Source organism: Amycolatopsis sp. NPDC051373, from assembly GCF_040689465.1.
Classification (GTDB): domain Bacteria; phylum Actinomycetota; class Actinomycetes; order Mycobacteriales; family Pseudonocardiaceae; genus Amycolatopsis.
In genome coordinates, this window is sequence record NZ_JBFBAE010000003.1 from 347,248 (window position 1) to 401,344 (window position 54,097).

The window sequence follows — 54,097 nt, forward strand, 5'->3', positions numbered from 1 at the left end:
TCTCGCGCGTCAAGGCGGTTCCGGTGAGCCGGCTCGCCGAGGTCGCGGCGTGGGGCGTGGGCGCGTCGAACTCGTTCGACTTCTTCCTGTGCACGGACACGATCACGTCCGGCGCGTACTCGCTCGGCCCCGTCGGCGACCTGCGGCTGCACCCGGACCTCGACGCGCTCACGGTGCTCGCCGCGCAGCCGGGGTGGGCGTGGGCGCCGGCCCTGCGCTACGACCAGGAAGGCCGGCCGCACCCGCAGGACTCGCGCGCGCTGGCGGCGACGGCGGTGGCGAAGCTGGCCGAACGCGGGTATTCGGCGCGGATGGCGTTCGAGCTCGAGTGGGTGGTCGCCGGGCCGGGCGGGGCGCCGGTGGCGGGGCCGGCGTACGGATATTCGCGACTGGCCGCGCAGTCGGCGTACGTGCGGGATCTGGTGTCTGCTTTGGACAGTCAGCGCCTCGGGGTCGAGCAGGTGCACCCGGAATACGCGGCGGGGCAGTTCGAGGTTTCCGTGTCCGCCGACGATCCTGTGCGGGCGGCGGACGTCGCGGTGCTGGCACGGGAGACGGTCCGCGCGGTGGGGTTGAACCACGGGCTGAAGACGTCGTTCACGCCGAAGTTCGCGCCCGGCGGCGTGGGCAACGGCGGACACGTGCACTGCAGCCTGTGGGAGGGCGGGCGGAACCTGTGCGCCGGCGGTGACGGGGTGTTCGGGCTCAGCGAGGTCGCCGAGTCGTTCGCCGCGGGGATTTTCGGGCGGTTGCCGGCGTTGCTGGCCGTCGGGGCGCCGTCGGTGGTGAGCTACCTGCGGCTCGAACCGCACCACTGGGCCGGGGTGTACACGGCGTGGGGCCTGGAAAACCGGGAAGCGCCGCTGCGGTTGGTGCGCGGCCCGGCGGGAAAACGGGACACGGCCGCGAATTTCGAAGTGAAATGTTTTGATCTCACGGCCAACCCGTATCTGGTCGTGGCCGCCTTGCTGTTCGCGGGAATCGCGGGGCTCGATTCCGCGACACGGTTGCCGGAGCCCGTAAAGGTGGATCCGGGAACGTTGTCGACCGGCGACGCCGCCGCCGCGGGAGTGGTGCGCCTCCCCCGCTCGCTGGAGGCGGCCGTGGCCGCGTTCGTCGCCGACGACGTGCTGAAATCGGCCTTTGGCGCGGAACTGGCGACGACGTTGATGGACGTGCGCCGCGGCGAGATCGACGAACTGGGCGGGCTCGACGCCGAAGAGCTGTGCGAAGTGATGCGCTGGCTCCACTGAGTTCAGCCGAGCAGGCCGGCGACTTCCGCACGCAGCTGCGGCAGCTTCGCGTAGAGCTTGTCGCCCGGGCATTCGGTGTTGTAGTAGTCGCGGTGGCCCTTGATCTCCTCGACGGGGATGCCGTACTGCTCGCAGACGTAGGCGATGAAGACGGCCAGCGAATCCCACTGCGCTTGCGGCGGTTCTCGACCGAGGTGTACGTGCCTTCGTTCTCGATGCCGATCGCGTTGTCGTTCTGGCCCGGGCAGTGCGCGGCGCGCACGATCTGGTTGCCGTTGCGCAGCGCGTCGAGGCTGCCGTGGCGGCCTTCCATGCGGTAACCGCCGCGGGAGATCGTGAAGTGCTGGCCGGTGTCGGACCAGCCGTTGTTGTCGATGTGGTCGGCCTGGTCGTCGCGCGCGACCTGGAACGCGTGGGCCGACGAGTAGTCCGTGCTGTTGGGACATGCGATGTGGTGCACGAGCACGCGGTAGAAACGAGCGCCGGGGAAGGTGGGTGAATGTCATGCCGCGAAGGGTCGGCGGTTGGTGTACATGATCCGTACAAATGGCAACCCGGCACAGCCCTCGCGCGCGCCGTCAGCCGCCGGTCGTCACTGCGACCCCGTGGCCGCCACCCTCGCGCTGAGGGGTTCGAGTGCGGTGATCAGCTCGTCGAGTTCGGCGGGCGAGAGGGTGTCATAGGGCGCGGCGGCGAGTTCGTCGGTGAGGGTTTCGATGCGGTGTTTGGTCTCGCGGCCGGCGTCGGTGAAGTGGCCGTCGGCGTCAACGAGGCCGCGGGAGCGCAGGCCGGACATGACCTCGGCCAGCCGTTTCTTCGGTAGGTGGTGGATGCGCCCGAACGACTCGGGCGGGTGGATGCCCAGGTCGAGCGCGGAGAGCACGTGGGCCTCCGCTCCGCCGATGCCCGCGGCGAGGAGGGCGGCGATGTGGCCGTCGCCGCGGTGTTCGCGAAGCATGGTCGCGGAGTGCCACAAGCGGGCGACGGGGTCGGTGGGCACAGGGAGGGCACGTACGCCGGCAAACATCATCCGGCCGGCGGTGGGCGCGTTCTGCGCGGCCTGGGTGGTCAGGTCGGCGGCGCGCACCAGGCCCGGGGACGCGGCCAGCTCGTCGCCGAGGATCCGCCGCAGGGACGCCGCGCTGCCGCGCTGCCGAGCGGCGACGGAGGCCTCGGGCGGGATCGTCTCCCACGCGCTCGGGATGTGCCGCTCGACCTCGCCGTCGGCGAAGTTGTAGAAGGCCGCGTGCACGACCTGCGCCGGCACGCGCCCCAGCGGTGCGGCGCGGCTGGCGAAGTAGCCGTCCCAGTAGGTGCGGTGGCCGAGTGCGGCCAGCTCCTCGTTGCACTCGTCCGACAAGAACGTGACCAGGCAGATCGGCTCCAGGAGCTCGAACATGCGACGGGCGATGCGGGCCATGGCCCGCATCCTGCCAGCGACCGCGCGCCCGCAGAGCCGAATGCCGAAATCAGGCCCGGGCCGGAGCCCGGCGCACGCCTTCCGCGAGCTCCTCCGCGAGCTTCCGCACCCCGTCGACACTGCCCTCGGCCGCGGCCGTGACCAGCGCGGACCCGACGATCACCGCGTCGGCGAAACCGGCCACCTGGGCCGCCTGGCCGCCGGAGCGGACGCCGAGGCCGACGCCGATCGGCAGGTGCGTGTGGGCCCGCGTGCGGCGGACCAGGTCCTCCGCGTGCACGCCCACCGCGTCGCGGGCGCCCGTGACGCCCATGACCGCCGTGGCATAGACGAAGCCGGACGACGCCGCGGTGGTGAGCGCCAGGCGCTCCTCCGACGACGACGGCGCCACCAGGAAGATCCGGTCCAGACCGTGGGTCTCGGACGCGGCCGTCCACTCGGCGGCCTCGTCGGGGATCAGGTCCGGCGTGATCATGCCCAGCCCGCCCGCAGATGCAAGGTCGCGCGCGAAGCGGTCCACGCCGTAGCGGTGCACGGGGTTCCAGTACGTCATGACCACGGCCTTGCCGCCGCGCGCCGACACCGACTCGACGACCTCGAAGAGCCGCTTGAGCTTGAACCCGCCGGCCAGAGCCGACTCGGCGGCGGCCTGGATCGTGGGCCCGTCCATCACCGGGTCGGAGTACGGCACGCCGATCTCGAGCAGGTCCGCACCGCCGTCGATGGTGGCGGCCAGCAGGTCCTTCGAGCCGTCGACCGACGGGAATCCGGCGGGCAGGTAGCCGACCAGCGCGGCCCGGCCTTCCGCCCGCGTTGCCGCGAACAGGTCGTCGAGCGCGCTCACTGGTCCTCCCCGTCCACGAGGCCGAACCACTTGGCCGCGGTGTCCATGTCCTTGTCGCCGCGCCCCGAGAGGTTCACGACGATGAGGCCCTCGGGCCCGAGCTCACGGCCGAGCATCAGGGCGCCGGCCAGCGCGTGGGCCGACTCGATCGCCGGGATGATGCCTTCGGTGCGCGAGAGCAGCCGGAACGCGTCCATGGCCTCGGCGTCGGTGACCGGGCGGTACTCGGCGCGGCCGGAGTCCTTGAGCCACGCGTGCTCCGGGCCGACGCCCGGGTAGTCGAGCCCGGCCGAGATGGAGTGCGACTCCACCGTCTGGCCGTCCTCGTCCTGCAGCAGGTACGACATCGCGCCGTGCAGGTTGCCCGGGCTGCCCTTGGTGAGCGTGGCGCCGTGGCGATTGCCGTCGATGCCCTCGCCACCCGGCTCGAGGCCGACCAGCCGCACCGACGGGTCGTCGTAGAAGCCGGAGAAGATGCCGATGGCGTTGGACCCGCCGCCGACGCACGCGGCGACGACGTCGGGCAGCCGGCCGGTCTGCTCCAGGATCTGCTCGCGCGCTTCCTCGCCGATGACCTTGTGGAAGTTGCGCACCATCATCGGGAACGGGTACGGGCCCGCGGCGGTGCCGAAGATGTAGTGCGTGGTCTCGGAGTTGGTCACCCAGTCGCGCAAGGCCTCGTTGATCGCGTCCTTGAGCGTGCGGGACCCGGTCTTGACCGAGACGACCTCGGCGCCGAGCAGCTTCATGCGCGCGACGTTGAGCGACTGGCGCTCGGTGTCCACCTCGCCCATGTAGACCAGGCATTCGAGGTCCAGCAACGCGCACGCGGTGGCCGTGGCCACGCCGTGCTGGCCCGCGCCGGTCTCGGCGATCACGCGCTTCTTGCCCATGCGCTTGGTGAGCAGCGCCTGGCCGAGCACGTTGTTGATCTTGTGCGAACCGGTGTGGTTGAGGTCCTCGCGCTTGAGGAACACCCGCGCGCCCCCGGCGTGCTCACCGAAGCGCTTGGCCTCGGTCAGCAACGACGGCCGGCCCGCGTAGTCCTTGAGCAGGCGGCGCAGCTCACCGGTGAACTCCGGGTCGCGGCGCGCCTTCTCGTACTCGGCCGCGACCTCGTCGACGACGCCGATCAGCGCTTCAGGCATGAACCGGCCGCCGTACGGGCCGTAGTAGCCGCGCTCGTCCGGGTCGTGCTTGCTGTGCTCTTCGGTCACCGCGACGGCCTCGGGCAGGCGGGGTGCGAACCGGCGGTGACGAGCTTCACCAGCGCGCCCTTCGGGTCGCCGGAGGCCACCAGGCCTTCGCCGACCAGCACGGCGTCGGCACCCTGGCCGGCGTAGGACATCAGGTCGCCGGGGCCGCGGACGCCGGACTCGGCGACCTTGAACACCTCGAACGGCAGCCCCGGGGCGAGGCGGGAGAACACGTCCCGGTCGACTTCCAGCGTGTGCAGGTTGCGGGCGTTGACGCCGATCACCTGAGCACCGGCCTCGAGGGCGCGGTCGGCCTCTTCGGCGTTGTGGATCTCCACGAGGGCGGTCATGCCGAGCGACTCGACGCGGTCGAGCAGCGCGGCCAGAGCGTTCTGCTCCAACGCGGCGACGATCAGCAGCACCATGTCCGCGCCGTGCAGGCGCGCCTCGTGCACCTGGTACGGGCTGACGATGAAGTCCTTGCGCAGCACGGGAACGTCGACGGCCGCGCGCACGGCGTCGAGGTCGGCGAGCGACCCGCCGAAGCGGCGCTGCTCGGTGAGCACGCTGATCACGCGCGCGCCGCCGTCCTCGTAGTCCTTGGCCAGGGAAGCGGGGTCGGCGATCGGGGCGAGGTCGCCCTTGGAGGGGCTGCGCCGCTTCACCTCGGCGATCACGCCGATACCCGACTCACGCAGGGCGGCCATCACGTCTCGGGGCGCCGGGGCCTTGGCCGCGCGGGCCTTCAGCTCGTCGAAGGGCAAGACGGACTCGCGCACGGCGAGGTCCTCCCGCACACCGGCGACGATGTCTTCGAGCACGCTCACCGGGCGCACCCGCCCGTCGGCGAATTCATCGATCCCATCGCAAGTTCGCTCACAAAAACCTTCCCCTTCCCGCCGAAACGATGCTAACCCCCACTCGAAGACCGGCCCGTTCCGGGTGCACGCCTTGCTCCGAATGCGCTTCGGTATCCGGCGCTCACCTGCTCGCGGTGGGGTCCTCACCCTCGGAAAGCGCCTCCCACAGCTCGATGTCCGGATCACGCTTGGCACGCTGGGCGCCCGGCGCCGCGTACCGGGTGCCGAGCCGCCGCGCGGCGCCCGCGCCCTTGACCGCGACCAACCCCGCGACGACGAGAAGAATTCCGCCCAGCACGGCCAGACCGCGGCCGAGAAGCATCTCGGTGACGGGCAATCCGGGCGCCCAGCCGCTGAACTTGACGCCGTTCACGCCGGTCCAGACGCCCGCGAGGCCCGCCAGCGCCAGCACCACGCCCAGGATCCGCCGCGCCCAGCCGCCGGTGGCGATCACGCCCGCGACACCGGCCAGCGCCAGCAACGCCAGCGGCACAAGCGCCGTGGCCCGCTGCTCGCCGTCTTCGGTGTAGAGCTGCGTACCGAGCACGCCGCCGTCGCGGAACTCGGCGAACCACGCGAGCTTGGAGGCGCCCCACAACGCGAGCGCGCCCAGCAACAGGCCGACGAGGATCATCCACAGTGGACGGCGCGAGGGCTTGGCCTCGGTCTGTACCGGCTCGGACTGCCGCGGGCCCGCTGGTTCCGGCTCTCCCTGCTCAGACACCGGCGGAGTCCTCGGCCGGATCGAGCTCGCCCGCGGGGACCATGGTCTGGGCCGCCGCGACGGCCGAGAGCACCGTGCGCGCCTTGTTGAGCGACTCGGTGTCCTCGTAGTCGGCCACGGAATCGGCGACCACGCCGCCGCCGGCCTGGACGTAGGCGACGCCGTCGCGCATCAGGGCGGTGCGGATGGCGATGGCCGTGTCGGCGTCGCCCGCGAAGTCGAGATAGCCGACGACGCCGCCGTACAGGGCCCGGCGCACCGGCTCGAGCTCCTCGATCAGCTGCATCGCGCGCACCTTGGGCGCGCCCGAGAGCGTGCCGGCCGGGAAGCAGGCGGTGACCGCGTCGAACGCCGTCTTGCCCTCGGCCAGCTCACCGGTGACCGTGGAAACGATGTGCATCACGTGGCTGTAGCGCTCGATCTGGAAGAAGTCGACCACGTGCACGCTGCCGGGGCGGCAGACCTTGCCCAGGTCGTTGCGGCCGAGGTCGACGAGCATGAGGTGCTCGGCGCGCTCCTTCTCGTCGGCCAGCAGATCTTTGGCCAGCTGCGCGTCCTCCTCTGGGTCGGCGCCGCGCCAGCGCGTGCCCGCGATGGGGTGCGTGGTCGCTCGGCCGTCGCGCACGGTGACCAGCGACTCGGGGCTGGAGCCGACGATGTCGAAGCCCTCCAGTCGCAGCAGGTACATGTACGGGCTGGGGTTGGAGGTGCGCAGCACGCGGTAGACGTCGAGCGCGTCGGCACCGGTCTCGATCTCAAAGCGTTGCGAGGGCACGACCTGGAACGCTTCGCCGGCCTTGATCGCTTCCACGGCCTTGTCGACGGCGGCGTGGAAGTCTTCCTTCGTGCGGCGGCGCTTGAACTCCGGCGCCGGCCGGTCGAACGTCGCGACGGTGGGCGGCGCCGGCACGCGCAGCTGCTCGGTCATCGCCGACAGGCGCTCCAGCGCGCTGTCGTAGGCCGCGTCCACGCGCTCGGGCGAGTCGTCCCAGTTGACCGCGTTGGCGATCAGCGTAACGGTGCCCTCGTGGTGGTCGAACGCCGCGAGGTCGGTGGCCAGGAGCATGGTCAGCTCGGGGATGTCGAGGTCGCGCTCGGCGAGCTCGGGCAGCTTCTCCAGCCAGCGCACGGCGTCGTAGCCGATGTAGCCCACCATGCCGCCGGTCAACGGCGGCAGGCCCGGCAGCGGCTCGGTGTGCAGCGCCTCGACGGTGGCGCGCAGCACCTGCAGCGGGTCGCCTTCGGTGGGCAGGCCGACGGGCGGCGTGCCGGTCCACACGGCCTTGCCGTCGCGCACGGTCAGCGCGGCCGGGCTGCGCACGCCCACGAACGACCAGCGCGACCACGATTTGCCGTTCTCCGCCGACTCGAACAGGAACGTGCCGGGCCGGTCGGCGCCGAGCTTGCGGTAGATCCCGAGCGGGGTCTCCCCGTCGGCGAGGACCTTGCGCACCACGGGGATCACGCGGCGGCCTTCGGCGAGGGCGCGGAACTCGGCGCGCGAGGGGCTGACCGGGCCGGGCCCGGTGGATTTGCCGGCTGCTGAGCTGACCATGCGCCCCATTGTGCCGCGCGGGCCTCGGCGGACCTTGGGCGGCCCTTGAATTCAGCACCTGTTGAATTCAAGGGGGCGACGAGTCATAGTGGACCCGTGAGCACCGAAGACACTACCTCCCGCAGGCGCGGCCGCCGGCCCGCCGGGCAGGACACCCGGACGGCCTTGATCGAGGCCGCGCGCGCGGTGTTCGCGGAACACGGCTACGAACGCGCCACCGTGCGCGCGATCGCCGCGCGCGCGGGCGTCGACGCGGCCATGGTCAACCACTGGTTCGGCGGCAAGGAGGGCCTGTTCGCCCAGGCCGTGCTCGAGCTGCCGTTCTCCCCGCACGAACTGCTCGCGACCCTGCGCGACGGCCCCGACGACAAGCTGGGTGAACGGATCGTCCGCGTCTTCGTCACCCGCTGGGACGGCGCCGGCGGCGACACGTTCCAGGCCCTCATCCGCAGCGTCGCGGGCCACGAACTGGCTGCGACCGTGCTGCGGGACTTCTTCTCGCTGTTCTTCGCCGAGGTGATCGGCCACATCGGCTCCGACCAGCCCGGGCTGCGGACCACGCTGTGCGCCTCGCAGGTCGTAGGACTCGGCATGGTCCGCTACATCGCCCGCTTCGAGCCGATCGCGTCGGCCGAGGTCGAAACGCTCGTCACGGCGATCGCGCCGAATTTGCAGCGGTATTTGACGGGGGATCTCGGGCTTTAGGGCTTGGGCTTCAGGTCCAGCGCGGGGACACCGCCTGCACCACGACCGCGCCGGTGCCCGGAACGAGCAGCACCATGTGAGCACCTTCTCCGGCGAGGAAGCCGCTGCGCCGTCCGGTGCCGAAGCGCGCGTACTCGCGGGTCAGCCCACGGGCCGGGCGCAGCCGCAGGCGGGTGCGGTCGCCGAAGGTGGCTCGGACGACGCCGGGCTCACCGAAGTCGAACCGCGCCGCACGCCACCCGGTTCGTCGGACCGCGCTGCGGCGGCGCCACCACGACGCGGCGAGCCCGAGCCCCGTGGGGACGCCGGCGAGCCCGACCGCGATCAGCGCGCTGGCGAAGGTGGCCGCGACCGGGTCGATCTCGTAGTCGGCCGCGTCCCACGCGCCGGCGGGCGCGCCCTCGTCATAGGTCACGTCGATCCGGTCGCCGACGCTACGGACCTCCTCGGTCCGTTGCGCCATGACGGTGGTGTACTCGCCGCCCGGGCCCTGGTACCGCACCTCGAAGTACTTGTCGCCGGCCCACACGACGAGCGCGGAGGCCGTGAAGGTGGCCGCGTCGCCGCGCACCGCCTCTTCCGCTCTGCCGAGCGCCTGGACACCGCCCACCAGCACCCCGACGCACACGATCGCTCCCACGATCGCCTCCACCGCCCGGCGCGTCAGCCGGGCGACCGCCGCCTCGCCACCGTCGGGCGTGGCATCCGGTCCCGGCGGGAGCCACGGCTCACCGTCGCCGGGCGTTCCGCGGACCACTGGCCACCTCGGCTCACCGCGCTGCTTCTTGCCCACCGGACGCTTCATCGGACCGAACCTGACGTCGGCCGGACGAGGATCGGGCAGGGGCGGGTTCCGCACGCGAGCATCAGGACCGTGGCCGTGCCCTCGCCGCCCACCCAGGCCTGGTTGTGTTCGAGGCGCTGGAGGAAGGCGTAGCGGCCGGGCACCATCGCGAGGGTGCGGACTCCCTGCCGCCCGTTGCCGCGGCACTTCAGGACCAGCCGCTGGTGCGCGTCGACGGGGTTCGCCGCGATGAGGGTGGCGGGGATCCAATGCGTACGCCGGGCGGCCCGGCACCGGCGAACCCAGCGCACCGCGTACACCGTGCACCACGGGCAGAGGCCCAGTGCGACGAGTGCCGGGGAGATGAGGCCCCATTTCCAGGCGTCACTGTGGTTGCGTTCTTCGAGCGTCCGCACGTGCCGAGGGTCGATCGGGTCGTAGTACAGCCAGACCAGATCACCCACGTGGTAAGCCAGCCCGGAGTCGCGGTTGACCACGGCTTGCCGGGGCGTGACGCCGACGGTGTAGCCCACCGTGATGGTCGGCGTGCCGCGGCGCGGGTCCTCGACGCCGACCACGTGGCCGACCACGCGCATTCCGCTGACGAGCAGGGCGTCGGCCGCAGCGTCGAGCGCGACCATCCCGAGTACCGCCGAGGTCAGCACGAGCAGCCACAGGACCGCACCGGTGATCGATCGCCACGATCGCTTGCACAGCGCACGATTCCAGGCGATCACGTCGGTTTCGAGGGCGTCGCCGGTCATCGGTGGGCTCGCCGGCGTGAGCCACGCGGCACGCGCAGCGGGATCGCGTACGGCCCCGGGGTGCGGGGTCCGCGCGGCAGCGTGAGGACGAAGTCGCGGCCGGAGCCGGCGACGTGCCCCTCGACCGGACCGCCGCGCAGGAACGAGTAGCGGCCGCGCACCGCCGCGACGGTCCGCACGACCAGCATGGCGCCACCGCGGAAGTCGAGGCGCAGCAACTGATAGCCACTTGAGGAGCCGACTACCGTCGCCGTCGCGGGCTGCCACCCGTCGCGCCGCGCGGCCTTGCGCCGGCGGGCCCAGCCCACGCCGAACGTCACCATCCACGGCCAGGCGAACAACGCGACGACAAGCGGGAACACGAAGACCCCCATCCACCGGTCGTCGAGGTTCCGCTCGTCGGCGGTCCGCATGTCCTGCGGGTCGGCCGGGTCGTAGTACACGCGGACGCGATCGCCTTCGACGTACGCGCGGTCGGAATCGCGGCTGACGACGGCCTGTTCGAGGGCGTCGCCGACCGGGTAGTCCACCGTGATGGTGGGCGTACCGCGCCGGGCGAACGGGTCGTACACGCCGACCACCTGCCCGGTCACCTCGGCGCCGTATTCCAGGAGCCGGTCCGCGTGGCTGTTCAGCACCGCGATCCCCACGAAGGAACCGGGCAGCACCAGGAACCAGAGCACCGCGGCCACGATCGCCCGCCGGAACCGACGGCGCAGCAAGCGTTCCCGCTCCGCGGCGGCAACTCCGGCGCCCTCGTGCTGCTTCTGTTCGCGCCGACTGCGTGGCTTTCGTCGTGCCGGGCCGGTTCGGGCTAGGAGAGGTTCGTCGTCCTGCTTGTCCGGGCTGTCGCCGTGGTCCCTAGATCCATCAGCAGAGGGTACGACCGGGAAATCCTGTGCCACCAGGGAAAAGCTGCGATGCAGAACACCGAGGGGGAAGGCAACCGAGAGTGCCGGTCGAGCGTGTTGACGGTCCCCCCTCAGCGGCGTGAATCGAACGCTCGCAAGGCCACCACACGCGGCCCGCACGGCGGGAACCGGTTGGCAGCACCAGAACGAACCGGCGGCCCGACCCCGCGACCTTCGCGCCGGCCCGGCGATTTCCCTCAGGAGGCAAGCGCGTCAGCGACGTCGTGCGGGGGACCACCCGAAAGCCGCCGACGGTGAAGCGGACGACCTGCGCGCGGTCGTCGGGGTCGTGGGCTTGGACGCGGACGGGCCGCCAACCGTCACGCGGTTCGAGGCCGTCTCGTCCGCATCGAGGCTCATCGTCCGGCCGGCCATCGTGATCCGCGCGGGACGCGCAGGGGGATGACGTACGGCCCCTTCACGTGGTGCGGCAGTGCGAGGACGAGACGGCGGCCTTCGCCGGAGACCCACGCTTCGACCGGCCCGTTGCGGAGGAAGGAGTAGCGCCCGCGCAGCGCCGCCACGGTGCGGGCGGCGAGCCGCCCGCCATCGGGAAAGTCGAGGCGCAGGAGCTGGTAGCCGCCCGAGGAGTCGAAAACGACGGCGGTGACGGGTTCCCAGCCTGACTTGCGGGCCCGCCCAGCCAGGCGGGGCGGTCGGTGTAGGTGCGCAGGAAGCGGGCGCCGTGGGTGGACGGCACGGCGCGCAGGCGCACGGCCCCGCCGGAAAGCAGGTGCACGTGCAAGTACGGCGGGTTCACGCCACGGCCGGTGCGGGGCGCGAGGACGACGGTGGCTGTGCCCTCGTGCCAGCCGTGCGGCGCACGGCGCGGGAGCGGCGGGACCAGCCGACAGCGCCCGTCGCGGCAACCAAAAAGCACAGCAGGACCAGACCGACGCCGATCCAGGCGAAGTCGACGCCGTTCTCGCTCAGGCCGGTTTCTGTGGTCGTGCGGGCGCGCCCAGGGTCGGCCGGGTCGAAGACCACCGTGACGCGTTCGCCTGGGGTGTAGGCGGCCGTCGAGCTGCGGTCGATGCGTTCGGTCACCAGCCGGCCATCGGCGCGGAAGGACACGTCGATCCAGCGCGTGCCCTTCGGCGGCGTGGCGACGGAAACGACCGTCCCCGGCACGCGGGTGCCGGTCGTCAGCAGGGTGTCCGCCGAGTGGAGGACGCCCAGCACGGCGACCAAGCCGGCCGCCAGAGCCAAGCACCACAGCCCCGCGAGCGCCCACGCCCGCGAGGCGACGGCACGCAGCCGCCGCGTCTCGCGGGTCAGGTCGGCAGTCAGCGTGCCAGCAGCACGAACGCCAGCGCGAGGACGCCCGGCACCACCTGCACCAGCAGGATCCGCTTCGAGGCCGTCGCGGCGCCGTACAGGCCGGCGACGATCACGCAGGCCAGGCCGTAGAGCTTGAACTGGAAGCCCGTCGGGTCGGTCGCGATGAGTCCCCAGATCAGGGCCGCCGCGAGGAAACCGTTGTAGAGCCCCTGGTTCGCGGCGAGCGCCTTGCTCTCCTGTGCGAACGCCTCGGTGGTGCCGAACGCCGCGCGGGCGCGCGGGGTCGTCCAGAGGAACATTTCGAGCACCACGATGTAGACGTGGATGAGGGCGACCAGCCCCACCAGCACGTTCGCGACAACCGTCACGGGGTGTTCTCACTCTCGTCGGCGAGGAGCACGCGCTCCGCGGAGTCGAAACAGGTGTGGGTGCCCGTGTGGCAGGCCGGGCCGGTCTGGTCCACGCGCAGGAGCACTGTGTCACCGTCGCAGTCGATCCGCACTTCGCGGACGTGCTGGACGTGGCCCGAGGTCTCACCCTTGACCCACAGTTCCTTGCGGCTGCGGGACCAGTAGGTCGCGCGCCGGGTGGTGAGGGTGGATTCCAGGGCCTCGTCGTTCATCCAGGCCATCATCAGCACGTCGGACGTCGAGTGCTCCACGACGACGGCCGCGATCAGGCCGTCGGCGTTGCGCTTGAGCCGCTGGGACAGGTCTGCGTCGAGGGTCATCGGACGACGACCCCGCCTTCGCGCAGGGCGCCCTTGACGTCGCCGATCTTCAGCTGTCCGAAGTGGAACACGCTCGCGGCGAGCACCGCGTCGGCGCCGGCCTCCACGGCGGGCAGGAAGTGGCCGACGGCGCCCGCGCCGCCGCTGGCGATCACCGGCACGCGCACCGCGCGGCGGACCATCTCGATCAGGGAGATGTCGAAGCCGGACTTGGTGCCGTCGGCGTCCATCGAGTTGAGCAGGATCTCGCCGACGCCCAGCTCCTCGCCGCGCGCGGCCCACTCGACCGCGTCGATGCCCGTGCCGCGGCGCCCACCGTGGGTGGTCACCTCGAAGCCCGACGCCGTCGGCTCGCCGCCCTCGGGCACGCGCCGCGCGTCGACCGACAGCACGATGCACTGGGCCCCGAACCGGCGCGACGCCTCGCGCAGCAGCTCCGGACGCGCGATCGCGGCCGTGTTGATGCTCACCTTGTCCGCGCCCGTGCGCAGCAGGCGGTTGACGTCGTCGTTGGAGCGCACACCGCCGCCGACGGTCAGCGGGATGAAGACCTGCTCGGCCGTGCGGCGGACCACGTCGAAGGTGGTCTCGCGGTTGCCCGACGACGCGGTGACGTCGAGGAAAGTCAGCTCGTCGGCGCCTTCGTGGTCATACAGCCGGGCCAGCTCCACCGGGTCGCCGGCGTCGCGCAGATCGGCGAAGTTGACGCCCTTCACCACGCGACCCGCGTCGACGTCCAGACACGGGATCACCCTCACCGCCACAGCCATGCCACCAGCGTAGCCGTCCACCTGCGACGGTCTGCCCGCCCGGTCGGCGCGGAAGCGGTCAGAGGACGGGCGGAGTCCAGTCCCACAAGGGCGCGGCCTGGCGCCGGATCACCGACGCGGGCATCAGCGGCACGGTCACCGCCAGCAGCGCGTGCAGCCACCACGCCGACGCCGTGTCGGCCATGGCCTTGCTGCGCGCCTGCTTCGTGACGTACGCCGCACGCGGGCGGCGCGCGGCGTCGTATGCGGCGAGCGCCTCGGGCACGGGGTGGGCCCGCAGCGATGCGGCGAGGACCACGGCGTCCTCGATCGCCTGGCAGGCGCCCTGGCCGAGATCCGGCGGCACGGCGTGAGCCGCGTCACCGAGCAGCGCGACGCGTCCGCTCGTGAACGCGGGCAGCGGGTCGAGGTCGAGGATGTCGTTGTGCAGCACGGCCTCCGGCCGCGTCGCCGCCACGAGCTCACGGGCCTCGGCCGGCCAGTCCGCCACGCGGCGGGTCACCTCGGCGTGCTCGCTCGGGTAGCGCACGCCGGGCGTGGACTCGGCGGCGCCGAGGGCCCAGCACGCGCGGTCGCCGAGCAGCGGGTGGACCATGAAGTACGCGCCGCGGCCCATCGTGAAGCTGCCGCGCACCGGCGGCGCCGCACTCGGTTCGGTGACGCCGCGCCAGGCCGTGTAGCGAAACCCTGGTTCGGGGGCGGCAGGGAAGAGCCGGCAGCGAAATCCACTGTGGACACCGTCGGCCGCCACGATCACGTCCGCGTCCACTTCGGATGGATCAGTTACTTCAATTCCCGTGCGCACCAAGGTTTCCGGCAGCTCTGCCAGCAAAGCCGAGTGCAGCTCCGCGCGGTGGAACGCGGCGAGCGGCTCGTCCCGCCCCTCCCGGAACCGGCGCAGGAACCGGCCCGACGACGTCCGCAGTGTGCCCGTGACCTGCGACGGCGCCGAGTGCTTCCGCACCCGCTCCCCGATCCCCAGCGCGTCGAGCGCCCGCATCGCGTTGGGCGCCAAGGAGAGCCCGGCCCCGATCTCCCGCAGCTCGGGCGCGCGCTCCAGCACCGTGACCTCGTACCCTGTTCGGCGCAACGCGATCGCGGCCGTCAGCCCGCCGATCCCGCCGCCCACCACCACGACCTTCACTTCGGCTCACCGGCTTCCGCCAACGCCTCGGCCAGCCACGCGAACGCCGCGTCGGCATTGCGCACGCGCGCCGCCCGGGCGCCGTCGCGTTCGAGCAGCTCGATGCCGGCGTTCGTGATGTCGCGGAACGAGCCCAGCGTGGCGATGCGGCGGCGGATCACGCGTTGCCACGCGTCGTCGTCCACGCGGTAGTAGGCGGTGCGCTCGCCGCGCCCGAGCCGTTTGCCGACCAGCCCGGCGTCGAGCAGCAGCCGCAGGTTGGTCGTGAGCGACGCGCGGCTCGCGCCCACTGCCCCGGCCAGCTGCGCCGCCGACTGCTCCGGCGGGTCGCACGCCATCAGCCAGCCGAGCACGCGCCCGGCGATCGGCGGCAGGCCGTACTCCTGCGTGAGGAAACCCGCGACCCGCTCGACCCACTCGAGCACCTCGTCGTCCATACGCGTCAGCATAGGCTAGTCATCACTGAAATTCGCTCGGAATGCATCAGAACGGGCCCCTCGCGCGTCTGAGAGAGCGTGACCACCAGCTTCGACGAGTTCGTGGCGGAACGCCTCGACGGACTCCTGCGCTACGCGACCGTCCTCACCGACGATCCGCACCTGGCGCAGGACATCGTGCAGGACGTGCTGCTGCGGGCCCAGGAGCGCTGGGCGAAGATCGACTCACCGCCCACCTACGTGCGCCGGATGGTCACCAACGAGTACCTGTCCTGGCGGCGGCGCGCGGTCCGGCGCGTGGTGCCGTCGAGCCACGAGGTGCTCGACGCGATCAGCCCGCCGGCGGCCGACCCGTCGGCGGCCTACGACGAGCGCGACGAGATGCTGGCCCGCCTTGCGACGCTGCCGCGCAAGCAGCGCGCGGCGCTGGTGCTGCGCTACTACGAGAACTACTCCGACGAGGAGATCGGCGCCGTCCTCAGATGCGCCACCTCCACCGTGCGGAGCCAGATCTCGCGCGCGCTCGCGACCCTGCGCGCCACGGCGTACCCCTTGCCCACCGCCCTGACCACCGGAGCCGGAGAATGAGCCAGCCCGCCCGCGACACCGAGACGCTGCTGCGTGACAGCCTCGAACGACTCGCCGAACGCGCTCCCGACGGTCATGAGGTCCGCAACGCGCTGGTCCGTGCCCGCCAGGCGAGGCGCAGGCGGCCGAGGTTGGCGTTGGTGGCGGTGGCCGCCGCGGTGGTCGCGGTGACTGTCGGGGTGTCGGTCGTGGCCACGTGGCCCTCGCGGGTGCCGCCTGCCGCGGGTGAGCCGGTGCTGGGGTATACGCCTGGGTGGTTGCCTGACGGGTTCACGGAGCAGTACCGATCGGCCGGGCCGGAAACGGTGCCGCAGGTGCGCCGGTGGTTCGCCGGGCCGAGCCGGATCGAGCTGTCGGCGTTTTCGACGAAGGTTCCCGAGTGGTCCGCGACCGCGCTGCGCATCGCCGCGGTGCGTGACCAGGTGCTGGTGCACGGGCGGGTCGCGATGCTGACCGGGTCCGCGACGTCGGCGGAGCTGACTTGGTCGCCTGATGACACCCATGTGCTGCGGGCCGAGGTCGATGCGGTGCCGTCGGCGAAGGCGGTCGCGCAGCGGATCGCGGAGGGCGTTTCGAAGAGCATGCCTATCCCGATTCGGGGGGAGGCGCGGTTCGGGCCGCTGCCGGCCGGGCTTCGGGAGACGGCGACGACGGTGAGCGGGATGAGTGCCGGGGAAGCGACGACGACGCTGGAGGCCGGGCCCGTGCGGGTCACAGTGGGGGCGGCGTCGCCTGGTCTTGGCGGGTCGGTCCCGATCACGGTCCGCGGTGTCCCCGGCGCCGCCGCGGCGGACCTGGTCACCGTGCGCTTGGCCACCGGCCGCTGGCTCACCGTTTCCGGCAAGGTGCCGCGCGCCGAACTGGTCGCGGTCGCCGGCGCCGTGGTGGTTGATCCGTCGCCTGACTACGGCTGGATCGGGTCCTGAATCCGGCTACTGTGGACACATGCCTACCGAGCTGGACCGGTTTGACGGTGAGAAGTATGTCGTGCTCACCACGTTCCGCCGGGATGGGCGGGCTGTCCCCACCGCCGTGTGGTTCGGCCTCGACGGCGACGAGCTGCTGGTCTATTCCGAGCGGAAGGCGGGGAAGGTCAAGCGGATTCGGAACAGTGGGCGGGTGGAGGTCCAGGCCAGCGACGTCCGCGGCCGCACCCACGGCCCGACGGCCGCCGGCACCGCCCGGCTGCTCGACGACGCCGGCACCGAGCGCGTGCGAAAGGCGATTCGGCACCACTACCCCTTGGTGGGACCGGTGTCGATGTTCTTCAGCAAGCTCCGCGGCGGCCCGCAGCGCACGATCGGGATCGCCGTGAAACTCGACGAAGGCTGAGTGCCCCGGCAAGGCCTCGCACCACTCACCGGGCGCTGTTCAGCCCCGCGGCCAGCTTCGCCGGGTCGTGCTCCGGATCGACGCCCTCGATCAGCACCACATCAGCCACCAGGTGGTCGGTGCGCAGCGGCAGGATCTCGCGATAGTCGCGCGAGTCGTACCAGCCCCGGGCCCGGCCCAGATCCGGGAAGGCGATCACGACGATCGGCCCCGGCCACACCCCCTCGACGACCTGCGCTTGTGCTCCGTGCACCAGGAACCGGCCCCCGAACGGGTCCAAAGTGGACTGGATGCGCCGCAGGTACTCACCCACTGCGGGGTGGATCACACCAGGCTGGCGAAGGTGGGCGATGGCGTAGGCGGTCATGTGTGTCTCCTCGGTCGGATCGACCCCTGTCGAGAACCGATCCTGCCGAGAAGACGTAACCACGTCGATTACCCGCGGGGTAATGACTAGCGGACGGCGGCCAGCGCCTCCGGCAGAGTGAAGGCGCCGGCGTAGAGGGCCTTGCCGACGATGGCGCCTTCGATGCCGTCGCAGGCCAGGCCGGCCAGTGCCCTGAGGTCGTCCACACTGGACACACCGCCCGAGGCGATCACGGGGGCGTCGGTGCGCGCGGCGACTTCGCGGAGGAGGTCGAGGTTCGGGCCCTTGAGGGTGCCGTCCTTGCTGACGTCGGTGACGACGTACCGGGAAGCGCCGTCGCGGTCGAGCCGTTCCAGGACTTCCCAGAGGTCGCCGCCGTCCGACGTCCAGCCCCGCGAGGACACGCGGTGGCCGGCCTCGGTGATCCGCACGTCCAGCCCGATGGCGACGCGGTCGCCGTACGTGGTGACGACCTTGGCGGTCCAGGAGGGGTCCTCCAGGGCGGCGGTGCCCAGGTTCACGCGCCGCGCGCCGGTGGACAGGGCGGCTTCCAGCGAGGCGTCGTCGCGGATGCCGCCGGAGAGCTCCACCTGGACGTCGAGGCGGCCGATCACCTCCGCCAGCAGCTCGCGGTTCGAGCCCTTGCCGAAGGCCGCGTCGAGGTCGACGAGGTGGATCCACTCGGCGCCGTCGCGCTGCCAGGCGAGCGCGGCGTCGAGGGGGCTGCCGTAGGAGGTCTCGGTGCCGGCCTCGCCCTGGACGAGTCGGACGGCCTGGCCATCGGCCACATCAACTGCGGGAAAGAGCGTGAAAGTCACCGCGACAGCGTAAAGGCGCCGGTCACGGTGCCGAACCACCGGGCCGACCTACCGCACCGAACCAGGTCGGACTAGAGAGTGGCCAGCCAGTTGCGCAGCAGCTTCGCGCCCGCGTCGCCCGACTTCTCGGGGTGGAACTGCGTGGCCCACAGCGGGCCGTTCTCCACCGCCGCCACGAAGTCCTCGCCGTGGTTGGCCCAGGTCACCTTCGGCTGCCGCCCGGCCAGGCCGGACTCCAGCTCCCACTCGCGCGCCGCGTAGGAGTGCACGAAGTAGAAGCGCTCCTCCGGGTCGAGGCCGGCGAACAGCTGCGAGTCCTCGGGCGAGCGCACGGTGTTCCAGCCCATGTGCGGCAGCACGTCGGCGTGCAGGCGCTCGACGGTGCCGGGCCACTCCCCCGTGCCCTCGGTCTCCTCGCCGTGCTCGACGCCGCGGCCGAAGAGGATCTGCATGCCCACGCAGATGCCGAGGACGGGACGGCCGCCGGCCAGGCGCTTGCCGATGATGCGGTGCCCGCGCACGTCGAGCAGCCCCGCCATGCAGGCGGAGAAGGCTCCCACCCCGGGCACGACCAGCCCGTCGGCCTCGAGCGCGGCATGCGGGTCGGCGGTGACCTCCACCTCGGCGCCGGCGCGCGCGACGGCGCGTTCGGCCGAGCGGAGGTTGCCGGAACCGTAGTCGAGGATCACCACACGAGACACACGTCAAGCCTAGTCCCGGGGCGGGAGCGCACGTCAGCCGCGGCGGAAGGAGTAGACGTCCGTCACGGTGTTGCAGGGCGCGGGCGGCACAACCTCCACGCGCAGGGTGCCCCTCGGCGCGTCGTAGTCCACGCCTTCCGGGGTGAACGCGCCGGCGCAGGTGCTCGACAGCGGCAGCTGGCCGAGCTCCTTCACGTGCGCCCGGACGTCGTGGCCGGTGAGCGCGTGGGGCAGGTCGACCTGCAGGAGCTGGTAGCTCGTCGGGTACAGGTCGTTGTTGGAGTCCGAAGTCGCGCACAGCAGGCGTGTCGCCGAGACGAAGTCGCAGCCCTGGGCCGCCCGGATCGTGTGGTCGAGGCGGATCCGCGCCGCGAGCGGCAGGTCGCCGGCCACGCGCGGGGCGCGGTGGTTGAGGAACGGCGTGGGCGAGACGAACAGCTCCGTCGCGTCGCCGAGCGCGCCCGAGACGAGCCACTGGCCGTCGGGGCTCACCGCGACCTGGGCGTTGGCGTTGGGCGCGGGTTCGTCGGCCGCGAGTGGGTGCACGAACTCCGTGGTCAGCCCGGACGGCGAGGTGACCAGGTACATCTTCGACGTCGGCGTGGGCGTCGCCGTGTCCTGGTAGACGTCGAAGGTGTAGCCGCGCAGGGAGTCGGGGTCGCCGACGTGGCCCCAGCCCTCGTCCTTCAGCGGCTGCGGGATGGTGGTGCCGTTGCGGTAGACCGTCTGCGGCGCCTGGCCCGGCAGCCGCAGCGTGGTGATCCCTTCGCCGCTGACGGAGTTGGCGACCGAGACCTTTCCGGTCTGGCGCCAGCCGCCGAGCGAAGCGGCAGGGCTCGCCGTGGCAAGGGGAGCGCAGCTCAGAACAGCCGCGGTGGACAATGCGAGGGCTTTCGCCGCCAACGTCGACAGACGCATGGTTCGCTCCTTCGCGAACGTGACCTTGGCGGCGGCCCGCGAATTTTTGCACGCGACCCCGTTTCGCCGGAGGCCCCGCTGGGTATTCACCCGTTCGGCTGAGGCGCCGCCGGCGCCCCCGGACGAGGGAAGAGGCAGACATGTCCGAGTCGGACCTCCTCTGCCAGATGTTCGAAGCGTGGCGGGACGACATCAACAGCGTGCCGTTTCCGCAGTTCACGACGCTGGTGATCCCTCCGCAGCCCTCTCGCGCTCAGGTCGACGCATGTCGTTCTCGTGACGCTCGCAAAGAGAACGTGATGAATCCCACGCACTGGAACCGGGGTCATCTGTGATTTCCTGCTGGCAACGCGTCGACGCGAGCCAGTAGGAGCAGCCGATGAGCAAGAACCCGGATCCACACGACTTCCTCGATCTCGACGCAGGGCTGGCCGAGGAGGATCGGGCCATCCGGGACGCGGTCCGCGACTACGCCCGCGACCAGCTCCTCGACCACGTGGCCGAGTGGTACGAGTCGGGCTCGCTGCCCGCGCGTGACCTGGCCAAGGGCTTCGGGCAGCTCGGCCTGCTGGGCATGCACCTGGAGGGCTACGGCTGCGCCGGTACGAGCGCGGTGGCCTACGGCGTCGCGTGCCGCGAGCTGGAGGCCGTCGACTCCGGCCTGCGCAGCTTCGTCTCCGTGCAGGGCTCGCTCGCGATGTTCGCGATCCACCGCTGGGGCAGCGAGGAACACCGGCAGGAGTGGCTGCCGAAGATGGCCGCCGGCGAGGCGCTGGGCTGCTTCGGCCTCACCGAACCCGACGCCGGCAGCGACCCGGGCAGCATGCGCACCCGCGCGGTGCGCGACGGCTCCGACTGGGTGCTCAACGGCACGAAGATGTGGATCACCAACGGTACCGTCGCCGACGTGGCCGTGGTCTGGGCGCAGACCGACGAGGGCATCCGCGGCTTCGTGGTCCCGACGTCGACCCCGGGCTTCACCGCCAACGAGGTGAAGCACAAGCTTTCGCTGCGCGCGTCGCTCACGGCCGAGCTCGTGCTCGACGGCGTACGGCTGCCGGAATCCGCGGCGTTCCCGCAGGTGCGTGGCCTGCGCGGCCCGCTGTCCTGCCTCAACGAAGCGCGCTACGGCATCCTGTTCGGCGTCGTCGGCGCCGCCCGCGCGTGCTACGAATCGGCGCTGGAGTACACGCTCTCGCGCGAGCAGTTCGGCAAGCCATTGGCGAGCTTCCAGCTCACGCAGCGCAAGCTGGCCGACCTGCTGGTCGAGGTCAACCGCTCGGGGCTCGTCGCGCTGCACATCGGCCGGCTCAAGGACGCCGGCGAGCTGCACCACAACCACGTGAGCTTCGGCAAGCTGGCCAACGTCCGCTCGGCGCTCGACGTCGCCCGCACCGCCCGCTCGATGCTGGGCGCCAACGGGATTTCGCTGGAGTACCCGGTGATGCGGCACATGGCGAACCTCGAGACGGTGCTGACGTACGAGGGCACCGAGGAGATGCACGCACTGTCGCTGGGCCAGTCGGTGACAGGGATCGCCGCATTCCGCTGACCGTCCGGAGTGGACGGGTCGCCGGGACCCCCAGCCCCGGCGACCCGAGACTCACGGCCGCAGGAAGTCCTTGAGGGACAACGCGATCGAGCCCGCGTCGAGGCTGTGCGCGAGGTCGTGGTCGGCCCGCTTGCCGTAGGTGCGCACCTCCGTGTCGCGCAGCGTGCCGAGCGACAGCAGACGGTGCGGAACGTCTCGCAGCGCTTCGCTCACGTGGTAGGCCGAAGTGCCCTTGAGATACGGCTCCACGAGCACGATGTCGGCGACGTCCCCGACCGCGGCGCGCAGGCCCGCGGCGTCGAAGGGGCGGATCGTCGACGCGTACAGCACCGTCACGTCGAGGCCTTCGCTCGCGGCGAGCACCCGGTCGAGCATCGGGCCCACGGCGAGCACGACGCCGTTGCTGCCACTGCGCACCCGCTGGAACCCGACGCCGAGGTGCGGTTCGGCGTTCTGGTCGGCCGAGAGCCGCACGTACACGCGACTGTCGCCGGGCACGGAGTCGAGCAGCAGGCGGCGGGCCTCTTCGGGGTGGCCGGGGACGTGGACGTACCAGCACGGCAGGGAGTCGATCAGCGCGACGTCGCCCGGCGACTGGTGCGTGCGTCCTTCGGCGGGCATGTCGTAGGACGAGCCGTAGGACACGAGCACGGCGCCGGCATCCTGGTGGACCAGGTCGAGTTTGATCTGCTCGAACGCGCGCTCGACGAGGAACGACGAGAACGTGTGGATGATCGGGCGCAGACCGGCCAGCGCGAACCCGGCGCCCGTGCTCACGAGCAGTTGCTCGCGGATGCCGACGTTCACCACCCGGTCCGGGTGCCGCCGCGCCACGCCGGCGAGCTGGGCGGCGGAGATGTCGGCGAGGACGACGGCGACATCCGGGTCGGCGTCGACGATCTCCTCGGCGGTGGCGAGGAAGGTTTCGCGCATGTTCAGCGTGGTCGGCATGTTCGTCAGCCCTTCGGTTCGACGACGGCGACCACGGCGAGCGGGCGCCCCGGGTGTTCGGTGGTGAACGCGTCGTAGAGCGCTTCGTGGTCGCGGCCGGAGACGGTGCGCGTGGCCCAGCCCTCGACCTCGAACCGGCGCGCGATACCGCCGGGCCAGCCGTGCGTGGACGACTGGTTGTCCACGACCACCGTGGTCAGGTTTTCCAGGCCCAGGCGGGCGGCGACGACGATCGGCTCGGAGTTGGAGCCCTCGTCGAGCTCGGCGTCGCCGACGAGCGTCACCACGCGGCTGGAGTAGCCACGCGCCCGCAGGCCCAGCGCGGTGCCGAGGGCGATCGGCAGGCCGTGGCCCAGCGAACCGCTGGAGATCTCGACGCCGGGCGCGCGTTTGCGGTCCGGGTGGTGGCCGAGCCGTGAGCGGGCCGAGGACCAGTCGGCGAGCTCGGCCTCGTCGAGGAAGCCCTTGACGGTGAGCACGGCGTAGTAGGCCATCGGTCCGTGCCCCTTGGAGAGCAGGAACCGGTCACGGCCGGGGTAGTGGAAGTTCTCGGGCGAGATGTCGAGCACGCGGTCGTAGAGCACCCAGAGAACGTCCACTGTGGATTCCGCCGCGGCCTGGTGCTTGTCGTCGCCGGTCATCAGCGAGATCAGCCTGGGCAGATCCGCGTATGCCGTCGCTGTGGTGGTCATGTTCCCACCGTGCAACCTCGACCAATGTCTAGGTCAAGCGCTAACCTGGACCAATGACGAGGTTGGCGGAGCACTTGAGCATCGGGCAGGTCGCCGAACGCAGCGGCGTCCCGCACACGGCCCTGCGGTTCTACGAGGACAAGGGGCTCATCACGTCCGAGCGCTCGGCAGGCAACCAGCGCCGCTACCCGCGTTCGGTGCTGCGGCGCATCGCCTTCATCCGGGCCGCGCAGCGCGTGGGCCTTTCACTGGAGGACATCAGCGGCGCCCTCGCCACGCTGCCCGCCGACCACGCGCCCACGAAAGCCGACTGGGCACGGCTCTCGCGCGAGTGGCAGCACGAGCTCGACGCGCGCATCGACGCCCTGCAGCGCCTGCGCGACCGCCTCACCGGCTGCGTCGGCTGCGGTTGCCTCTCGCTGCGCAGTTGCAGCCTGTACAACGCCGACGACGAGCTGGCCCGCTTCGGCCCCGGCGCGAGCAAGCTGCGCCCGGTCTCCGAGGGCGGCATCTGAATTTCCGTTGTGGCGGCAGCTCGGATGTGGGTCACTTAAGGCGTTATGGACGAGAAACACATGATCCGCGTCTCGAAGCGGCTCTCCCGCCACCTGCGCCACGAACCCGAATCGATCGGCCTCACGCTCGACGCCGCCGGCTGGGTCGGAGTCGACGAGCTGCTGGCGGCGTTGCGCGCCCACGGCGTGCGGGTGAGCCGCGCCGAGCTCGCGGAAGTGGTGGAGCGTAACAACAAACAGCGCTTCGCCTTTGATGACAGCGGGCGACGAATCCGCGCGAACCAGGGCCACAGCGTCAGCGTCGAGCTGGGCCTGGAGCGCCGCACTCCGCCCGAGGTGCTCTACCACGGCACCGCGACGCGCTTCCTGCCCGCGATTTACCGGGAAGGCCTGCGGCCGATGCGCCGCCACGCCGTGCACCTGTCGGCTGCCATGGAGACCGCGCTCGCGGTCGGGGCCCGGCACGGTCGTCCGGTGGTGCTCCGCGTGGCCGCCGGCGCGATGGCCGCTGCGGGGCACGAGTTCGAGCGTAGCGAGAATGGCGTGTGGCTGACCGCCGCTGTCGCACCGGAGTACCTGACGGAGAACTGACCCGGCGGTGAAGGCGGGCTCGTACCCGGTGATCCTGCGGGCTCTACGCCAGGCGCGGCGCAGCACGCACTCTCACTCGCGGCCACGCCACCGCGGGCGGCCACGACGAACGCGGCGCTGCGGCCGGCCAACTCGACTTCACGCCGGTGGCGCGCTGGAGATCACGAAGTCCAGCACAGCCGGAAGCCCGCCCGCAGTGCCGCTGAGACGGCCGGTCCCAACCTGCTCAGTCGTGGTGACGCCTCGGCCCGCCCAACAACCGGCGGCCAACCTCACCACCCGCCGCAGTGCCGCTCAAGCATCCGACTCGAGCCTGCTCAGTCGTAATGGCGCCGCGGCCGCCGCGCAGCCGGCACCACCTGACCGGACCGCAGTGGCTGAGACGTCCGGCTCAAGCCCACTCAGTCATGGTGGCGCCACCGCCTGAAGAACAGCCCGCAGCCCACCTCACCGCCCCCGCGACGCCGCCGGCGCATCCGCACCAAACCAACCCAGTCACAGCGCCGCCGCGGCCCGCCGAACAGACGGCAGCCGCCCACCGCGCCCGCGGGACCGCTGGAGCATCCGACTCAAGCCAGCTCAGCTGTGATTGGGACCTCGGCCGGCCCAGCAGGCCGCGGCCAACCTCACCGCCCGCCGCAGTGCCACTGGAGCATCCGACTCGAGCCTGCTCAATCGCAATGGCGCCGCGGCCGCCGCGCAGCCCGCACCCACCTCACCGGACCGCAGTGCCGTGATACGTCCGGCTCAAGCCCACTCAGTCACAGCGGCGCCTCGGCCCGCCGAACAGATGGCGGCCGCCCACCGCGCCCGCGGGACCGCTGGAGCATCCGACTCAAGCCAGCTCAGCCGTGGTTGGGACCTCGGCCGGCCGGGCGGGCCGCGACCGATCTCACCGGGCCCCCACTGAAGCGTCCGGACCAAGCCGACTCCGCCGAGAGCCCGCCGACAAGGCGGCGGCCAACCTCACAGCGCCCGCAGTGCCGCGGAAGCGTCCGGGCCAAACCGACTCAGTCGTGGTGCCGGCGGGGCCGGCCGAGCAGCCGGCGGCCGGCGTCGACGAGCTCGCGGCGCAGGCTTTCGTCGTCGAGCTGTGCGATGTCCGGCGAGCCGCCCGTCATGGCGAGGCCGGTGAGCGTGACCAGCGCCGCCACGCGGGAGGAGATGTCGGGCTCGGGCCCGGCCAGGATGTCGATGAGGGCGTTCTTGAAGCCCTCCATCCCGCGCGTCGAGTTCTCGATCGCGCGGTTGATGCCCGGGTCGCTGGAGAACAGCGCGACGAGCACGCGGTGGCGCACCACCAGATCCACGAAACCCTCGAGCAGGTAGTCGACCTGAGTGCCGCGGCGGCGCTGCTTCGCGGCCTCCGACACGATGTGGTCGAGCTCGCGGATGGCGGGCGCCGCGACGGCTTCGGTGATCTCCGCCTTGGTCTTGAAGTGGTAGTACACGGCCGCCTTGGTCACCCCGAGCGCGTCGGCGATCATCTGCAGCGACGTGCCTTCCACGCCGTGTTCGGCGAACAGCCGCAGCGCGGTGCCGAGCAGCCGCGTCCGAGTGTCCTCTGCCGGGGCGGCGGTAGTCATCGTTCCTCCTCGTCAAGCCCAGGAAGCGTACGTGACAGCTAGTCGATCGGCAAACCGAGATACTTGCCGATCGACAAGCAAACTCCTAGCCGTGCGGCTAGTCACATACTTGCCGATCGGCTTGGCAGCCTCCTTGCCGATCGGCTAGCTTCGGAATCACTGGTTAGTGTGACGAAGGCCCTATCCGGGCGAAACGGAGAAACACTCGTGGCGACATTTCTGTACCGGCTCGGCCGGTTGTCGTTCCGGCGCCGCGCTCTGGTCTCGGCCGTGTGGGCGGCCGTGCTCGTGGCGCTCGGCATCGGCGCGCTCACGCTGTCCGGCCAGCTCTCGGACTCGGTGACGATCCCCGGGACCGAGTCCCAGCAGGCGATCGACCAGCTCCAGGCGAAGTTCCCGCAGGCCGCGGCCGGTGGCGCGACCGCGCGGGTCGTGATCGCGGCCCCGCAGGGCCACACCGTGACCGACGCCGCCGGCAAGGCCGCGGTCGAGTCGACGGTGGCGAGCCTCAAGACGGCGCCGAAAGTTTCGAGCGTGGCCGACCCGTTCCAGGCGAAGTCGATCTCACCGGACGGGCGCGTCGCGCCCGCCCAGGTGAGTTACCAGGTCAAGGGCTTCGAGCTCACGGACAGCGACCGTCAGGCGCTGCTCGACAGTGCGAACGGCGCCAAGCAACGCGGTTTCGAGGTCGAGTTCGGCGGCGACGCGGTGCAGGCGATGCCCGCGACCGGCGCCACCGAGGGCCTCGGTGTGGCCGTGGCGGCCGTCGTGCTGATCATCACGTTCGGCTCGCTGCTGGCCGCCGGCATCCCGTTGCTCACCGCGCTGATCGGCGTCGGCATCGGCATGGCGGGCATCATGCTGGCCTCGGGTTCGCTCGAGCTGAACTCCAACACCCCGGTACTGGCCCTGATGATCGGCCTCGCCGTGGGCATCGACTACGCGTTGTTCATCGTCTCCCGCTACCGGCACGAGCTCAGCATCGGGCGAGAGCCCGAGGAGGCCGCGGGCCGGGCCGCGGGCACAGCCGGGTCCGCCGTGGTGTTCGCCGGGCTCACCGTGATCATCGCCCTGGCCGGACTGACCGTGGTCGGCATCCCGTTCCTCGGCCAGATGGGCGTCGCCGCGGCCGCGACCGTCGCGATCGCCGTGCTCATCGCGCTCACGCTGCTGCCGGCCATCCTCGGTTTCGCCGGTACCCGGGTCATGGGCGGCCGGATCCGCTTGCGCCGCAAGACGGACAAGGCTTCGCACGGCGAGCGCTGGGCCCGGTTCGTCGCCCGGCACCGCTGGCCCGTGCTGCTCACGGCGCTCGCCGGCCTCGTCGTGGTCGCCATCCCGGCGCTGAGCATGCAGCTCGGCCTGCCCAACGACAGCACCGCGGCGCCCGATTCCACGCAACGCAAGGCCTACGACCTCGTGAGCGAGACCTTCGGTGCCGGTGCCAACGGCCCGCTGCTCGTCGTCGCCGACACCGGCGTGAACCACGACCCCGAGTCGCTGAAGCAGGCCGTCGCGGGCATCAGCACGCTGCCCGACGTGGCCGGGGTGACGCCGCCGCGTGTGAACGCCGACGGGGACACGGCGCTGCTGACCGTGATCCCGAAGAGCGGGCCGAGCAGCAAACAGACCGAGGACCTGGTGGCGGCGATCCGCGCGCAGTCCGAGGCGCTGCACGAGACCACGGGCGCGAGCCTCGCCGTGACCGGCCAGACGGCCGCGAACATCGACGTGTCCGAGAAGCTGTCCGACGCGATGATCCCCTACCTGGCGCTGATCGTCGGGCTCGCGTTCATCCTGCTGATGCTGGTGTTCCGCTCGATCGTCGTGCCGCTGAAGGCAACGCTCGGCTTCCTCGGCTCGGTGGTCGCGACATTCGGCGCCGTGGTCGCGGTGTTCCAGTGGGGCTGGCTGACCGACCTGCTCGGCGTCGCGTCGACCGGGCCGGTCATGAGCATGCTGCCGATCCTGCTCATCGGCGTCCTCTTCGGACTCGCGATGGACTACCAGGTGTTCCTGGTGACGCGGATGCGCGAGGAGCACGTGCACGGCGCCGACCCGCAGGAGGCCATGGTCGCCGGCTTCCGCCACGGATCGCGCGTGGTCACGGCCGCGGCCCTGATCATGATCAGCGTGTTCGCGGGCTTCGTGCTGGCGGAGTCGACGCTGATCCAGTCGATCGGCTTCGCGCTCGCGTTCGGCGTGCTGGTGGACGCGTTCGTGATCCGGATGACGATCGTGCCGGCCGTGATGTCGCTGCTCGGGCGCCACGCCTGGTGGCTGCCGCGCGGTCTGCACAAGGTGCTGCCGAACGTCGACGTGGAGGGTGAGGGCCTGACCGAGGCTCTCGAAACGTCCGACTCCCGCGGCAGCCGCGGTGACGAGCGCGAGCCCGCTCGCGTGTGAAGCCGCGCCGTCCGCCTGGCGGGTCGCTCAGCCGACCAGCCAGGCGACGGCGCCGCCGATCGCCAGCAGGGCCGCGACACCCAGGGCCACGGCGATGAACTTCGCCGTTTTCCACGTGGAGTAGACGCCACCGGCCAGGAAGCCGGCCAGCGCCAGCAGCAGGATGGCGACAATCTCTTTGCTCACGAAGCTCAGCGTGCCACACGACCTCCACCCGGCCAGGACTGGGCAGCGAGGCCGCGGCGCCTTCCGGTGCGGGGTCGGCGTCGAGCACGTGACCCACGTCTCCCTCGTTACGCGGCCCCCCGGGCATCGCGTTCGGCGGCTCGACGTGGCAAGCTCTCCGGGTGAGCGGAGCCGCCGATGCCGAGATCGTCCTGACACCGCTTGACGAGCAGGCCCTGGTCCGGCTGCTCGACGTCGCGGTCGAGGGCGCCGACCCGCTCGAGGTGTTGCCGCCGATGGACGGCCCACCGGGCTGGACACCCGAGCGGCGTGAGGCGTTCCTGGTGTTCCACCGCCGGAATTCGCTCGACCCGGAGACGGCGACCACCTCCGCCTGGACCATCCAGGTCGGCGGCACCATCGTCGGCGGCGCGCGGCTGCACCCCGTCCACCGTGGCAAGTCGGTCGAGATCGAGGCCCAGGTCTGGGTCGCCCGCTGGGCCCGGGGCCGCGGGATCGGCAAGTGGGTCACCGAGACCCTGATCGACGCGGCCCGCGAAGGCGGCGGGGGCCGGTATGTCGCTTCGACCACCACGGACAACAAGGCGGCACAACGCCTGATGAAATCCGTCGGTGCGAACGTCGACCTGCACGACGGCGGCGTCGACTCGCACCTCGAGATCTAGTCAGGCGTTGTACCGGCCCCGGGGGAGCTTTTCCTAGAGCACGCCCTTCGTGGACGGGATCCCGCCCGCGCGCGGGTCGGGTTCCGTGGCAGCGCGCAGAGCCCGCGCGACGGCCTTGTACTCCGCCTCCGCGATGTGGTGCGGGTCGCGGCCGTGGATCACGCGCACGTGCAGCGCGATCTGCGCGTGGAACGACAGCGAATCGAACACGTGGCGCGTGAGCACGAACGGGTAGTTGTTGCCGATCGTGAACGTGTTGAACTGCTCCGGCTCGCCCACGTGCACGCAGTACGGCCGACCCGAGACGTCGATCGCCGCGTGGGCCAGGGTTTCGTCCATGGGGATCCACGCGTCGCCGAAGCGGCGGATGCCGCTCTTGTCGCCCAGGGCCTGGCGCAGGGCCTGGCCCAGGACGATGGCGGTGTCTTCGACGGTGTGGTGCGCGTCGATGTGGATGTCGCCGGTGGCCTCGACCTTGAGGTCCAGCGAGCCGTGCACGCCGAACGCCGTGAGCATGTGGTCGTAGAACGGCACGCCGGTGGAGATCTCGACCTGGCCGGAGCCGTCGAGGTCGAGCTGGACCAGGATCGACGACTCCTTGGTCGTGCGTTCCACCTTGCCGATGCGGGTCATCGCGGTACTTCCTTACTCGCCTCGAGGAACGCGTCGTTCTCTTCCGGAGTGCCGATGGTCACGCGCAGGTGGCCTTCGATACCGACGTCGCGGATCAGCACGCCGTGGTCCAGATAGGACTGCCAGCTCGCCTTCGCGTCGGCGAACTGTCCGAAGAGGACGAAGTTCGCGTCGCTCGGCACCGGGGTGAACCCGAGACCCAGCAAGGCTTCCACCACGCGGTCGCGTTCGGCGGAGAGCTTGTGGACGGTGGCGAGCGTGGCGTCGGCGTGGCGCAGTGCGGCGCGAGCGGCGGCCTGCGTGAGCCGGGACAGGTGGTACGGCAGGCGCACGAGCTGAAGCGCGTCCACGATGGCCGGCGCGGCCGCGAGGTACCCCAGCCGTCCGCCGGCGAAGGCGAATGCCTTGCTCATGGTGCGCGAGACGATCAGCTTCGCCGGGTACTCGGCGATCAGCTCGACCGCGCTGGGCTGCGAGGAGAACTCGGCGTACGCCTCGTCCACCACGACGATGCCCGGCGCGGCTTCGAGGACACCGCGCAGTTGCTCCAGCGGGATCGACCCGCCGGTGGGGTTGTTCGGGCTCGTCACGAACACGATGTCCGGCCGCCGCTCGGCCACCAGTTCGGCGGCGCGCGCGGTGTCGAGCGTGAAGTCGGGCCGCCGCGGCACCGGCACCCACTCCGTGCGTGTGCCGGAGGAGATGATCGGGTGCATCGAGTACGACGGCTCGAAGCCGAGCGCGCTGCGGCCCGGCCCGCCGAAGGCCTGCAGGATCTGCTGCAGGATCTCGTTGGACCCGTTGGCGGCCCACACGTTCGCCTCCGACAGCACCACGCGCGTCGACACCGTGAGGTAGTCGGCGAGCTCGGTGCGCAGCGCGACGGCGTCGCGGTCCGGGTAGCGGTGCAGCGAAGCGGCTTCGGCGCGCACGGCCTCGGCCACGTCGGCCACCAGCTCGGGCGGCGGCGGGTACGGGTTCTCGTTGGTGTTGAGCCGCACGGGCACGTCGAGCTGCGGTGCGCCGTAGGGGCTCTTGCCGCGCAGGTCCTCGCGCAACGGCAGGGCGTCGAGGGTCACCTCGGCGCCGGGCACGGCCGGGGTCGCCTCGGTCATCGGCCCTCCCCCGCGAACCGCGCGGTCACGGCCTCACCGTGGGCGGGCAGGTCCTCGGCGTCGGCCAGCGCGACGACGCGGCCGGCGACCTCGCGCAGCGCGTCCTCGCTGTAGTCGACCACGTGGATGCCCTTGAGGAAGCTCTGCACCGACAGGCCGGAGGAGTGCCGTGCGAAGCCGCCGGTGGGCAGCACGTGGTTGGAGCCGGCGCAGTAGTCGCCGAGCGACACCGGTGCGTAGGCCCCGACGAACACCGCGCCCGCGTTGCGCACGCGGCCGGCGACCTCCCGGGCGTGGGCGGTCTGGACCTCGAGGTGCTCGGCGGCGTAGGCGTCGACCACGCGCAGGCCGTCGTCCACAGTGGACACCAAGATGATGCCGGACTGCTTGCCGCCCAGCGCCTGCCCGACGCGTTCGCTGTGCTTGGTGGCCGCGACGCGCTCGGCGAGCTGCTTGTCCACGGCGTCGGCGAGCTCCTCCGACGTGGTGACCAGGACGCTCGCGGCGAGCGGGTCGTGTTCGGCCTGGCTGATCAGGTCGGCCGCCACGTGTACCGGGTCGGCCGTCTCGTCGGCGAGGATCGCGATCTCGGTGGGCCCGGCCTCGGAGTCGATGCCGATCACGCCGCGCACGAGGCGCTTGGCGGCGGTGAGGTAGATGTTGCCCGGCCCGGTGACGATGTCCACCGGGGCGAGCTCGGCGCCGTCGGTGTCCGTGCCGCCGTACGCGAGCAGCGCCACGGCCTGCGCGCCGCCGACGGCCCACACCTCGTCGACGCCCAGCAGCGCGGCGGCCGCCAGGATCGTCGGGTGCGGCAGGCCGCCGAAGGCCGCCTGCGGGGGCGAGCAGACCACCAGCGAGCGCACGCCCGCGAGCTGCGCCGGGACGACGTTCATGACCACGGTGGACGGGTACACGGCCAGCCCGCCCGGCGCGTACAGCCCGACGCGCTCCACCGGCACCCAGCGCTCGGTGACCGTGCCACCGGGGACCACCTGCGTGGTCACATCCTGGCGGCGCTGGTCGGCGTGCACCTTGCGGGCGCGGCTGATCGATTCCTCGAGCGCGGCGCGGACCTGCGGGTCCAGCGCTTCGAGGGCCTGGGTGAGCTCGCCCACGGGCACGCGCACAGTCGCCGGGCGGACCTTGTCGAACTGCTCGGTGTACTCGAGGACGGCCTCCACACCGCGGTCGCGGACCGCCTCCACCACCGGCCGAACGTGATGCAGCGCCGCGTCCACGTCGTATTCGGCGCGCGGCAGAGCGGCGCGCAGTTCGGCGGCGGTCGGGACCTGCCCGCGCAGGTCGGTGCGGTTCAGCATGGTGACCAGGGTACGAGGTGGCTCTCGGCGTCCGGGCAGGGATACTCGGTGGTGACTTGCCGTCCCACGATGAGGGAGAACGCCGTGCCGCGGATCGCGTTGTGCCAGCTGAACTCGGGCGACGATCCGGAGGACAACCTGAAACTGGTTCGCTCCGGCGTCGAGGCCGCGGTGGCGGACGGTGCCCGGATCGTGGTGTTCCCGGAAGCCACGATGGCGCGCTTCGGGCGGCCGCTGGCGCCGGTCGCGCAGCCGTTGGACGGGCCGTGGGCGACGGCGGTGTCGGCGATCGCCGAGGAGCACGGGGTGCTGGTGGTGGTGGGGATGTTCACGCCGGCCGAGGACGGACGGGTGCGGAACACGCTGCTGATCACGGGGCTGGGGGTGCGGTCGTCGTACGACAAGATCCACCTGTACGACGCGTTCGGGTTCGCGGAGTCGGACACTGTGGCGCCCGGTGACACCCCGGTGACGTTCGAGGTCGAGGGCACAGTGTTCGGGGTGGCCACCTGTTACGACATGCGGTTCCCGGAGCTCTTCCGGCGGCTGGCGGATGACGGGGCGGACATCGTGCTGGTCCCGACGTCCTGGGGTGCCGGTGACGGGAAGTTGGACCAGTGGCGGGTGCTGGTGCGGGCGCGGGCGTTGGATTCCGGGTGCTGGGTCGTGGGGTGTGGGCAGGCGGATCCTGCTGCTTCCGGGATCGAGGTGAATCCGAAGGCGCCGACGGGGATCGGGCATTCGGTGGTGGCGGATGGGTTCGGGCGGGTGCTGGCGGAGCTGGGGGACGCGCCGGAGGTGGTTGTGGTGGAGTTGGATCCGGCGGTGGCGGGGAAGGCTCGAGGGGCTACTGGGGCGTTGGCTAATCGGAGGCTTTAGAGGTCCTTCGCAGGGCGTGTTGCGGTGAGGATGGTCAAGGGAGCTGTTGTGAGGATCGGGTCTCGGTCCTCGCAGGGCGTGTTGCGTCAGGCGTGCTCTTGTACGCGCAGCGTGCACCCCGAAGCTGGATTGTGTTGACGGCCGGTGAGCCGGGAGGGGCTGGGTGCAGGTTCGGTCGCGTGGGTGGGCGGCGGTGGGGAGGGTCGCGCGTGGCCTGGGTGCGTGATGAGTCTGGCAGGCGGGTGGCGGTGGGTGGGGTGGTCAAGGCGCCCCAATGTGGCGTTCGGTGCGTTGAGCGCAACCAATGCCGCAGCCGGGAGGGTTAGCGGAGCAGGCCTTCGCGGATGGCGACTCTCACGAAGCCCGCGCGGCGGCGTTCGCCCGTTTTGTCGCGGATGCGGTCCAGGTAGGAGCGCACGGTGCGGACGCTGATGTTCAGGATCTCGGCCACGTCGACGTCGCGTTCGCCGGCGGCGACGAGGCGCAGGACTTGCCTTTCGCGTTCCGACAGGACGATCTTGGGGCCCGCGTGGCGGTCTTCGCTGTCCTGGATGATCATGCCGGCCAGGGTGGGCGAGACGTAGGCGTTGTCCTGGGCGATGGTGCGGATGGCGCGCAGGAGCTCGTCGCCGTCGACGTCCTTGGACAGGAAGCCCTTGGCGCCCGCCTGCATGGCGCCGAGGACCTCGGGCTGTTCGGCGTGGGCGGAGACGACGAGGACCTTGTGGCCCATGTGGCCGACCTCGAGCACGGCGGCCGCGTCCTGGACGCCGCGCAGTTTCAGATCCAGGACGACGACGCTGCCCGGCGGTTGCTCCTGCACGGCGAAGCGGGCGACCGAGTCGGCGACGGCGCCGAGCTCGATGTCCGGGGCTTCGTTCAAGACCCGGGCGACGGCGTCGCGGTAGAGCGGGTGGTCTTCGATCACGCCGACGCGGATCCGGTCTGCCCCGGCCTCGGCGCCTCCCCCAGCGTCCGTCATCTCACGATGTCCTTCCCGCGCCGCCCACCAGGCCCCGCCGGATGGCTTCCTTCACCAGGCCCGGCCGGCGGCGTTCGCCCGTCTTGTCGCGGATACGGTCGAGGTAGCCGCGCACGGTGCGGACACCGATGTCGAGAATGGCGGCGATGTCGATGTCCCGCTCGCCCGCCGCGACCAAGCGCAGCACCTGCTCCTCGCGGGGCGAGAGCTCCATTTCCGGCCGCGTCACCGGGCGCTCGGTGTTGTCCTTGATGATCATCCCGGCGACCACAGCCGACACGTACGAGCCGCCCTCGGCCACCGCGCGGATGGCGGTCAGCAGCTCGTCGACGTCCACGTCCTTGGACAGAAACCCCTTGGCCCCGGCGGAGATCGCGGCGAGCACCTGCTCCGACTCGGCCTGCGCCGAGACCACGAGCACGTGGTGCCCGAGCTCGCACACCTCCAGCACGGCGGCCGCGCCCGCGACACCCGGCAGCCCGAGGTCGAGCAGCACGACCGAGCCCGGCGGCTGGCGTTCCACGTGGAAGCGCGCGACGGAGTCGACGACCGCCCCCAGCTCGACGTCCGGCGACTCGGCGAGCACGCGCTCCACCGACCGCCGGTACAGCGGGTGGTCTTCGATCACCGCCACCCGGATCCGGGCGGACTGCGTCTCTTCGGCGCGTGGCCGTTCTTCTGTCATGTGCACCGACTCGCTCATCCCGTTCCACCCGACGGCACCGGCTGCCCGGCCGTGGCCGGATCCAGCGCGGATCCAGCGCGGGTCCCGTCGGCACCAGTGCCAGGAGACCGCTCGCGAGCGCTTGCCTGGCCACGGAACCGTAACCGAGCGAGGCGAGCGCCGGGGCGGTCGCGACCGGATATTTTCTCCCCAGGTCCGTGACCAGGTAGGTCGTGCCGGAACCGGTGTCGGAAACGACGGCGCCACCCGAGGGCGGCACGTACACCTCGTCGGCCACGCGGGCGTCGCGCCGTGTCGTGACGGGCAGCGCGCGCCCGCCCGGCGGCACCGGCACGTCGGCGGAGACGAAGATCCGTCCGCCCTGCGCGCACAACGTCACCGACGAGCCGGTGATCGGCGCCTTGCCGGGGATCCGGTCCGGGTAGGCGGCCGGGTCCGCGCCGCCGGCGCGGGAAGCCGCGGCCTTCGGCACCGCGGCGACGTCGGCCGCGCGTACGCGCACCGGCGCCGGGTTGCCCTCGTACGCGGGCTCGTTGTCGGGCGTGGTGACGAGCAGGCTCGCCTCCGTCTGGCCGACGGGCTCGAGGCCGGCGGAGTGCACGAGGTAGTACGAGGCGGCGTCGCCGGCGCCGGCCATCGCGTCGACCACGGCGAGGACCTCGCCCACGCGGGTGTTCACGCCGCCGACGCGCGGACCGGGGCCGCCGGCGCCGGGCACGGCGATCTCGCCGAGGTCGCGTCCGGCGGGCACGGTGTCGATCCACCGCGACGACACGGCGATGGTCGGGTAGCTGTCGAACTGCAGCGCGGCCGCGGCTTCGTCGCTGAGCTGGTAGCGGCGCCCGTCGGCGACGAGGTAGCGCTGGCCCGCGGGCAGCCGGACGATCACGCCCGAGCCACGCGGCAGCTCAGTCCCCGCGGCCGGAGCGCCGAGCACCACCGCCACGAGGGGTTCGGCCGACGCGGGCGCGTCCTGCGTCGTGCGGCTGCAGCTGGTCCACGGCGCCGAGACGAGCGCGGTCGTGGCCGGCAGCGAGTCCGGGGCGCCCGAGATGCCGATCTCCGTGCCGCGCGGGGCGGCGCCGAGGTCGGTGGAGGACACGGACGCCGTCGCGTCGCCGTTGCCGCCCGCGAGGAGGCGGGCCGAGGCGTAGTTGAGCACCGGGTGCACCGCCCCGTCGGCGCCGAGCACGAACCGCGCGCCCGTACCCTCCTCGACGATCACGTGCCCGCCGGCCAGCCGGTCTTTGCCGCCCGAGGGGTTGAGCAGGCCGATCACGCCGAACACGGCCGTCACCAGCAGCGCGGCGGCCAGGCCCAGCACCGTGCCGGCCACGAGCCGGCGACTGGGCGAGACGGGGTGGTTGGCGTCGGCGGCCACGAGCGCGGAGACGAGCCTGCGCCGGAGGAACTGGTAGGCCTGGATCTGGTCCCGCTGCGTCCACACGCTGCTTCGGCCCCCTGCCCTTCGCGCCTCTTGGCGTCGCCGAGGTCGACGGCGACTGGAGCGCCATCGTCCGCCTGACGCCCGGCGCGAGCGAGCCGCCGGCCGAGGCGCTGCTCGCCATCCTGCGCAAGTCCTTCCACGGCACCGACATCCCGCTCGCCGCCGTGCAGCTGCTCACCTGGGCCGTGCCCCGCGGCGCGCAGGTCTACCGCGCGCGCTGGCTCGCCGTCCGCTACCGCCCCGAAGACGCCCCCATCGCCGCCCTCGCCCGCGGCGGCGGCGAGCTCGGCGCGCCGCGCAGCACGGCCAGCGCGGCGCTGAGCCTGATGGTCGCGCTGGCCGAGGCGGGCTATCCGTCCACTGTGCTCGAAGCCGGCGAGCTGACCGCGGAACTGCGCGTCGCCCTCGGCGTCCCCGCTTCACCGGTACCCCTGGAAACCGACGGCGACGGCTGGCGCGCCTGGTCCTGGGCCGGCGCCACCCAGTCCTGCTACCGCCCCCGCTCGACACGCGACCTGCCCCGCATCCTCGGCCTCTCCGTCCCGGAAGCCGCGTTCACCGCCACGTCCGCCACCCTGCGCCGCACCCCGGGCGGCCGCGAGCGCATCGACGTGACCCTGCGCGTGGGGGCCCGGTCGGGTGCGGAAACGCCAGCGGTGCAAGGGATTTCCCGGCGGCCGAACCCGTTTCCTCGGGCCGCACACGGAGCAGGGCCACGGTGAAGAACGGCACTGTGAACAGCCCGATCCCCAAGCCGCCGACGGCGAGGGGCACGAGCGGTGACCAACCGGCCGCGAACGCCGCCGCCAGGCCCGCCACGCCAGCCGCCAGGAGGGCGAGGCCGGCGAACAACAACCGGCCTCCGAAACGGGGCACGAGGTAGGTGCCGGCCACCCACGAGGACACCGCGAGGCCGGCCGACCAGGGCAGCAGCGTCAGACCGGCTGTGCCGGGGCCGGCGTGTTCGGCGACCTGGAGGTGGAGCACGGCGACCTGCATGAGGCCGTTCATCACCGCGAAGAACAGCACGGAAGTGAGCAGCGCGGCGGGGAAACCCGCGTCGCGGAAGAGGTCGGCTTCGATGAGGGGGCTGCGGTCGCGGCGCCGGCGCTGGTGAAAGCCGAACACCACGAGCAGCACCAAGCCACCCGCGAAGATTCCGACGTGCCAGCCGGCCACGAGCGGGTGGACGACCAGGCCCGCACCCGCCGCGACGAGTGCGGTGCCGACGAGGTCCAGGCGCGGCCGCGCCGAAGCCCGGTCTTCGAGCAGCAGCGCCGCGGCCGCGAACACCGCGAGCCCCAGCGGCACCGTCACCAGGAACACCGCGCGCCACGACCAGACCTGCGTGAGGACGCCGCCGAGGACCGGGCCGCACACGGCGGCGAGGCCCATCACGGGACCGATCGCGCCGAGCGCCTTGGCGCGGTCCGGGCCGTCGAACATCGCGCGGATGAGGCCGATCGTCTGCGGGATCACCAGCGCGGCCGCGGCGCCCTGGATCGCACGGAACACCAGCAGCGACACCGGCGAAGGCGCGAGCGCGCACGCCGCCGACGCCAGCGTGAACACCGCCACGCCGATCCGGAACACCCGGCGCCGGCCCGCGATGTCGCCGAGGCGGCCGCCGGTGACGAGCAGCAAGGCGAACGGCAGTGTGTACGCCGCGCTGTACCAGGAGATCGTGGTCGCCGGGCCGCCCAGCTCGGCGTGGATCGCGGGTGCGGCGACCTGGACGATCGTCGCGTCGAGCAGGTTCATCGCCTCGGCGACGAGCAGGACGGTGAGCGCGGCCCAGCGGTGGTGGTTCGGCATGCCGTCGAGCTTGCGAAAGATCGGGACAACGTTCCAGCCACAAACCGATTTGTGGACAAAGATTCCACCGACACCCGATCCGGCGCAGAATAACTCCATGCTCGACGACCTCGACCGCGCTCTCGTCCACGCCCTCCAGCTCGACGGCCGCGCGCCGTTCGCCCGGATCGGCGCGGTGCTGGGTGTCTCGACGCAGACCGTCGCGCGCCGCTACCGGCGGCTGCGCGCGGAGGCGGGCCTGCGCGTGGTCGGGCTCGCCGACCCGCACCGCACCGGGCAGGCGCAGTGGCTCGTGCGGCTGACCGTCGTGCCCGGCGTGGCCCAGCGCGTCGCCACGGCTCTGGTGCGCCGCACGGACACGACGTGGGTGAAGCTCGCCGGCGGCGGCACCGAGATCTGCACGGTCGTCGTCACGCCGACCGACCGAGACCATTCCCTGCTGCTGCGCGACATCCCGCGCACGGCGGGCATCACCGGCGTCTCCGCGCACCGGATGCTGCACACCTACCTCGGCGGCCCGTCCGCGTGGCAAGGCCGAGTCGACGGACTCACCGCCGAACAGCGAGCGCGGCTGACCCAGGAAGTCAGCCCCGGACCGGTGGAGCTCACCGAAGCCGACGCGCCGCTGTTCACCGCACTCGGCCAAGACGGCCGACTCGGCCAGGCCGAGCTGTCGGCCGCCACCGGCCGCTCCCCCGCCGTCGTCGCCCGGCGGCTCGCGGACCTGCGGGCGGCCGGCGCGTTGTTCTTCGACGTCGAGATCGACGCGGGCCTCTTCGGCGCCACCACGCAGGCACTGCTGTGGATGGCCGTCGCGCCGGCGGATCTCGACGCAGTGGGCACCACGCTCGCCCGGCACCGCGAGCTCGCGGTCGTCGCCGCGACGACCGGTCCCACCAACCTGCTCGCCCACGCCCTGTGCACCGACTCGTCCGACCTGCACCGTTACCTCACGCAACGTCTCGGCGCGATCGACGGCATCCGCACCTGCGAGACGGCTCCGGTGCTTCGGACGCTCAAGTCCGCCAGCCCGATTGGCACTCCGTTCGGTGGCCGGATCGGCCCTTCTGAGAGGGCCACCGGCCGGTTAGGGTCGAGCGCATGACGCTGGACCTCGCGGTGGCGAACGCGGCCGCCTTCTGGACGATCGTCGCCGAAAGCCGCGGCCACGCCGTGACCTCGCGGCCCGGGTTCGTCTGCGTGCACGGCAGCGATCGCAGCGGCACGCGGATCGTGCTGCGGACCGCGTCCCCGAGCCCCGACGACGTCGCCGAGCTCACCGAGCTGGCCAAGAACGCGCCGACAGTCCTGGTCGAAGACGCGTACGACATTGTCGACATGTCGCCGCTGGGCCTCACCTCGCGGCAGCTGCCCGTGATGACCCGCACCGGCCCCGGCTTCGGCGAGCTCGGCGCCTTGCGGGTCGACACCCCGGACCTGCTCGCGACGGTGGAAAACGTGGTCGTCCACGGCTTCCCGCTCGAACGCCACCAGCCCTACGTCCGCGGCGAGGTCTTCCCGCCCGCCCTGCTGGCGCGCGACGGCGTCACCACCTGGCTCGTGACCCGCGATGACGAACCCGCCGGCGCCTGCCTCGTCATCGACGACGGCGCGGCCGTCGGCCTCTACCGGGTCACGACCCTGCCGGCTCATCGTTCCCGCGGCGTCGGCCGCGCCCTCATGCACACCGTACTGTCCGAAGTGGACGGACGAACCGTCACCCTCACCGCCGCCAAACCCGGCAAACCGCTCTACGACTCCCTCGGCTTCACGACGGTCGGCTCGGCCACCTGGTGGGCCTAGGTAGGTTGGCGCCATGACCGTGGGCAGTGCCTTCTGGATCGCCGCCGCCCGCGCTCGGGAGTCCGAGCGCGCGGACCGGCTCTTCGACGACCCCTTCGCCCGGGAACTGGCCGGAGAGCGCGGCTTCGCGACGATGGCCGCCTCCGAACGCGCCACCGGCGGCGAAAACCCGTACCTCCCCGTCCGCGTCCGCTGGTTCGACGACCTGGCCACAGCAGCACGGGACGTCAGGCAGGTCGTGCTGCTGGGCGCGGGCCTCGACACCCGCCCGTACCGGCTGGACCTGCCGGCCACGCTCGACTGGTACGAAGTGGACCGTGCGGAAGTCTTCGCCACCAAGGAACTCGTCCTCGCGCCGGCAACCGCGAGGTGCCGGCGCCACACCGTCGCGGCCGACCTCACCACCGACTGGGCTACACCTCTGCTCGACGCGGGCTACCAACCCGGCGCGGGAGCCCTGTGGCTCGCCGAGGGGCTGTTCTTCTACTTCGCCGAAGACCAGATCATCACGCTGCTGAAGACCGCGGCACAGTTGTGCGCGCCGGGCAGCCGCTTCGCCGCCGACGTCTCCGGCACCACCGGCCTCGACTCCCCCGCGATGCAGCCCTACCGAAAATGGTGCGCTGCCAAGGGTTTTCCACCACCGTTCGGCTCCGACGACCCTGCCGCACTGTTCCAAGCCGGCGGCTGGACCGCAGGGCAGATCACCGCGCCCGGCGCAGCGGACGCCAACCACGGACGCCTCCACCCCCAGCCCGGAGGCGTCGTTCCCGGCCGCACCCACTTCGTGACCGCGACAACCTAGCCGCGCACGGCTTCGTACACCCCCGCGATCATCCCGACGAACGGCACCAGCGCCAGCAGGACCAGGAACTCGGACACGTCCAGCAACCGCGACCAATACGGCGACCGCACACCCTTCGCCACCCGCGTCGCGTACACCAGGCAGACCACAGCGGCGATCAGCAAAGCCGCGCCAGCAGCGAGAAGCAGCATGCGGTTGTCGGTCGCGATCAGCCACGCGCCGGCCGTGAGCACTGTGACCACGCCGAACCCGGCCAGCACCAGGCGTTGCCACCGGCCCGCGTACGAACGCGAACGCTGCACCCAGGCCACGCCCACCAAAGCCGCCAGCCCCGCCTCCCACGGCCCGCCCGAAACGGCGAGCTTCACCGCCGAAGCCAGCACGACGAGACCCAGAGCCACGAGCAACGCCGTCAGCAACATCTGCGCATACGTGGTCCGGCCGATGACCTCCGCGCCGAGGGACGGCTGTTCGTTGGCCCGGAACGATTCCATGTCGTCCGGCACTCGCGGCAGCGGCAACCGGCCCAGGCGCAGCGCGAGCATCGGCGCCACGGCCGCCAGCGCCGTCGCCAAGACCGCCGCGACAGCCGCCGCGGCAACCGGCTTCACCCCGGACAGCAACACCACACCGGTCGTCAACGCACCGAGACCGGCCGAACCCGTGATGGCCACGAAAATCGGCAGCCGGTCGGCCACCGACACCGCGGCCAGCACGCCGTACACCGTCACCGCGGCCAAACCGGCGGCCAACGGACCGGCCGACAAGGAGAAAACGCCGTGCGGCGGCAGGATCGACATCCCCGCCAGCAGCGCGACGAACACCCCCGCCACCGCACCGGCCGCACCCGCGCCCGAGTCACCGTAGGCGCGATACGACAACGCGGAAATGTGTCGTGGGCCACACCTCCGCAAGGACCTCGGCCACAGTGTCCACAATGGACACTATTTCCTGGTCGCGCAACCCTACTTCCGTCGGTCCGAGACCCGACTGAAGTAGGTTATCAAGTTTCCACATGCCTCCTACGTTGGTGAAATAATTTCATCGACCCAGAGGGGCTTACATGCGTTTCGCGAAGGCAGTGGCCGTGGTGGCCGGGGCGGCCGCGGTGTTCGGCGTCGTGTCCGTGGGGGCGGCGAGCGCGGCCGGGCCACGGATCATCGGCGGGGAGACGGTGGGCTCGGCGCCGTGGGGTGCGCAGGTTTTCTGGGACGACGCCACGGACTTCGGTGGTTTCGAGTGCTCCGGCACGATCATCGCGGCGCAATGGGTGCTCACCGCGCAGCACTGCCTGAACGCCCCCGGCATGCATGTGAAGGTCGGCAACGTCGCGCTCGGCCAGGGCACCGAGGCGGCCGTGGACCAGCAGAAGGCCTCGCCCGACGGGGACATCGCGCTGCTGCACCTGTCGTCCGCGGTGGACGCGACGTTCGTGAAACTCGGCAACGCCGACCCGGAAACCGGTGCCACCAACCAGATCTACGGCTGGGGCCGCACCGAGGGCAACAACCCGCCGTCGGACACGCTGAAGACCGCGGACGTCAAGGTCACGGGCCAGGGCACCGACGCGTTCAACGGCACGGCCATCACCAGCGAGGGCGTCACGGGCGCCTCCTGGCACGGCGACTCCGGCGGCCCCCAGCTCGCCGACGGCGTGCAGGTCGGTGTGTGCTCCACCGGCGAGAACTCCGGCAGCGACAAGAACGGCACCCAGAACTACGCCAGCGTCGCCGCGAGCCGCGACTGGATCAAGCAGACCGCGGGCGTCTGACTCCGTTGCAGTAACGAGCCGCCCGCCGCGTCGGGCGGCTCGTTATTGCGATGCGCCGGCCGGGCCGGTTCGGCACACTCGATCCCGTGCTCACCGCCGAGATCGCCGTGGACGTCCTGTCCCGTCTGCAGACCGCCGGCTGTCACGTCTGGGTCGCCGGTGGCTGGGGTGTCGATGCCTTGCTGGGCCGCGAAACCCGCGTGCATTCGGATCTCGACCTGCTGCACCGGGTCGAGCAGGAGCCCACGGTTCTCGCGGTGCTGAACGACTTCATCGAGTCCGAGGACTTCCGCCCGGTGCGCTTCGTCCTCACCCGCCCCGACGGCGCTTCTCTCGACCTGCACCCGCTGCACTTCACCGACGACGGCTCGGCCACCCAAGAGGCCGACTCCACCGGCGGCCTCTTCCACTACCCGGCCGGCTGCTTCGTCACGGGGACGATCGGCAGCATCACCGTGCCGTGCCTGTCGGCAGCGCAGCAACTGAAGTTCCACGAGGGCTACGAACCGCGGCCCCACGACCTCGCCGACGTAGCGGCCCTGCAGGCGGCCTCCGGCCCCGCGAAGTAGCCGTCAGCCCAGCATTCCCAGCAGCGCCTGCTTGTCCGGCTTTCCCGAGGCCGCCACAGGGACCGCGTCGATCACGGTCACCGTCGACGGTACGGCGGCTTCGCCCAGAGAAGACGCGACCAGGCCGCGCAGAGCGGCCACGTCAGGGACACGACCCGGTGCCGGGACCACAAACGCATGCGCCGCCTCGCCGGTGGAAGGGTCGGGAGCCGCCACGACGTAGGCCTGGTCCACGTCGGCGTGCGAGGCGAGGGCGCGTTCGATCGGGCCGGTGTAGTGGATGACCGCGTTGACGATCACGACGTCGCGGGTGCGGCCCGTCAGGTGGAGGAAGCCGGCAGCGTCGACGTGGCCGATGTCCTGGGTGCGGACCCAGCCGTCGCGCAGGACGTCGGCGGTCTGGGAAGGATTGCCCCAGTAGCCCGAGAACTGGCCGGGCGACCGGACGAAGATCTCGCCCGAAGCGCCGGCCTCGACGTCAGTCCCCGAGGAGTCGCGCACGGAGATCTCGACGCCCGCGCACGGGCGGCCCGCGGAGCCCAGGGCGTCCGGGAACGCGGCGACGTCGGCCGGTGTCAGCACGGTCAGCTTGCCCACCTCGGTCTGCCCATATGCCTGCTGCATTCCGGGCCCCACGCGGGAAAAAGCCTCCGCCATCAGGCCCGGAGCGACGGGTGAGCCGGCCACCACCAGCATCCGCACGGAACTGACATCCACCGACGAAGTCCGCAGCACGTCGAGGATCTTGTACAGCCGCGGCACCGTCGTCAGAGCCGCCGTGATGTCCAGCCGGGGCAGGATCCACGGGAAGTCGGGCAGCTCGGAAGGGATCACCACCGTCCCGCCGGCCAGGAGGCACGAGCGCAGGTGCGTGATCATCACCGCGCTTGTCAAGGTGCCGAACAGCAGGAAACGCCGGTACCTCGCGGCCAGATCCGCGGGCGTCTCCTCAGGACGTTGCTCGATCCCTTGCGCCGTCAACGCTTCGAAGCTGTACGCCACGCCCTTCGGCAACCCCGTGCTGCCGCTGGTGAACACCACCCAGCCGATGTCGGACGGCCGCCCGGCCGGCACGGGCTCCTCGAACACCGACAACAACTCCGGCCCCACCCGCAGGATCTTCGCCCCCGCCGCCGTGGCGCGCAGTTCCGGCGTCTCAGAGGCCTCGTCGACGACGACCGCCGCCAGGTCGCCCACCACCGTCCGCAGGTGCGCGACCGGCAGGCCCGCCCGGATGCCGACGGTGCGGCACCCCAGCGTCTGCGCGGCGATCTGCGCGGCCCACCCCTCGGGCGTCACGGCGGTGGCGACCCCGACGCCGTCACCGCGCGAGACGCCCGCGCCCCGCAGGGCTGCGACGAAGCGGCCGATCAGGTCGCGCGCCTCACCCCGCGTGACCTTCCGCGGCCCGTGCTCGAACGCCACCGCGTCCGGCTGCGAACCGAGCGCGTCCAGCACCGCCTGCGGAAAGACCATCGCACCGTCCTTTGTCCGATCCGGAAAACGCAGGACCATCCCTACCCGAAAGATCTCAGAATTCCGTCAGAGCGTGCACTCTCGGTGATCGCAGCGAAAGCGCCACTCCCGCCGCCACCACCACGATCAGCCCCGCCGCCGCGGACAGCGTCCAGAAGTCCGGCCGGACGATCGACTGGCCGCGCAAAGCCTGCCACGTCACCAAAGCGAGCACGCCCGCGTAGCCGACGACCGCGGTCCACACCAGCCGCCGGCGCACGAGGTCGGACGACAGCACCGGATACCGCCGCGTGAGCGCCGCCAGGCCCAGCGCGATCAGCGGCAGCGCCTGGATCGCGTGGATGCCGACGAAGTGCGGGATCCGCAGGTCCCCGCCGACGGTGCTCCAGCCGAGCACGGGCAGCCCCGGCCCGCCGTCCGCCAGACCGACCGTGTGCCCGCCGATCGTCGGCGGCCGCTCCCCCGCCGCCTTCATCGCCTGCTGCGCCGGTGTCGGCGAGAACATCAGCAACGCCAAGCCCATCCCCACGACCGCCAGCGTCGTCCCCCACCGCAGCGCCGACGCCAGAGCGCGGTCCGGCAGCTTCTGGAACAGCAGCAGCACGACCACGGCGGCCGTCGCGCCCCACGCTGTGAAGGCGCCGGTCGCGACGAAGTTGTTGATCGTGACGTCGGACGGTGTCGCGTGGTTGAAGTGGAGCGTCCGGTCGCGGACCACGACCTGCCACACCAGCAAGGCCATGTCCGTGCCGATGCCGACGGCGAACACCGTGCCGATCCACCACCCGGCCCGCCGGCCGCGCCGCAGCAGCGTGAGCAGCCACGCGAGCGTCAGCGCGTACATCCCCACCGACACCGCGAACTTGAACGGTTTCGCCCACAGTGGCGCGTTGACGAGCGTGCGATCATCGAACAGCAGTCCCAGTGCCGACACCACAAACAGCAGCGCCATCGCCCCCGCGAGCACCACGAGCGGCCGGTGCGGCCGGTGCGGCCGCTCCTTGACCATTCCCCCTGAATTCATGGTCACCAGGGTTGCGCGGGCGCCGGCGGAGGGCACTGGAGACCGCCCCCGTCCCTGAGGTGGGGAGCGCCCCACCCCGTGTAGGTAATAGTGCCGTCAACGCGACCGGCAGTTGTGCCGTTTGACCGCACCTCCGGGTTTTCTAGCGTGACATTCACAACGCGCGGGCAGGGGCAAGCCTCTCGCGCACCGGGATCTTCCGCGAGAGGGAAGGAGGTGGCCCGTCATGTCCAGTCCGGGATTCCAGGCAGATTCCGCTGCGATGACGCGCGCCGTCCAGGGCTTCGAGGAAACCGCGTCGAACGCGAAGACGACCATGGCCAGCTTGGAGTCGGAGCTCACCGAGACTCTGCGCAACTACAAGGGCGACCAGGCCGTGGCGTTCTGGGACCTGCAGCGCCGGCTCCAGGAGAAGATGCAGGCCGCGGTGAAGGAGCTCGACACCATGTCGCAGCTCGTGCACACGAGCCACACGAACTACAACACCGGCGACTCGGACGTGCACCAGAGCTTCCAGAGCGTCGGCCACAACCTCGAGGGCGCTTCGGTGATCCCTCGCCTCAACCTTTGAGTCACGGAGAGGACCGGCAAAATGGCTGACGTCGTCGAAATCAACTTCGCCGCGCTGCAGTACAGCTCGGCGTCGCTGGCCGCCAAGGCCAAGGCACTGACCTCGCAGCTCGAGCAGCTGCACCAGAACCTCCAGCCGATCACGGCGACGTGGTACGCCTCCGGCAGCTCCGCCGGTGAGGCCGCCCGCCAGGCCGAAACGCGGCTGCGGCAGGCCACCGCTGACATCGTCGCGATCATCGCGCAGTTCGGCGGCAAGGTGGGCGACGCCCACGACCTGCAGTCGCAGCTGGAGAACCGCAACCAGGGTCTGTTCGCCTGATCCGCTCCCGACGTCGGTCGGCCGGTGCGGGAAACCCCCCGCTCGCACCGGCCGACCGGCTTTCCAGCGTCCGTAATGCACGAGAGGGTCGGGACCGATGCACGACCAGTCGTACTACGTTCACCTCGAATCGCTGAAGGACTTCGTGCGGGAACTGGAAACCCAGATCCACGCGATGTCCAAGCCCAACGACTTCCTCAGCACGCTCGGCGAGCACCCGCTGCTGTTCGGGGAGTTCGGGGAAGCCGGCTCGCTCGTCGACGCCCACCGCGCCGCCGTCGCCGAGATGCGGGGGCTGCTCGAACAGGTCCGCAGCGCGATCACGTTCGCGCAGGACGTGACCACCACCGTCGCCGACGGTTACGCCCACGCCGACCAGTCGGTGGCCGGCGACCTGCACCAGTCCGGCAGCGAGGCCGGGCTGCTCGATCCGCTGCTTTCGCTGCTGGGCCTCGGGGCCGGTACTTCGACCAACACCGGCTCGAACAACTCCGGGGGGACGGACGCATGAGCGGGGCGCACACCAACTTCGCCGCGTACACGCACCAGCAGCTGTACGCGATGCTGCAGGCCGGTGACCCCAGCAGCGCGCAGACCGCGGCCGACCAGTGGAACTCCACCGCGATCGGGCTGCACGAGCAGGCCGAGAACCTGTCGAAGGAGCTGTCGGACTTCTCGGGCGAGTGGACCGGCGGCGCGGCTGACCAGTACTCGCACATGATCACCGACCTCGTCGGCGGCATCCGCAAGGTCGCGCAGACCGCGCAGGACATGCAGCACATGCTCGAGGACGCGGCCGACGCGCTCGTGAAGGCCAAGGCCGAGATGCCGCCGCCGGTCTCGGTGCCCGACGTCTCGCCCGGCGAGGTCGCGCTGGCCGTGAACCCGCCGTTGCTGCCGCCGGATTCGTCGCCGGCCACCCTCGCCGCAGCGGCTCAGCAGCGGCAGCAGGCGATCGCCAACGTCGAGGCGCAGCAGCAGGCCGCGAACGCCGCGGGTTCCGCGCACGCCAAGGCGATCGTGGTCATGACCAACCTGGCCACGAACTACACCACCGCCGAGGACTCGATCCCCGTCTCGCCCAACGCGGTCGACACGCCGCCCGCTCCCCCGACCGGCGGCGGCGCGTCCGGTGGCGGTGCGACCGGCAACGGCCTGGCCGACCCGGGTGTCGTCGTCGGCACCCCGGACGACTCGCACCCGCTGCCGGCCGACGGCTCGGTGGCGGGCGCGCCGGGGGTTCCGGGCTCGGATCCGGCGACTTCGGGCAGTCCGCTGTTCGGCGACATGTTCACCGCCGGTCTCGCGGCGGCTTCGGCGGCGGCGTTCGGGCGGTTCGGCTCGATCATGCCGAAGGTGCCGTCGTGGGCGTCCGGAAAGGACTCCGACGACAAGAAGGACGAGCCGGCGGGCACGAAGCTGGGTGGGAATGCGGGAACCGAAGGCGGTGCCTGCGGCGGCTTCCCGATCGGCGGCGGTGAGGCGCCTGCGCTCGACGGCGGCGGAATCCCCGGCGGCGGCGGGCTTTCCGGTGGCAGCGACGCCCCGGCGGCGCACTCCGGCCTCGCGGGCGACGGCGGCACGTCGAATGTCCTCAGTGGACTCGCGGGCGGCGCGGCCGGTGCGGCGGGCGCGGCGGCGAAGAGCGCGATGCCGATGATGCCCATGATGCCGATGGGTATGGGAGCCGGTGGTGACCTGGGTTCCGGACGGCGGATCCCGGCGTGGCTCGTGGAGACGGAGAACGTGTGGGGCCAGCAGGCGCCCGTGGCTCCGTCGGTGATCGGCGAAGAGCCGGAAACCTACTGATCGGGAGGACGGCTCGGTGACTGCTGCAGTGGACTCCGGGGGTTACCGGGTCGCTCCCGCCAAGCTCGACGCGGCCGCGGCGGGCCTGGCCGGGCGCGCAGGAGCGCTCGAGACGGCGCAGAAGGCCGTGGCGGGGGTTTCCGTGCCCGCCACGGCGTTCGGCCAGGTGTCCGCTTCGGCGGACTGCGCCGCCACGCTGAAGAAGACGCTGTCCGAGTTCGGCGAGAAGATCGACGGACAGGTGCAGCGCGCGAAGGCGCTGCAGAACGGGCTCACCGCGTCCGCCGCGGGATACCGGCGCGCGGACGAGCAGGTGGCGGCTTCGTACCGGTCGCTGCTGCCGGAGGATCCCCTGCCGGCGGTGAGCGGTCCCGTCGGGGCGGCGGCGAGCGGGACGTGGGCGAATGCGATCGCTTCGAACCGCACCAAGGTGTCGGACGCGCTGACTTCGGAGCAGACGCACCTGCAGCAGCTTCGGTCTTCGGCCGGCAGCGCTGACGACATCGCGCGCTCCCAGCGGAGGATCGCGCTGTACCAAGACATTCTGGCGAACAACCGCCAGATCCTGCGGTTCGACCCCGCGGCTGACGGCCGGATCGCCGAGCTCGTGGGCTCGATCCAGCCGGGGACGCGCAACGTCGGGCTGTTCGTGCCGGGCGTGAACACGCGGCTGGACAACTTCCAGGGCTACGCCGACCTCGGCCGCAGCCTGGTGGCCGCCGACCCGACGGGCCGCACCGCGATGGTCGTGTGGGCCGACGGCGACTTCCCGCAGAACCCCCTGGTCGAGGGCCCGGACGCGAGCTACGCGCAGGCGATGGCTCCGGGCCTCAAGACGTTCGGCGACGAGCTGCGCGGCCAGGTCGACACTCAGACCGGCGGCGCGGCGACCATTACCGCCATCGGCCACAGCTACGGCGGCGCGACCGTGGGATTGGCCGATTCCCAAGGCCTGGCCGTCGACCGGGTGCTGCACGTCGAGTCGGCGGGCATGGGCCACTGCGTCTGGAGCCCGGCCGACCTGCCCGCGAGCCAGGCGGGCGTGCAGCGCTTCTCGATGACGGCGCCGCTCGACCCCATCGTGTTCGCCCAGGGCAATGCCTGGGGCGCCGAGTGGACCGGCATCGGCCACGGTGCCGACCCCGACACGTTCCCGGGCGTCACCGACCTCACGACGGGCAACGACGCGGCCGGCAACGAACTCTGGGGCCTGTCCTCCCACAGCGACGTGCTCAAGCCCGGCTCCGACCCGCGGACCAACATCTACGGCGTCCTCACCGGCGGCGCGCTCACGACGGTACCGGGGGTGCAGCGATGACCCTCTCGCTGCTGGCCCACGAGCTCACGGCCGTCATCGACGACGTCGCCGCCACCTTCGGCCCCGACGTGGCCCCCACGGTCGCCGGCGAGCTCGACTGCGACCCCGCCCACCCGGGCACCCTGGTGTGCTGGCAGTACGGCGTCCGCCTCGACCACTGCGGCGACGCGGAACACCGGCTGGCGGAGTCCGTGCTGCCCTCGCTGGAAGCCGCGGGCTGGTCCGCGCACGACCGCAGCACCCCCCGCGAACTCATCGCCCGATTCAACCGCGACGGCGCCGACTTCACCGTCCACGTCGCCCGCGCCGGCGGCGGGGTGGCGATCATCGGCTCGACGCGGTGCGTGGTGCCGGCCTGACTCACCGCCCGGCACGCCGCCGAACTGTCGCAAACAGCGCAGGGCGGCTTCCGCCTCGACGTCGAGGGCGGCGAGGGCGGCGAGGGCATCGACGCGGCGGAACCCGGTGGCGCGGCGGCAAACACGCACCACCGCGGGACCGTGCCGAGGTGTCAGCGCAGCCAGCGCAGGGCCGCTTCGGCGGTGTCTTCGGGTTTGCGGTTGAAGGCGATGGCCGCGGCGGGCGCGAGGCGGTGGACGAGGTTGACGACCTGCTCGAAGAGTTCCAGCAGGGGCTCGTAGCCGCGGATGCCGCCGCCGATGACGACGCAGGCGTAGTCGGCGCGGGTCAGAGTGGATTCGATGGCGGACAACGGATTGTCGTCGGGGGCGACGAGGCAGAGGTCGGACTCCAGGCCGTGGGTGGCGAAAGTGGCCTGGCCGCGCGCGATGGCGGCCTGGACCGGGGCGGGGTCCCAGCCGTCGAACCGCGTGGGGTCCAAGCCGATCACCAGGACGCGGCCTTGAGGCACGGGAATCACGAGCCGAACCGGGAGGCGCGCCACGAGCGGCGGCGGCCGCGGCGCACGGTGGCGACGGCGAGGCCCGCGGCGGCGGCCAGGACGACCCCGCCGAGGGCGATGGCGGCGGCGGGGATGTCCACACCGGCGTCAGCGGGGGCCGGCGCAGGGACAACAGCAGGCAAAGCGACCGGAGCGATCGAGCCACCCGGCCCCGCGGCTGAAGCGGGCAGCGTCGACGAGACGGCGGCATAGGCGTCCACCACGCCCCAGCCCAGGCGGGGGTCGTGGCCACCTGACGGCGGACGCGAGGCCGTCAGCGTCAAGCGCGTCACGACCTGGTCGCCCGTGAAGTCCGGGTGGGCGGCGGCCACCAGGGCGGCCACGCCGGCGACGTACGCGGCGGCCAGGCCCGGGTCCGTCACCGGCCAGCGGTGCGCGACGGCGCCGCCCGCGCCGGCCGAGGTGCTGACCAGGTCGGCGCCAGGGGCGGCCACACCGAGGTAGTCGCCGGCTTCGGTCTGGACCGGGGCGCCCGCCTGGTTTGTGGAGCCGACGGCGAGTACGCCCGACGAAGCGGTGGGAGAGGTGTGCGCGCCCTGCTGGGTGGCGGCCGCGGCGGAGACCACGACGGCGCCACGGGAATGGGCGCGCGCGACCGCCGCGGCCAAAGCCGGGCTGTCGAAAGGCGCCGGCACCGCGATCAGCAAAACCCCCGCGCCCCGGTCGAGGGCCGTGTTCATGGCACCCGCCAGAGCGCTCGGGTCGCCGCCGTCGTGGGACGAAGCGTCGACGTACTGCAGCGGCAGAAGCTTCGCGCCCGGTGCGACGCCGACGAAAGTCGTTTCCCCCGAAGGCTGCGCGGCGACGATCCCCGCGGCGATGGTGCCACGGCCGTCGCAGTCGGACGGGGCCGTGCCGGGGCCGGTGAGGACCTGGCCGGGCGCGAACTGGCCGTTCTGCGCGTCGACGCCGGTGCCGATCACGGCCACGACCTGGCCGTCTCCGCGAGTGAGCGGCCACAGGCGCTGCGGGTCGACGAGCCGCTGGCCCCACGACACGTCGCCGGTGTAGGTGCCGGACGGGTTCGCGCACGCCCCCACCGCGCTCGCGGACCCGGCGAAACCCGCGGAAGACAGGGAAGACACGGCCACGAGACCGGCCACGGCGAAGACGGCTGGCCACCTCACCGCGGCACCCTCCCGGAGAATCTCGCTGTCCGACAACGGGATTCTAGTCGAGCGGGCGCCGCGGCAACAGGTTCAGCGCAGGTCCATCCCGAGGTCCAACGCGGGCGAGGAGTGTGTGAGCGCGCCGACCGCGAAGTAGTCCACACCGGACTCGGCATAGGCCTTAGCACGGTCGAGGGTGAGGCCACCAGAGGATTCCAGCCGCGTTTTCGGCGAAACGGCGTTGCGCCGCTCCGCGGCCTTCGCGCAGTCCTGCGGCGTGAAGTTGTCCAGCAGCACCTCGTCGGCTCCCGCAGCGAGCGCCTCCTCCAGCTGCGCCAGGTTGTCGACCTCCACCTCGCACGCCAGCTCCGGCGCGTGCTCGCGCGCCGCCGCCAGCGCGGCCGTGACCGAACCCGCGGCGACGACGTGGTTGTCCTTGATCAGCACGGCGTCGCCCAGACCCAGGCGGTGGTTCACGCCGCCACCGCAACGCACGGCGTACTTCTCCAGCAGCCGCAGGCCCGGCGTCGTCTTGCGGGTGTCGCGGATCGCCGTGCCCGAACCCTCTACTTCGGACACCCACCGGGCGGTCGCCGTCGCGATGCCCGAGAGGCGGCAGACGAGGTTCAGCGCCGTCCGCTCGGCCGTCAGGAGGCCGCGCACGGTGCCCCGCACCGCGAGCGCGGGCTCGCCCGCCGCCACCCACGACCCGTCGGGCCGGCTGGACACCACCTCGTAGTCCGAACCCAGCACCGCGTCGAACACCGCCAGCGCCACGGGCAGCCCGGCCACGACACCCGGCGAACGCGGGGTCAGCTCCGCGACCGCACGCGCGTCGGCCGGAACCGTCGACGCCGTGGTGGCGTCCGGGCCGTACCGCAGGTCCTCTTCGAGCGCCGTGGTCACCACGCGGCGGACGTCGGCGACCTCGAGCCCCGCGTCCACGAGGGCGCGTGAGACGGCGTCGGAAAACGGGAACAACTCGGTCATGCCGCACCTTCCAGGGCGATCGGGTCGGCCAGCACGGGCTGGCCGGAGGGGCTGAGCCGGATGAGCTGACTGCGCCGCCAGCCTTCGGCCCGCTCGGGAAAATCGGACCGCACGTGGCAGCCGCGCGATTCGGTGCGCCGCGCCGCCGCGGCGAGCAACGCCTGCGCCGCCACGGTGAGCGCCGCGTCCTCCACGGCGGCATATGTCCACAACGGACTGTCCTGTGTGGACAGATCCAGCACGGAACCGGCTGCCGCCAGGCCGTCGGCATCGCGGCCGATCGCGGCGTAGCGGCTCATCACGCGCTGCAAAGCGTCGCGCTCGGCCGCCGGCGCCGACGTCCGCGAAGGCAAGCGCCCGCGCGACGGGTCCGGCAACAGCCCGGCCGCGAGGTCGGCGGCCACTGCCTGCGCCGCGCGGTGCCCCACCACGAGGCCTTCGAGCAGGCTGTTGGACGCCAGCCGGTTGGCCCCGTGCAGCCCGGTGCGGGCCACCTCGCCCGCCGCGTACAGCCCGGTGACACTCGACCGCCCGTCCACAGTGGTCACCACGCCGCCGCACGCGAAGTGCGCGGCGGGCGTCACCGGAATCGCGTCCACCGCCGGGTCGAGCCCCAGCACCGCGCACGCCGCGTGCACAGTCGGGAACCGCTTCGCGAAGCCGGAAATGCCGGTGGCGTCGAGGAAAACGTGGTCGTCGACCCCGCCCGGCGCCAGCCCCATCCGCCGCGTGATCGCGGCCGACACGACGTCGCGCGGCGCCAGGTCGCCCAGCGGGTGCACGCCGGCCATCACCGACCGGCCGGCCCCGTCGACGAGCGTGGCTCCCTCACCGCGAACGGCCTCGGTGACGAGCGGGCACCGCCCACGCGCCCCCGGCGTGTAGAGCACCGTGGGGTGGAACTGCACGAACTCGACGTCGGCCACCGTCGCGCCGGCCCGCAGGGCAAGGGCGAGCCCGTCGCCGGTCGCGATCTCCGGGTTGGACGTCGCCTGGTAGAGCTGGCCGAACCCGCCGCTCGCCAGCAGCACAGCCGAGGCCCGCACCACGCCGGGCACGCCATCGCGGTCCAGCACGGTCACACCCGCCACCTCACCCACGGGCGTGAGCAACGCGTCGACCGCGATGTGGTGCTGCAGCACCGGCACGCGCTGGTCGCCGGCTTGCGCCACCAACGTGCGCTCCACTTCGGCTCCGGTGGCGTCGCCGCCCGCGTGGATCACGCGGAACGCGCTGTGGCCACCCTCGCGAGCGCGCGCCAGGCCTTCGGCGCCGGCGTCGAACTGCGCGCCGCCGGCCCGCAGCCACTCCACCGCCGCGGGACCGCCGTCGAGGATCGACCGCGCCGCGTCCTCGTCGCAAAGGCCGGCGCCCGCGGTGAAAGTGTCTTCGGCGTGCTTCGCGACCGAGTCGTCGCGGTCGTGCTCGCCTTCGAGCACCACCGCGACACCGCCCTGGGCCCAGCGCGTGTTGCCGTCGGACACC

Annotated in this window: 61 protein-coding genes and 2 pseudogenes (2 of these 63 running past the window's edge); 25 read left to right on the top strand and 38 right to left on the bottom strand. The window is 71.9% G+C overall.

What is annotated here, in order from left to right; all coding sequences use genetic code 11:
- Positions 1 to 1,253: the 3' portion of a glutamine synthetase family protein gene (locus tag AB0383_RS07665; RefSeq protein WP_366185861.1), read on the top strand. The gene continues 112 nt to the left of window position 1, outside the view; only the last 1,253 of its 1,365 coding nucleotides appear in the window; the start codon falls outside the window, past its left edge; its stop codon occupies positions 1,251 to 1,253.
- A 2-nt stretch (positions 1,254 to 1,255) separates the two neighbouring features.
- Here the strand turns inward: AB0383_RS07665 and AB0383_RS07670 are convergent, their stop codons facing one another.
- Positions 1,256 to 1,411 (bottom strand): hypothetical protein, encoded by a 156-nt coding sequence (locus AB0383_RS07670; protein WP_366186016.1) that lies wholly within the window; start codon positions 1,409 to 1,411, stop codon positions 1,256 to 1,258.
- Here AB0383_RS07670 and AB0383_RS07675 point away from each other — a divergent pair.
- On the top strand, positions 1,346 to 1,573 hold the full coding sequence (locus AB0383_RS07675) for a hypothetical protein (RefSeq protein WP_366186029.1): 228 nt from the start codon (positions 1,346 to 1,348) through the stop codon (positions 1,571 to 1,573). The genes AB0383_RS07670 and AB0383_RS07675 overlap by 66 nt on opposite strands.
- Positions 1,574 to 1,845: 272 nt before the next feature.
- Here the strand turns inward: AB0383_RS07675 and AB0383_RS07680 are convergent, their stop codons facing one another.
- The 6 genes from AB0383_RS07680 to AB0383_RS07705 form a co-directional block, all read right to left on the bottom strand.
- Positions 1,846 to 2,673: a MarR family transcriptional regulator gene (locus tag AB0383_RS07680; RefSeq protein WP_366185862.1), complete on the bottom strand. Its 828-nt coding sequence runs from the start codon at positions 2,671 to 2,673 to the stop codon at positions 1,846 to 1,848.
- 49 nt (positions 2,674 to 2,722) lie between these two features.
- Positions 2,723 to 3,517, bottom strand: a complete 795-nt coding sequence (gene trpA / locus AB0383_RS07685; RefSeq protein ID WP_366185864.1) for a tryptophan synthase subunit alpha — start codon at positions 3,515 to 3,517, stop codon at positions 2,723 to 2,725.
- Positions 3,514 to 4,734 carry a tryptophan synthase subunit beta gene (trpB, locus tag AB0383_RS07690; protein ID WP_366185866.1) on the bottom strand — a complete coding sequence of 407 codons (1,221 nt, stop codon included), beginning with the start codon at positions 4,732 to 4,734 and terminating at the stop codon, positions 3,514 to 3,516. The genes trpA and trpB overlap by 4 nt, the downstream gene beginning before the upstream one ends.
- Entirely contained in the window at positions 4,731 to 5,540 is an 810-nt protein-coding gene (gene trpC / locus AB0383_RS07695; RefSeq protein WP_364179432.1) for an indole-3-glycerol phosphate synthase TrpC, read from the bottom strand. Before trpC ends, trpB begins: the two co-directional genes overlap by 4 nt.
- 154 nt (positions 5,541 to 5,694) lie before the next feature.
- On the bottom strand, positions 5,695 to 6,207 hold the full coding sequence (locus AB0383_RS07700) for a Trp biosynthesis-associated membrane protein (RefSeq protein WP_364179613.1): 513 nt from the start codon (positions 6,205 to 6,207) through the stop codon (positions 5,695 to 5,697).
- An 82-nt stretch (positions 6,208 to 6,289) separates the two neighbouring features.
- Positions 6,290 to 7,852, bottom strand: a complete 1,563-nt coding sequence (locus AB0383_RS07705) for an anthranilate synthase component I (protein ID WP_364179434.1) — start codon at positions 7,850 to 7,852, stop codon at positions 6,290 to 6,292.
- A gap of 96 nt (positions 7,853 to 7,948) precedes the next feature.
- Between AB0383_RS07705 and AB0383_RS07710 the strand changes: the two genes are divergently transcribed.
- Positions 7,949 to 8,557 (top strand): TetR family transcriptional regulator, encoded by a 609-nt coding sequence (locus AB0383_RS07710; RefSeq protein WP_220238031.1) that lies wholly within the window; start codon positions 7,949 to 7,951, stop codon positions 8,555 to 8,557.
- Positions 8,558 to 8,567: 10 nt separating this feature from the next.
- Here the strand turns inward: AB0383_RS07710 and AB0383_RS07715 are convergent, their stop codons facing one another.
- The 9 genes from AB0383_RS07715 to AB0383_RS07755 form a co-directional block, all read right to left on the bottom strand.
- Positions 8,568 to 9,362 (bottom strand): hypothetical protein, encoded by a 795-nt coding sequence (locus AB0383_RS07715; protein ID WP_364179437.1) that lies wholly within the window; start codon positions 9,360 to 9,362, stop codon positions 8,568 to 8,570.
- Positions 9,359 to 10,105: a DUF3592 domain-containing protein gene (locus AB0383_RS07720; protein WP_366185869.1), complete on the bottom strand. Its 747-nt coding sequence runs from the start codon at positions 10,103 to 10,105 to the stop codon at positions 9,359 to 9,361. The genes AB0383_RS07715 and AB0383_RS07720 overlap by 4 nt, the downstream gene beginning before the upstream one ends.
- Positions 10,102 to 10,827, bottom strand: a complete 726-nt coding sequence (locus AB0383_RS07725; RefSeq protein ID WP_366185871.1) for a DUF3592 domain-containing protein — start codon at positions 10,825 to 10,827, stop codon at positions 10,102 to 10,104. The genes AB0383_RS07720 and AB0383_RS07725 overlap by 4 nt, the downstream gene beginning before the upstream one ends.
- Before the next feature lie 945 nt (positions 10,828 to 11,772).
- Positions 11,773 to 12,225 carry a DUF3592 domain-containing protein gene (locus AB0383_RS07730; protein ID WP_366185873.1) on the bottom strand — a complete coding sequence of 151 codons (453 nt, stop codon included), beginning with the start codon at positions 12,223 to 12,225 and terminating at the stop codon, positions 11,773 to 11,775.
- Positions 12,226 to 12,302: 77 nt separating this feature from the next.
- On the bottom strand, positions 12,303 to 12,665 hold the full coding sequence (locus AB0383_RS07735) for a DUF1304 domain-containing protein (protein WP_364179445.1): 363 nt from the start codon (positions 12,663 to 12,665) through the stop codon (positions 12,303 to 12,305).
- A complete protein-coding gene (hisI, locus tag AB0383_RS07740) occupies positions 12,662 to 13,027 on the bottom strand; it encodes a phosphoribosyl-AMP cyclohydrolase (RefSeq protein WP_366185875.1) in 366 nt (121 codons plus the stop codon). The genes AB0383_RS07735 and hisI overlap by 4 nt, the downstream gene beginning before the upstream one ends.
- Positions 13,024 to 13,797, bottom strand: a complete 774-nt coding sequence (gene hisF / locus AB0383_RS07745) for an imidazole glycerol phosphate synthase subunit HisF (RefSeq protein WP_364179449.1) — start codon at positions 13,795 to 13,797, stop codon at positions 13,024 to 13,026. The genes hisI and hisF overlap by 4 nt, the downstream gene beginning before the upstream one ends.
- A 58-nt stretch (positions 13,798 to 13,855) precedes the next feature.
- Positions 13,856 to 14,941, bottom strand: coding sequence for an FAD-dependent oxidoreductase (locus AB0383_RS07750; protein ID WP_366185877.1), 1,086 nt, complete (start codon positions 14,939 to 14,941; stop codon positions 13,856 to 13,858).
- On the bottom strand, positions 14,938 to 15,378 hold the full coding sequence (locus tag AB0383_RS07755) for a transcriptional regulator (protein WP_366185879.1): 441 nt from the start codon (positions 15,376 to 15,378) through the stop codon (positions 14,938 to 14,940). The genes AB0383_RS07750 and AB0383_RS07755 overlap by 4 nt, the downstream gene beginning before the upstream one ends.
- A 78-nt stretch (positions 15,379 to 15,456) precedes the next feature.
- On the opposite strand from AB0383_RS07755, the gene AB0383_RS07760 reads away from it, so the two are divergent.
- From AB0383_RS07760 to AB0383_RS07770, 3 genes are read left to right on the top strand one after another with little or no spacing between them, the layout of a single operon-like run.
- Positions 15,457 to 15,966, top strand: a complete 510-nt coding sequence (locus AB0383_RS07760) for a SigE family RNA polymerase sigma factor (RefSeq protein WP_366185881.1) — start codon at positions 15,457 to 15,459, stop codon at positions 15,964 to 15,966.
- The gene (locus AB0383_RS07765; RefSeq protein ID WP_366185883.1) at positions 15,963 to 16,892 is read left to right on the top strand and encodes a hypothetical protein; all 930 of its coding nucleotides are present in this window, start codon (positions 15,963 to 15,965) and stop codon (positions 16,890 to 16,892) included. Before AB0383_RS07760 ends, AB0383_RS07765 begins: the two co-directional genes overlap by 4 nt.
- Positions 16,893 to 16,911: 19 nt before the next feature.
- Positions 16,912 to 17,298: a PPOX class F420-dependent oxidoreductase gene (locus AB0383_RS07770; RefSeq protein ID WP_366185885.1), complete on the top strand. Its 387-nt coding sequence runs from the start codon at positions 16,912 to 16,914 to the stop codon at positions 17,296 to 17,298.
- Between the two features lie 25 nt (positions 17,299 to 17,323).
- On the opposite strand, the gene AB0383_RS07775 is transcribed toward AB0383_RS07770, so the two are convergent.
- From AB0383_RS07775 to AB0383_RS07790, 4 genes are all read right to left on the bottom strand, one after another.
- Positions 17,324 to 17,665, bottom strand: coding sequence for a DUF1330 domain-containing protein (locus AB0383_RS07775; RefSeq protein ID WP_366185887.1), 342 nt, complete (start codon positions 17,663 to 17,665; stop codon positions 17,324 to 17,326).
- 86 nt (positions 17,666 to 17,751) lie between these two features.
- Complete coding sequence (gene priA / locus AB0383_RS07780) at positions 17,752 to 18,483, bottom strand: bifunctional 1-(5-phosphoribosyl)-5-((5-phosphoribosylamino)methylideneamino)imidazole-4-carboxamide isomerase/phosphoribosylanthranilate isomerase PriA (protein ID WP_366185889.1); 732 nt, start codon at positions 18,481 to 18,483, stop codon at positions 17,752 to 17,754.
- A gap of 71 nt (positions 18,484 to 18,554) precedes the next feature.
- Positions 18,555 to 19,175 (bottom strand): imidazole glycerol phosphate synthase subunit HisH, encoded by a 621-nt coding sequence (hisH, locus tag AB0383_RS07785; protein WP_366186018.1) that lies wholly within the window; start codon positions 19,173 to 19,175, stop codon positions 18,555 to 18,557.
- Positions 19,176 to 19,217: 42 nt separating this feature from the next.
- Positions 19,218 to 20,102: a hypothetical protein gene (locus AB0383_RS07790; protein WP_366185891.1), complete on the bottom strand. Its 885-nt coding sequence runs from the start codon at positions 20,100 to 20,102 to the stop codon at positions 19,218 to 19,220.
- Between the two features lie 140 nt (positions 20,103 to 20,242).
- Between AB0383_RS07790 and AB0383_RS07795 the strand changes: the two genes are divergently transcribed.
- Both AB0383_RS07795 and AB0383_RS07800 read left to right on the top strand, forming a co-directional pair.
- Positions 20,243 to 20,437 carry a hypothetical protein gene (locus AB0383_RS07795; protein WP_364179464.1) on the top strand — a complete coding sequence of 65 codons (195 nt, stop codon included), beginning with the start codon at positions 20,243 to 20,245 and terminating at the stop codon, positions 20,435 to 20,437.
- A gap of 44 nt (positions 20,438 to 20,481) precedes the next feature.
- Positions 20,482 to 21,654 (top strand): acyl-CoA dehydrogenase family protein, encoded by a 1,173-nt coding sequence (locus AB0383_RS07800; protein WP_366185893.1) that lies wholly within the window; start codon positions 20,482 to 20,484, stop codon positions 21,652 to 21,654.
- Between the two features lie 51 nt (positions 21,655 to 21,705).
- Here AB0383_RS07800 and AB0383_RS07805 read toward each other — a convergent pair whose 3' ends face one another.
- Positions 21,706 to 22,605 (bottom strand): transketolase, encoded by a 900-nt coding sequence (locus AB0383_RS07805; protein ID WP_366185895.1) that lies wholly within the window; start codon positions 22,603 to 22,605, stop codon positions 21,706 to 21,708.
- Positions 22,606 to 22,610: 5 nt separating this feature from the next.
- The gene (locus tag AB0383_RS07810) at positions 22,611 to 23,297 is read right to left on the bottom strand and encodes a thiamine pyrophosphate-dependent enzyme (RefSeq protein ID WP_366185897.1); all 687 of its coding nucleotides are present in this window, start codon (positions 23,295 to 23,297) and stop codon (positions 22,611 to 22,613) included.
- Between the two features lie 53 nt (positions 23,298 to 23,350).
- On the opposite strand from AB0383_RS07810, the gene soxR reads away from it, so the two are divergent.
- Together soxR and AB0383_RS07820 are read left to right on the top strand one after the other, a co-directional pair.
- Positions 23,351 to 23,812 carry a redox-sensitive transcriptional activator SoxR gene (gene soxR / locus AB0383_RS07815; RefSeq protein WP_220238007.1) on the top strand — a complete coding sequence of 154 codons (462 nt, stop codon included), beginning with the start codon at positions 23,351 to 23,353 and terminating at the stop codon, positions 23,810 to 23,812.
- 45 nt (positions 23,813 to 23,857) lie between these two features.
- Positions 23,858 to 24,403, top strand: a complete 546-nt coding sequence (locus AB0383_RS07820; RefSeq protein ID WP_366185899.1) for an RNA 2'-phosphotransferase — start codon at positions 23,858 to 23,860, stop codon at positions 24,401 to 24,403.
- Positions 24,404 to 25,413: 1,010 nt separating this feature from the next.
- Here the strand turns inward: AB0383_RS07820 and AB0383_RS07825 are convergent.
- On the bottom strand, positions 25,414 to 25,989 hold the full coding sequence (locus tag AB0383_RS07825; RefSeq protein WP_364179473.1) for a TetR family transcriptional regulator: 576 nt from the start codon (positions 25,987 to 25,989) through the stop codon (positions 25,414 to 25,416).
- 207 nt (positions 25,990 to 26,196) lie between these two features.
- Between AB0383_RS07825 and AB0383_RS07830 the strand changes: the two genes are divergently transcribed.
- Positions 26,197 to 28,395: an MMPL family transporter gene (locus AB0383_RS07830; protein ID WP_366185901.1), complete on the top strand. Its 2,199-nt coding sequence runs from the start codon at positions 26,197 to 26,199 to the stop codon at positions 28,393 to 28,395.
- Positions 28,396 to 28,422: 27 nt separating this feature from the next.
- On the opposite strand, the gene AB0383_RS07835 is transcribed toward AB0383_RS07830, so the two are convergent.
- Complete coding sequence (locus tag AB0383_RS07835) at positions 28,423 to 28,581, bottom strand: hypothetical protein (protein ID WP_220238003.1); 159 nt, start codon at positions 28,579 to 28,581, stop codon at positions 28,423 to 28,425.
- A gap of 161 nt (positions 28,582 to 28,742) precedes the next feature.
- Here AB0383_RS07835 and AB0383_RS07840 point away from each other — a divergent pair, with 161 nt between their 5' ends.
- Entirely contained in the window at positions 28,743 to 29,246 is a 504-nt protein-coding gene (locus AB0383_RS07840; RefSeq protein ID WP_255637668.1) for a GNAT family N-acetyltransferase, read from the top strand.
- Between the two features lie 33 nt (positions 29,247 to 29,279).
- Here AB0383_RS07840 and hisB read toward each other — a convergent pair whose 3' ends face one another.
- From hisB to hisD, 3 genes are read right to left on the bottom strand one after another with little or no spacing between them, the layout of a single operon-like run.
- On the bottom strand, positions 29,280 to 29,879 hold the full coding sequence (gene hisB / locus AB0383_RS07845; RefSeq protein WP_360605878.1) for an imidazoleglycerol-phosphate dehydratase HisB: 600 nt from the start codon (positions 29,877 to 29,879) through the stop codon (positions 29,280 to 29,282).
- Positions 29,876 to 30,994 carry a histidinol-phosphate transaminase gene (locus AB0383_RS07850; protein ID WP_364179477.1) on the bottom strand — a complete coding sequence of 373 codons (1,119 nt, stop codon included), beginning with the start codon at positions 30,992 to 30,994 and terminating at the stop codon, positions 29,876 to 29,878. The genes hisB and AB0383_RS07850 overlap by 4 nt, the downstream gene beginning before the upstream one ends.
- Positions 30,991 to 32,316 (bottom strand): histidinol dehydrogenase, encoded by a 1,326-nt coding sequence (gene hisD / locus AB0383_RS07855; protein WP_364179479.1) that lies wholly within the window; start codon positions 32,314 to 32,316, stop codon positions 30,991 to 30,993. The genes AB0383_RS07850 and hisD overlap by 4 nt, the downstream gene beginning before the upstream one ends.
- An 84-nt stretch (positions 32,317 to 32,400) precedes the next feature.
- On the opposite strand from hisD, the gene AB0383_RS07860 reads away from it, so the two are divergent.
- Positions 32,401 to 33,195, top strand: a complete 795-nt coding sequence (locus tag AB0383_RS07860; RefSeq protein ID WP_366186020.1) for a carbon-nitrogen hydrolase family protein — start codon at positions 32,401 to 32,403, stop codon at positions 33,193 to 33,195.
- A 322-nt stretch (positions 33,196 to 33,517) separates the two neighbouring features.
- Here AB0383_RS07860 and AB0383_RS07865 read toward each other — a convergent pair whose 3' ends face one another.
- The 3 genes and pseudogenes from AB0383_RS07865 to eccB form a co-directional block, all read right to left on the bottom strand.
- On the bottom strand, positions 33,518 to 34,177 hold the full coding sequence (locus AB0383_RS07865; protein ID WP_364179481.1) for a response regulator transcription factor: 660 nt from the start codon (positions 34,175 to 34,177) through the stop codon (positions 33,518 to 33,520).
- 1 nt (position 34,178) lies between these two features.
- Complete coding sequence (locus AB0383_RS07870; protein WP_364179483.1) at positions 34,179 to 34,880, bottom strand: response regulator transcription factor; 702 nt, start codon at positions 34,878 to 34,880, stop codon at positions 34,179 to 34,181.
- A 109-nt stretch (positions 34,881 to 34,989) separates the two neighbouring features.
- Positions 34,990 to 36,309: pseudogene (eccB, locus tag AB0383_RS07875) on the bottom strand (type VII secretion protein EccB); the annotation flags it as partial.
- A gap of 32 nt (positions 36,310 to 36,341) precedes the next feature.
- On the opposite strand from eccB, the pseudogene AB0383_RS07880 reads away from it, so the two are divergent.
- Positions 36,342 to 36,956, top strand: a pseudogene (locus AB0383_RS07880) (type VII secretion protein EccE); the annotation flags it as partial.
- Here AB0383_RS07880 and AB0383_RS07885 read toward each other — a convergent pair.
- The gene (locus tag AB0383_RS07885) at positions 36,865 to 38,124 is read right to left on the bottom strand and encodes an MFS transporter (protein ID WP_366185906.1); all 1,260 of its coding nucleotides are present in this window, start codon (positions 38,122 to 38,124) and stop codon (positions 36,865 to 36,867) included. The pseudogene AB0383_RS07880 and the gene AB0383_RS07885 sit on opposite strands and share 92 nt — an antisense overlap.
- A gap of 97 nt (positions 38,125 to 38,221) precedes the next feature.
- Here AB0383_RS07885 and AB0383_RS07890 point away from each other — a divergent pair, with 97 nt between their 5' ends.
- The 3 genes from AB0383_RS07890 to AB0383_RS07900 are packed head-to-tail and all read left to right on the top strand — an operon-like array spanning position 38,222 to position 40,732.
- Positions 38,222 to 39,229, top strand: a complete 1,008-nt coding sequence (locus tag AB0383_RS07890) for an AsnC family transcriptional regulator (RefSeq protein ID WP_366185908.1) — start codon at positions 38,222 to 38,224, stop codon at positions 39,227 to 39,229.
- Positions 39,226 to 39,927 (top strand): GNAT family N-acetyltransferase, encoded by a 702-nt coding sequence (locus AB0383_RS07895; protein ID WP_366185910.1) that lies wholly within the window; start codon positions 39,226 to 39,228, stop codon positions 39,925 to 39,927. Before AB0383_RS07890 ends, AB0383_RS07895 begins: the two co-directional genes overlap by 4 nt.
- Positions 39,928 to 39,940: 13 nt before the next feature.
- Entirely contained in the window at positions 39,941 to 40,732 is a 792-nt protein-coding gene (locus AB0383_RS07900; RefSeq protein WP_366185912.1) for an SAM-dependent methyltransferase, read from the top strand.
- Here AB0383_RS07900 and eccD read toward each other — a convergent pair.
- Positions 40,729 to 41,613, bottom strand: a complete 885-nt coding sequence (gene eccD / locus AB0383_RS07905) for a type VII secretion integral membrane protein EccD (RefSeq protein ID WP_366185914.1) — start codon at positions 41,611 to 41,613, stop codon at positions 40,729 to 40,731. The genes AB0383_RS07900 and eccD overlap by 4 nt on opposite strands.
- A 182-nt stretch (positions 41,614 to 41,795) precedes the next feature.
- On the opposite strand from eccD, the gene AB0383_RS07910 reads away from it, so the two are divergent.
- Entirely contained in the window at positions 41,796 to 42,503 is a 708-nt protein-coding gene (locus AB0383_RS07910) for a trypsin-like serine protease (protein ID WP_364179506.1), read from the top strand.
- Between the two features lie 86 nt (positions 42,504 to 42,589).
- A complete protein-coding gene (locus AB0383_RS07915) occupies positions 42,590 to 43,072 on the top strand; it encodes a hypothetical protein (protein ID WP_366185916.1) in 483 nt (160 codons plus the stop codon).
- Between the two features lie 3 nt (positions 43,073 to 43,075).
- Here the strand turns inward: AB0383_RS07915 and AB0383_RS07920 are convergent, their stop codons facing one another.
- Together AB0383_RS07920 and AB0383_RS07925 are read right to left on the bottom strand one after the other, a co-directional pair.
- Entirely contained in the window at positions 43,076 to 44,548 is a 1,473-nt protein-coding gene (locus AB0383_RS07920) for a long-chain fatty acid--CoA ligase (protein ID WP_366185918.1), read from the bottom strand.
- 55 nt (positions 44,549 to 44,603) lie between these two features.
- Positions 44,604 to 45,572 (bottom strand): hypothetical protein, encoded by a 969-nt coding sequence (locus tag AB0383_RS07925; protein WP_366185920.1) that lies wholly within the window; start codon positions 45,570 to 45,572, stop codon positions 44,604 to 44,606.
- 226 nt (positions 45,573 to 45,798) lie between these two features.
- Here AB0383_RS07925 and AB0383_RS07930 point away from each other — a divergent pair, with 226 nt between their 5' ends.
- From AB0383_RS07930 to AB0383_RS07955, 6 genes are all read left to right on the top strand, one after another.
- Entirely contained in the window at positions 45,799 to 46,143 is a 345-nt protein-coding gene (locus AB0383_RS07930; RefSeq protein WP_326569543.1) for a WXG100 family type VII secretion target, read from the top strand.
- A 21-nt stretch (positions 46,144 to 46,164) separates the two neighbouring features.
- Positions 46,165 to 46,464, top strand: coding sequence for a hypothetical protein (locus AB0383_RS07935; protein ID WP_285969303.1), 300 nt, complete (start codon positions 46,165 to 46,167; stop codon positions 46,462 to 46,464).
- Between the two features lie 97 nt (positions 46,465 to 46,561).
- The gene (locus AB0383_RS07940) at positions 46,562 to 46,975 is read left to right on the top strand and encodes a hypothetical protein (RefSeq protein WP_366185923.1); all 414 of its coding nucleotides are present in this window, start codon (positions 46,562 to 46,564) and stop codon (positions 46,973 to 46,975) included.
- A complete protein-coding gene (locus AB0383_RS07945) occupies positions 46,972 to 48,273 on the top strand; it encodes a WXG100 family type VII secretion target (RefSeq protein WP_366185925.1) in 1,302 nt (433 codons plus the stop codon). Before AB0383_RS07940 ends, AB0383_RS07945 begins: the two co-directional genes overlap by 4 nt.
- A gap of 16 nt (positions 48,274 to 48,289) precedes the next feature.
- Positions 48,290 to 49,591 (top strand): alpha/beta hydrolase, encoded by a 1,302-nt coding sequence (locus AB0383_RS07950; RefSeq protein WP_366185927.1) that lies wholly within the window; start codon positions 48,290 to 48,292, stop codon positions 49,589 to 49,591.
- Positions 49,588 to 49,950: a hypothetical protein gene (locus AB0383_RS07955; protein WP_366185929.1), complete on the top strand. Its 363-nt coding sequence runs from the start codon at positions 49,588 to 49,590 to the stop codon at positions 49,948 to 49,950. The genes AB0383_RS07950 and AB0383_RS07955 overlap by 4 nt, the downstream gene beginning before the upstream one ends.
- 152 nt (positions 49,951 to 50,102) lie before the next feature.
- On the opposite strand, the gene AB0383_RS07960 is transcribed toward AB0383_RS07955, so the two are convergent.
- The 4 genes from AB0383_RS07960 to AB0383_RS07975 all read right to left on the bottom strand — a co-directional run.
- Positions 50,103 to 50,471, bottom strand: a complete 369-nt coding sequence (locus tag AB0383_RS07960; protein ID WP_366185931.1) for a hypothetical protein — start codon at positions 50,469 to 50,471, stop codon at positions 50,103 to 50,105.
- Positions 50,468 to 51,640 (bottom strand): S8 family serine peptidase, encoded by a 1,173-nt coding sequence (locus tag AB0383_RS07965; RefSeq protein ID WP_366185933.1) that lies wholly within the window; start codon positions 51,638 to 51,640, stop codon positions 50,468 to 50,470. Before AB0383_RS07965 ends, AB0383_RS07960 begins: the two co-directional genes overlap by 4 nt.
- 72 nt (positions 51,641 to 51,712) lie before the next feature.
- Positions 51,713 to 52,612 (bottom strand): carboxylating nicotinate-nucleotide diphosphorylase, encoded by a 900-nt coding sequence (gene nadC, locus AB0383_RS07970; protein ID WP_366185935.1) that lies wholly within the window; start codon positions 52,610 to 52,612, stop codon positions 51,713 to 51,715.
- A protein-coding gene (locus tag AB0383_RS07975; RefSeq protein ID WP_366185937.1) for an L-aspartate oxidase crosses the window boundary here: on the bottom strand, positions 52,609 to 54,097 show its 3' portion. It continues 152 nt past the right edge of the window; 1,489 of the gene's 1,641 nt are visible here — the last part of the coding sequence; its start codon lies off the right edge, out of view; the stop codon is at positions 52,609 to 52,611. The genes nadC and AB0383_RS07975 overlap by 4 nt, the downstream gene beginning before the upstream one ends.

Excerpts from the sequence above, each read along its gene's own strand:
- nadC (WP_366185935.1), bottom strand. The coding sequence starts at position 52,612 with ATGACCGAGTTGTTCCCGTTTTCCGACGCCGTCTCACGCGCCCTCGTG.
- AB0383_RS07705 (WP_364179434.1), bottom strand. The coding sequence starts at position 7,852 with ATGGTCAGCTCAGCAGCCGGCAAATCCACCGGGCCCGGCCCGGTCAGC.
- AB0383_RS07850 (WP_364179477.1), bottom strand. The coding sequence starts at position 30,994 with ATGACCGAGGCGACCCCGGCCGTGCCCGGCGCCGAGGTGACCCTCGAC.
- AB0383_RS07925 (WP_366185920.1), bottom strand. The coding sequence starts at position 45,572 with ATGAATTCAGGGGGAATGGTCAAGGAGCGGCCGCACCGGCCGCACCGG.
- AB0383_RS07825 (WP_364179473.1), bottom strand. The coding sequence starts at position 25,989 with ATGACTACCGCCGCCCCGGCAGAGGACACTCGGACGCGGCTGCTCGGC.
- AB0383_RS07680 (WP_366185862.1), bottom strand. The coding sequence starts at position 2,673 with ATGGCCCGCATCGCCCGTCGCATGTTCGAGCTCCTGGAGCCGATCTGC.
- AB0383_RS07795 (WP_364179464.1), top strand. The coding sequence starts at position 20,243 with ATGTCCGAGTCGGACCTCCTCTGCCAGATGTTCGAAGCGTGGCGGGAC.
- AB0383_RS07865 (WP_364179481.1), bottom strand. The coding sequence starts at position 34,177 with ATGACGGACGCTGGGGGAGGCGCCGAGGCCGGGGCAGACCGGATCCGC.
- AB0383_RS07940 (WP_366185923.1), top strand. The coding sequence starts at position 46,562 with ATGCACGACCAGTCGTACTACGTTCACCTCGAATCGCTGAAGGACTTC.
- soxR (WP_220238007.1), top strand. The coding sequence starts at position 23,351 with ATGACGAGGTTGGCGGAGCACTTGAGCATCGGGCAGGTCGCCGAACGC.
- AB0383_RS07755 (WP_366185879.1), bottom strand. The coding sequence starts at position 15,378 with ATGGACGACGAGGTGCTCGAGTGGGTCGAGCGGGTCGCGGGTTTCCTC.
- AB0383_RS07935 (WP_285969303.1), top strand. The coding sequence starts at position 46,165 with ATGGCTGACGTCGTCGAAATCAACTTCGCCGCGCTGCAGTACAGCTCG.
- AB0383_RS07820 (WP_366185899.1), top strand. The coding sequence starts at position 23,858 with ATGGACGAGAAACACATGATCCGCGTCTCGAAGCGGCTCTCCCGCCAC.
- AB0383_RS07765 (WP_366185883.1), top strand. The coding sequence starts at position 15,963 with ATGAGCCAGCCCGCCCGCGACACCGAGACGCTGCTGCGTGACAGCCTC.
- hisF (WP_364179449.1), bottom strand. The coding sequence starts at position 13,797 with ATGGCTGTGGCGGTGAGGGTGATCCCGTGTCTGGACGTCGACGCGGGT.
- AB0383_RS07800 (WP_366185893.1), top strand. The coding sequence starts at position 20,482 with ATGAGCAAGAACCCGGATCCACACGACTTCCTCGATCTCGACGCAGGG.
- AB0383_RS07900 (WP_366185912.1), top strand. The coding sequence starts at position 39,941 with ATGACCGTGGGCAGTGCCTTCTGGATCGCCGCCGCCCGCGCTCGGGAG.
- AB0383_RS07805 (WP_366185895.1), bottom strand. The coding sequence starts at position 22,605 with ATGCCGACCACGCTGAACATGCGCGAAACCTTCCTCGCCACCGCCGAG.
- AB0383_RS07920 (WP_366185918.1), bottom strand. The coding sequence starts at position 44,548 with ATGGTCTTTCCGCAGGCGGTGCTGGACGCGCTCGGTTCGCAGCCGGAC.
- AB0383_RS07700 (WP_364179613.1), bottom strand. The coding sequence starts at position 6,207 with ATGATCCTCGTCGGCCTGTTGCTGGGCGCGCTCGCGTTGTGGGGCGCC.
- AB0383_RS07810 (WP_366185897.1), bottom strand. The coding sequence starts at position 23,297 with ATGACCACCACAGCGACGGCATACGCGGATCTGCCCAGGCTGATCTCG.
- AB0383_RS07775 (WP_366185887.1), bottom strand. The coding sequence starts at position 17,665 with ATGACCGCCTACGCCATCGCCCACCTTCGCCAGCCTGGTGTGATCCAC.
- hisD (WP_364179479.1), bottom strand. The coding sequence starts at position 32,316 with ATGCTGAACCGCACCGACCTGCGCGGGCAGGTCCCGACCGCCGCCGAA.
- AB0383_RS07890 (WP_366185908.1), top strand. The coding sequence starts at position 38,222 with ATGCTCGACGACCTCGACCGCGCTCTCGTCCACGCCCTCCAGCTCGAC.
- hisB (WP_360605878.1), bottom strand. The coding sequence starts at position 29,879 with ATGACCCGCATCGGCAAGGTGGAACGCACGACCAAGGAGTCGTCGATC.
- AB0383_RS07720 (WP_366185869.1), bottom strand. The coding sequence starts at position 10,105 with ATGACCGGCGACGCCCTCGAAACCGACGTGATCGCCTGGAATCGTGCG.
- AB0383_RS07715 (WP_364179437.1), bottom strand. The coding sequence starts at position 9,362 with ATGAAGCGTCCGGTGGGCAAGAAGCAGCGCGGTGAGCCGAGGTGGCCA.
- AB0383_RS07910 (WP_364179506.1), top strand. The coding sequence starts at position 41,796 with ATGCGTTTCGCGAAGGCAGTGGCCGTGGTGGCCGGGGCGGCCGCGGTG.
- AB0383_RS07870 (WP_364179483.1), bottom strand. The coding sequence starts at position 34,880 with ATGAGCGAGTCGGTGCACATGACAGAAGAACGGCCACGCGCCGAAGAG.
- AB0383_RS07945 (WP_366185925.1), top strand. The coding sequence starts at position 46,972 with ATGAGCGGGGCGCACACCAACTTCGCCGCGTACACGCACCAGCAGCTG.
- AB0383_RS07895 (WP_366185910.1), top strand. The coding sequence starts at position 39,226 with ATGACGCTGGACCTCGCGGTGGCGAACGCGGCCGCCTTCTGGACGATC.
- AB0383_RS07955 (WP_366185929.1), top strand. The coding sequence starts at position 49,588 with ATGACCCTCTCGCTGCTGGCCCACGAGCTCACGGCCGTCATCGACGAC.
- AB0383_RS07885 (WP_366185906.1), bottom strand. The coding sequence starts at position 38,124 with ATGCCGAACCACCACCGCTGGGCCGCGCTCACCGTCCTGCTCGTCGCC.
- hisI (WP_366185875.1), bottom strand. The coding sequence starts at position 13,027 with ATGACCCTCGACGCAGACCTGTCCCAGCGGCTCAAGCGCAACGCCGAC.
- AB0383_RS07790 (WP_366185891.1), bottom strand. The coding sequence starts at position 20,102 with ATGCGTCTGTCGACGTTGGCGGCGAAAGCCCTCGCATTGTCCACCGCG.
- AB0383_RS07770 (WP_366185885.1), top strand. The coding sequence starts at position 16,912 with ATGCCTACCGAGCTGGACCGGTTTGACGGTGAGAAGTATGTCGTGCTC.
- AB0383_RS07930 (WP_326569543.1), top strand. The coding sequence starts at position 45,799 with ATGTCCAGTCCGGGATTCCAGGCAGATTCCGCTGCGATGACGCGCGCC.